The organism is Streptomyces millisiae, assembly GCF_031845425.1.
Classification (GTDB): Bacteria; Actinomycetota; Actinomycetes; order Streptomycetales; family Streptomycetaceae; genus Streptomyces; species Streptomyces millisiae.
This window is the reverse complement of record NZ_JAVREM010000027.1, coordinates 1-57,671: the sequence shown is the minus strand read 5'-3', so window position 1 is coordinate 57,671 and position 57,671 is coordinate 1. Positions and strand designations below refer to the sequence as shown.

Below are 57,671 nucleotides of genomic sequence, written 5' to 3'. Positions count from 1 at the left end.
CACCGCCGCCGGGGCCTCGGCCTTCTCCGACTCCTTCTTCTTCGCGGAGAGCGGCTGCCCGACCTTGCTGTTCTCCACGTAGACGGCCAGCGCCTTGACGCCGAGCTTCCAGCCCTCCAGGTAGATCTCGGCGACGTCGTCCACCGTGCTGGTGCTCGGCATGTTGACCGTCTTGGAGATGGCTCCGCTCAGGAACGGCTGGGCGGCCGCCATCATCCGCACGTGGCCCATCGGCGCGATGGAGCGCTCGCCCATCGCGCAGTCGAACACCTCGTAGTGCTCCTGCCTGAGCCCGGGCGCGTCCACCACGTTGCCGTGCTCCGCGATGTGGGCGACGATCGCCTCGATCTGCTCCGGCTGGTAGCCGAGCCGCTTGAGCGCCTTGGGCACCGTGTTGTTGACGATCTGCATGGAGCCGCCGCCGACGAGCTTCTTGAACTTCACCAGCGCCAGGTCCGGCTCCACGCCCGTGGTGTCGCAGTCCATCATCAGGCCGATGGTGCCCGTCGGGGCCAGCACGGAGGCCTGCGCGTTGCGGAAACCGTTCTTCTTGCCGAGCCGCAGCACGTCCTGCCAGGCCTCGGTGGCCGCCGCCCAGACCGGGCTGTCCAGGTCGTCCATGCGCTTGGCCGCCGCGTTGGCCTCCGCGTGCTGCCGCATGACCCGGTTGTGCGCGTCCGCGTTGCGCGCGTAGCCGTCGTAGGCCCCGACCACCGCGGCCAACTCGGCGGACCTGCGGTAGGAGGTTCCGGTCATCAGCGAGGTGATGGCGCCCGCCAGCGCCCGGCCGCCGTCCGAGTCGTAGGCGTGGCCCGTGGCCATGAGCAGGGCGCCGAGGTTGGCGTACCCGATGCCCAACTGCCGGAACGCCCTGGTCGTCTCGCCGATCTTCCGGGTCGGGAAGTCGGCGAAGCAGATGGAGATGTCCATCGCCGTGATGACCAGCTCCACGACCTTGACGAACCGCTCGGCGTCGAACGACTGGTTGCCCTGGTCGTCGTCGTTGAGGAACTTCATCAGGTTCAGCGAGGCCAGGTTGCACGAGGAGTTGTCCAGGTGCATGTACTCGCTGCACGGGTTCGAGGCGCTGATCCGCCCCGACTCCGGCGAGGTGTGCCAGTGGTTGATGGTGTCGTCGTACTGGATGCCCGGGTCGGCGCAGGCGTGGGCCGCCTCGGCCATCTTGCGGAAAAGCGCCTTGGCGTCCACCTCCTCGATGATCTCGCCGGTGGTCCGCGCCCGCAGCCCGAACTTCGAGCCCGACTCCACGGCGCGCATGAACTCGTCGTTCACCCGCACCGAGTTGTTGGCGTTCTGGTACTGGACGGAGGTGATGTCGTCGCCGCCCAGGTCCATGTCGAAGCCCGCGTCCCGCAGGGCGCGGATCTTCTCCTCCTCCTTCACCTTGGTCTCGATGAAGGCCTCGATGTCCGGGTGGTCCACGTCGAGCACGACCATCTTGGCCGCGCGGCGGGTGGCGCCGCCCGACTTGATCGTGCCGGCCGACGCGTCCGCGCCGCGCATGAAGGACACCGGCCCCGAGGCGTTGCCGCCCGAGGACAGCAGCTCCTTGGAGGACCGGATCCGCGAGAGGTTGAGCCCCGCGCCCGAGCCGCCCTTGAAGATCATCCCCTCTTCCTTGTACCAGTCGAGGATCGACTCCATGGAGTCGTCGACGGAGAGGATGAAGCAGGCGCTCACCTGCTGCGGCTGCTGGGTGCCGACGTTGAACCACACCGGCGAGTTGAAGCTGAAGATCTGGTGCAGCAGGGCGTACGCCAGCTCGTGCTCGAAGATCTCCGCGTCCGCCGGGGAGGCGAAGTACTCGTGCTCCTCACCGGCCGCGCGGTAGGTCTTGACCACGCGGTCGATCAACTGCTTGAGGCCGGTCTCCCGCTGCGGGGTGCCGACGGCGCCGCGGAAGTACTTGCTCGTGACGATGTTGACCGCGTTCACCGACCAGAAGTCGGGGAACTCGACGCCGCGCTGTTCGAAGTTGACCGAGCCGTCGCGCCAGTTGGTCATGACGACGTCACGACGCTCCCACACCACCTCGTCGTAGGGGTGGACCCCGGGAGTGGTGTGGATGCGCTCGATCCGCAGGCCCTTGGCGCCCTTGCCGCCCCTGGCGCGGGATCCTCGTGCCGGGCCGCTCGTCGTCTCTGTCATTCCGCCTCCCTGTACGGGCATGCGCCCTTGTGCCATCCGGTTCGCACCGGATCGCGCGTTCTGTTCTGATGGCCGGAGCGCGACCATGCGCCTCGGTCAAGCTCTTGTGTGTGTCGTCCGCCCGGGACGGCGGCCGGCGTGGTGCCCCGCCTCGCCGCCTGAGGTGCCGGGCGCTAGCCGGCGGCCGCCGGTCGGCCCTCGGGAAGGGGGGCCGGGCCCGCGTCGGCGGGTGGTCGCTCGGGCGCGAAGCCCTCGCGCAACTCGGCGATGGCGGCCTCGAAGTCCTCGAGGGAGTCGAAGGCCCGGTAGACCGAGGCGAAGCGAAGATAGGCGACCAGGTCGAGCTCGCGGAGCGGGCCGAGTATCGCCAGGCCCACGTCGTGGGTGGAGAGCTCGGCGCTGCCGGTGGCACGCACCGCCTCCTCCACCCGCTGACCGAGCTGCGCCAGCGCGTCCTCCGTGACGGGACGCCCCTGACACGCCTTGCGGACGCCGGCGATCACCTTGTCCCGACTGAAGGGCTCCGTCACGCCGCTGCGCTTGATCACCATCAGCGAGGCCGTCTCCACGGTGGTGAACCGCCGCGAGCAGCTCGGGCACTGCCGACGCCGGCGGATCATGGTCCCGTCGTCCGCGGTGCGGCTGTCGACGACGCGGCTGTCGGGGTGCCTGCAGAAGGGGCAGTGCATCGCTTACTCCCTTCCTCACGGCGCTGACGACTCACGCGAGCCTCGGTCACGGAGCGTGCTCACCACAACCATGGGACCACTGCTCCGCCACCCCGGGCCGCGCCGTCGGCGCTCCCCGGGGACGCTCCCAAGCATAGGCGATTTCCCTCGCCGAGGATGACGCGAGACCACAATTTCTGGGATCGTTTTGACAGCAGACCACTACATCTAGGGGATGGTGGGGGTAGGCTGTCAACATCATCGCCGCGCGTGTCGCGGCGGGACGGCCGGGGCCCAGTGCGGGCCGCGCGCGAGCGGCCGGCGAACGCATGGGAGGCTATCGCATGGCCCGGTAACCGTTCGCGGCCGACCCCGGCCGACGCGAGCTCTTTACACCCACCCTCTTGATCACGTCAGCTGATCAGCGATTTTTCACTCGAACGTGTGTTTGGCGCAACCTTTCGATAGCAACTACCGTTGTCTGACTAGGGAGTACCACCGAGAAGGGGCCGACATGACCACCGCAGCAGACGACGCCATCACCGCCGCTGAGCGCCGCCATGACCGCATCGCGGCGCCGGGGGCCCCCCGTTCGATGCCCGGCCGACCTCCCGGCATCCGGGCCGACAGCTCGGGTCTCACCGATCGCCAGCGCCGGGTCATCGAGGTCATCCGTGACTCGGTGCAGCGTCGCGGCTACCCGCCGTCCATGCGGGAGATCGGCCAGGCGGTCGGCCTCTCCAGCACCTCCTCCGTCGCCCATCAGCTGATGGCCCTGGAGCGCAAGGGCTTCCTGCGGCGCGACCCGCATCGCCCGCGCGCCTACGAGGTGCGCGGCGCCGAGACCCCGGCCCCGCAGGTCGCCGACACCGCGGGCAAGCCGGCGGCCTCCTACGTGCCGCTGGTCGGCCGGATCGCGGCCGGTGGCCCGATCCTGGCCGAGGAGTCCGTCGAGGACGTGTTCCCGCTCCCCCGGCAGCTGGTCGGGGACGGCGAGCTGTTCGTGCTCAAGGTCGTCGGGGACTCGATGATCGAGGCCGCCATCTGCGACGGTGACTGGGTCACGGTGCGCCGCCAGCCGGTCGCGGAGAACGGTGACATCGTCGCCGCGATGCTGGACGGCGAGGCCACCGTCAAGCGGTTCAAGCGCGAGGACGGCCAGGTCTGGCTTCTCCCGCACAACGCGGCCTACCAGGCGATCCCGGGGGACGACGCCACCATCCTGGGCAAGGTCGTCGCCGTGATGCGGCGGATCTGACCGCCACCGCCCGGTTCACTTGCCCTCGGGCCGCCCGGTACCCGCTGTGACGCCGTGCCCTACGACGCGGTGGCGCCCTCGACCGCCGCGTCCCGCGCGGCCGCGTCGATCGCGGCGAGCGAGCGCCGCACCTGATTCCGGTCGGTGGTGTACCAGAAGTCCGGCATCGAGCTCCGCAGGAAGCCCCCGTAGCGCGCCTTGGCCAGCCTGGGGTCGAGCACCGCGACCACGCCTCGATCCCCGGTGGCCCGCACCAGCCGGCCGGCCCCCTGCGCCATCAGCAGCGCGGCATGGGTGGCGGCCACGGCCATGAAGCCGTTGCCGCCGGCCTCCTCCACGGCCTTCTGCCGGGCGCTCACCAGCGGGTCGTCCGGCCGGGGGAAGGGAATCCGGTCCATCACCACGAGCTGGCAGCTCGGCCCCGGCACATCAACCCCCTGCCAGAGCGAGAGCGTGCCGAAGAGACAGGTCCGCGCGTCCTCGGCGAAGGCCCGGATCAGCTCGCCCAACGTCTCCTCGCCCTGCAGCAGGATCGGCACGTCGAGGCGCCCCCGCAGCTCCTCCGCCGCCGTCTGCGCGCCACGCATCGACGAGAAGAGCCCCAGCGTGCGCCCACCGGCCGCCTCCACGAGCTCGGCCAGCTCGTCGATCATGTCCGCCCGGCTGCTGTCCCGCCCGGGCGGCGAGAGGTGCTGCGCGACATAGAGGATGCCCTGCTTCCGGTAGTCGAAGGGTGATCCCACGTCGAGGCCCTTCCACTCCGGGAACTCCTCGTCGTGCTGCCCCTCGGGCGCCAGGCCGAGCGAGGCCCCCACCCCGTTGAAGTCCCCGCCGAGCTTGAGCGTCGCCGAGGTGAGCACCACGGAGCGGTCCTCGAACAGCTTCTCCCGCAACAGCCCGGAGACCGACAGCGGCGCCACCCGGAGCGACGCCCCGTACCGGTCGTGCCGCTCGTACCAGACGACGTCGAACTCCGAGCCCTGCACGATGCGCTCGGACACCTCCTGCACCGTCTCGATCGAGGCCAGCGCCTGCTTGCGCACCGCGTCCTCGTCGGCCACGGAGGCGTCCCTGGTGTTCCCCAGGGCGGTGATCGCGGCGCGGGCCGCGTCGCGCAGGGCCGTCAGCGCGTAGCCCAGGTCCTCGGGGATCTCCTCGAGCCGACCGGGCAGGGCCAGCTCCATCAGCCGCTCGAAGCCCTCGGCCGCCGTGGCCAGCCGGTCGGCCGTCTTCTCGTCGATCAGCTTGGCGGCCCGCCGCACCGCCCGCCCGACGCCGCCGGGCGTCAGCTCACCGGTCGCCACCCCGGTCACCCGGGACACCAGCTCATGCGCCTCGTCCACGATCAGCACGTCGTGCCCGGGCAGCACCGGCGCGCCCTCGATGGCGTCGATCGCCAGCAGCGCGTGGTTGGTGACGATCACCTCGGCCAGCTTGGCCCGCTCCCGCGCCGCCTCCGCGAAGCACTCGGCGCCATAGGCACACCTGCTGGCGCCAAGGCACTCCCGGGAGGAGACCGACACCTGGGCCCAGGCCCGGTCGGAGACGCCGGGGGCCAGGTCGTCCCTGTCCCCCGTCTCCGTCTCGTCCGACCAGTCCCGCAGCCGCAGCAGGTCCTTGCCGAGCCTGCTGGTGGGTCCGCCGGTCGACTCCGCCACCTCGAACTGGTTGAACAGGCCCTCCTCGTCGTCCTGCGGCACGCCCTCGTGGAGGCGGTGCAGGCAGAGGTAGTTGGACCGGCCCTTCAGGGTGGCGAACTCGGGTCGGCGGCGGAGCAGCGGATGCAGCGCCTCCACCGTGCGCGGCAGGTCACGCTCGATCAGCTGCCGCTGGAGCGCGAGGGTGGCGGTGGCCACCACCACCCGGTCCCCCGTGGCGATGGCCGGCACCAGATAGCCCAGCGACTTGCCCGTGCCGGTGCCGGCCTGGACCAGCAGGTGCGTGCCGGCCTGGAACGCCTCGGCGACCGCCTCCGCCATCGCGACCTGCCCGGGCCGCTCGGCACCTCCCACGGCGGCGACGGCGGCGTGCAGCAGATCGGTGAGGGTGGGCTTCCCTGATGTGGCAGTCATAGGGCTGACACCCTACGCGGCTCCACTGACACTCTCGTCCCGCTCAAGGGCAGTGCAGCGGATTCGCGACAGTCCCGTGGACCACGGCGTGCGGGCGCTGCGACCGGTCCCGGTAGCCGTCCAGGTGCAGCCGGTTGCGGTTGAGGCACAGCCGCTCGATACGCGGGCTGAGCAGGTCGAACGCCTCGAAGCGGTGCTTGAGCTCCGGGAAGCGGTGCTGGTAGTGGAGGATCTCCGCCCGGACGAGTGACCAGAAGTCGCCCTCCCGGACGCCGAGTTCCCGCTCGCACAGCGGGGCCAGGTAGCGGAAGACCCCGACGAAGAGGCCGGAGTGGATGAACTGGGGGAGGAAACCGGGCGGCTCGGTGAGCAGCACCTCACGCACCTGCCGCGGGATCGCGTCGAACTCGGGCAGCGGCTCGGCGCTCAGGTTGACGTCGTCCACGAAGTCCTTGACCGCGAGCCTGACCGGGATGTCCCGCTCGTCGAAGACCACCAACGCGTTCTCACCGTGCGGCGAGAACACCGTGCCGTAGCGGTAGAGGAAGTGCAGCAACGGCGGCAGCAGCGCCGCGAACAGGCTCCGCAGCCAGCTGCGGGCCGAGAGCCCCGAGCGCTCGACCAGCTCGGCGGTCAGGGAGCGGCCGGTGGCGTCGGTCCAGAGCAGGGCCGCGAGGGTGCGGGCCCGCTCCCCGGCGCCCAGGTCGGGCCCGATCGGCTCCCGCCAGATGCAGCCGAGCAACTCCCGGTACTGGTAGGGGACGGTGGGGAGCCGGTCGTAGAGGGGATGCTCGACGGTGACGGAGGCGATCTCGCCGAGCAGCACGGGCCTGGTCTCCTCGGCCAGGAACGGATCGCCGTCGCGCACCGCGTGCACCCAGCCGGTGACGGCGGGGGCGGCCAGCGTGCGCTCGGTCGGCAACCCGCGCCACACCAGGGTGTTGAGGATGGAGAGCGGCAGCTTGACGGTGCGGCCGTGCGGGCGGCTGGCGTTGAGGAAGGTGCGGACGGACTGCTGGGGCAGCCGCAGGTCGCCGTCGGTGGGCAGGGGTATCAGCGCGCGGGAGGCGAGCTGCGGGGCGAAGAGGGTCGCGATCGTCTCGTCCCACTGCCACGGGTGGACGGGCAGCCACAGGTAATCGGCGGGGTCGCGTCCCTGCTCCGCGACGGTGCGGGCGAACGCCTCGCGGGTGGCGCCGGTCAGCTCGTCGGCGTACAGCGCCTCGGGCCTGGCCAGCGCGGATATGCCCCGGTAGTGGGCGAACTCGCGGTGTGCGGCGAGCCAGGGCAGCGGGCGGGGGGTGCGGGACTCGGGGGCCCAGCGGGCGGCGTCGGTGGCGGAGAAGCCGAGGCGGCCCTTGTTCGCCACCAGCCACGGGTGACCGGTCTGGCGCCCCTCGAGCTCGGCGTGGTCCAGGTCGGCGAGCTCCGCGGCGCTGATCGGGTCGGCCGCCAGGGCCACGTCGGCGCTGAGGGTCGCGGTGAGCTCGCGGATCAGATGGCCCGTGGTGTCGCCGGAGAGCCCGAGCAGCGTGTCATGGGCGCGGGCCACGAACTCCAGCGGGTCGGCGCCGGGTGGCAGGCTCGCCGGATCCACGCTCCAGTGGCCGTAGGCGCCGCGCCTGGCCCGGAAGCGGTAGCCGAGGTCGGAGGCGACGCGCAGGTGGTAGGCGTCGGCCGGCGGGCCGTCCGGGCGAGGGGTGACGATGCCCTCGTAGGCGAACTCGCCGATCATCTTGGCCAGCAGTCCGCGGGCTGCCAGCTCCCAGACGGTCTGGCCGGCGCTGGCCGGCCTGGCGGGAAACGGGGACACGGGCTCTCCTCCTCGGTCGCGGGGGCGGGGGTCGGGCCGGCCACCGGGCGCTCAGCGCTCCCTGAGCATCAAGGCGGCACGTTTCTCCGGGAGCAGGACCTCGCCGACCCGCCGGAAGCCGGCGGCGCGGAAGGCGGCGATCGAGGCCGCGTTGCGCACGTCGGGCTCGGCGACCACGCGCCCGCAGCGCGGCCGGTGGCGCAGCACGAGGTCGGCGACGGCGCGCAGCAGGGCGGCGCCGACGCCGCGGCCGCGGTCCTCGGGGCGGCCGATCAGCAGGTGCAGACCGGTGTCGTGCGGGCGGGACGGGTAGTGGTGGGCGAGCGGATCGAGATCGGCCCGGTAGATCTCCCAGTAGCTCATCGGCCGCCCGTCGAGCACGCCGACGCAGGGCACGCTCCGGCCGCCGCCCTTCGCGAGCTGGCCCCGGACGTGCGCCGCGGTGCGCTCGGGCGGCCCGGCGAGCGACCAGAAGGCGTCGACCACTGGATCGTTCATCCAGGAGGCGAGGAGTCCGAGGTCACGGGCCGGGACCACGGGCACGAGGCGCAGCTCCCCGGCCGGCGTGTCGGCCGGCCCCCAGTCGGCGATCCGGCCGACTGGAGGGAGCGGTTCGGCACACTCTTCCTCGGCGTCCTGATCTTCTCCGGCCTCGGCGGTGGCGGCGCCCCCGGCCTGGGGCTGGGCGTCGGACATGCGGCTCCTTCAGGCGGTGGCCAGCGGATTGGGGACCGTCACATAGACGGACTGGCCGTCCACCGGGCCGACGAGCTCGTCGAGACCGTGCAGGCGGGTGAGCATGTTGGCCTTGCAGCGCAGGGTCGCCGACTCCAGCAGGTGGGCCACCAGCGACGACACGGGATCGCCCCCCGCACCACGGGCCTCCTCGGTCAGGAAGCGGCGGAACGCGGCCAGCAGGAGGCCCTCGTCGGCGAGCCGTTGCGCCCCGAAGGCGCCGATGAGGCCGAGCACGTTGTTGATGCCGAGGTAGTAGGCGAACCGCTCGTCCGCCACCTCGTCGGCCACGAAGGTGTCGGAACTGGCGCCGATCCCGGGCAGCCGGCGCTCCAGGACCTCGCGGTGCGAGGCACGGAAGTAGTACCCCTGGTTGTCCCGGTAGCGACCGCCGGCCGGCCAGCCCTCGGCGTCGAGCAGGACCAGCGTGTTCTGCTGGTGGGCCTCGAGCGCCACGCCCGCCCGGGCGTCGAGCCAGAGCAGCGGCCGGACCACCGTGCGCAGATAGCGGAGCAGCCACTCGGCGGCCACGGCCGGCGTGCCGCGCCCGGTGCGGTCGGCGATGGCGCACACCACGTCGGCCAGGCGGGAGCGCAGCTCGGCCTCGGGGCGGCCGGGCCAGGGTCGGGGACCGGTGAGCGCCGCCAGGCACAGGGCGTCGTCCCGTGGCCCGAACGGGTTGTGCCGCAGGACGGTGTCGAGGCCGGGCACGGGCCTGCCCTGCGCATCGTCCACGGCGAGCCAGGCCGGGTCGCGCACGATGTCGAACCCCGGTCCTGTGGGGAAGGCGGCGCGCCACTGCGCGCCGAGCCCGCTGGAGAGCAGCCGGTGCACCTCGACGCCCCGGTGCAGCTCCTTGCGCAGGTTCTCCCGGCGGGAGTTGGTGATGCGCAGGGCGAGCGAGAGCTTGAGCATGGCGGGCGCGCCCGGCCGGTGCACCGTGCGGACCGAGGATGTGGGGTACCACGGTTCGCCGTGCTCGCCGAGGTCGTGCAGCAGCCCGGCGCCCAACAGCGCGGCCACGGACGGGCGGTGGACCACGTCGCGGGCCTGCCAGGGGTGCAGCGGCAGCGGCACCGTGCCGGGCGGGAGGGCGAGCCCGGGGCCGGCGAGACGGGCGGCGAGCACCTCGGCCGGCACCGTCTCGCCGCGCTCCGTCCACGCGGAGTCGGCGGCGAGCACCGAGCGGTCGACGGCCATCCAGTGCAGCGGGAACGAGCCGCGCAACTCGGGTGATGAGCGCCGGGACTCGTGGCCCGCCAGGCCCTCGCGGCTCTTGGGAGTGGGGTGCAGCGGGTGGCCGAGGAGGAGGGACTGCTCGGCGTCGAGGAAGGCGTGGCCGTGCGCGGAGGGCCCCGGGGCGCGGCGCCGCTCCGCCAGGAAGCCGGCGGTCCGCCGCACCGAGTCGGCGACCCGGCCCACCATCGCGGTGGCCTCGGCGCCGCCCCGGCCGGCGCCGCCCCGGTGCGCCGCCTCCCGGCCGAGCAGGGCGGCCAACGTGACCGCGTCCACGGGAGCGGCGGCCGGAGGCGCGCCCTCGATGCGCACCGCGCCGAAACGGTGCCAGCCGGTGGCCGACCAGTACCGGAGGCCGACGCGGAGCACGACGCCCGAGGCGGCGAGCGGGACGAGCAGGGTGCGCCCGGTCGGCCTCGCCGCGCCGGTCTCCCTGATCCAACAGCGCAACAGGCTCTCCACGGTGGCCGCGTCGGCCGCCACCTCGGCGAGCGGATGCTCCAGCGGATCGGCGGCGTCCGCCGCCGGCGCGCCCTCCTGCTCGGCCGGCTGGGACCGCTCGCCCCTCGGCTGCCGCGGGATGGCCGGCTCCATGAGCCGGGCCGACCGGCGACGGACGGGCTGGCGCTCGCGGCCCGGGCTGCGGTCGGGACGAGGGCGTCCGTTCATCTCTCACCTGTCTGTGCTGGTGCTTCGCTGCTCCATCCGTAGTAACGATCGCGCGCGGGCGGGAACACGGCCTGTGGCAAGATCCTTTGGGCGATCCGCGAAGCGCGCGCCGTGGGCCGTCCCTTCGCGCCCCGGTGGAACCGGGGACCCGGCTGCTGCCGTCCAGTTGGTCACCGGCATAGTGGGGGTCGCCCTCCGCGCCGGCGGTGTGCCGGGCAGACGCTCCGAGCACCACCGAGCAATACCAGTGAGACCACCCAGGGGGAGTTCACCCATGTCATCGATACGCAGGCGATCTTCACGTCGCCGCGCCGCGCTCGCAGCCACGGCGATGGCCGCCTGTCTCGCGCTCACCGCCACCGCCTGCAACGGCGACGACGAGTCGAGCGACGACGCCCAGGCGCCGACCGACAGCTCCTCGGAAGGCACCGAGGGAGGCCGTGAACTCCAGGACATCATCGACAACCTGCCGTTCGACTTCGACGTCGACGCCTGGCTCGACGGCGGTTGGGAGAACTGGGACCAGGACACCTGGCTCCGCGAGGTCGGCGACTTCGTCAACCCGATCATCGAGGGCCTGTGGGACCCGGACCGCATGGGCCAGGCCGAGGACCCCGACCAGTCGATCGACGACGACCAGATCCAGGAGGACCCGAACGCGCCCGAGGCCGACGACCCGATGGCGGACCGGGGCATCACCGACCCCGAGCCGCTGCCCGTCGAGGCCGTCCCGGTGCAGACCCCGTACACGGAGAACGGCGCGCCGATCGGCAAGGTGTTCTTCGACAGCCCGGAGGGACCGATGGTCTGCTCCGGCACCGTGGTCAGCGACCCGAACAACCCGGGCCGTTCGAACCTGGTGGCCACCGCGGGCCACTGCGTGCACGCGGGGGTCGGCGGCGGCTGGTACCGCAACATCAGCTTCGTGCCGGCGTACAACAACAACGGTCTGAGCGCGGCCGAGGCCAACGACCCGGCCAACGCCGAGGAGGTCGCGCCCTACGGCGTCTTCTGGGCCAACTACGTGTCGACCACCCAGTACTGGATCGACAACGGCACCACCACGGGCGGCGACGGCGCCCACGGCGACTTCGCGGTGCTGTCCGTGGAGCCGGAGGACGGCAGCGGGCTCTCCCTCGAGGAGACGGTCGGCGCGTCCGTCCCCGTCAACTTCGACGCCCCGGCGGTCTCCGGTCTCGGCACCGTCTCGCTCTACGGCTTCCCGGCGGCCGAGCCCTACGACGGCGCCCTGATGTACAACTGCGACGGCGACCCGGGCCGGCTGTCCATCGACGCCACCATGCCGGTGCTCTACTGGGTCGGCTGCACCATGACCGGCGGTTCGTCCGGCGGCCCCTGGCTGCGGACGGGTGACGACGGCAACGCCGAGCTGATCTCGGTCAACTCCATCGGTCCGTTCGAGAGCACCTGGCTCGCCGGACCGCGGCTGGACGTGGAGGCGCGTGACGTCCTCGAGTACGTGAGCCAGCAGGCCGGCTGATCCGGCACCCGGCGACGACGAGGGGCCGGTGTCCGCGAGCGGACACCGGCCCCTTCCGTGTTTTGGTCAGCCGCCGGCGGCGACGGCGCTCGGGCTCCGCTCGGTGCGGCTGCCGGGCACCGGCTCCGACGGGTCGTTGCCGAGCCGGACGACGCGGTTGGCGCCGTCCACGTGGACGACCGTGGGCCGCAGCTCACGGGCCTCGGCGTCGTCCACCTGCGCGTAACTGATGAGGATGACGAGGTCGCCCGGCTGGACGAGGTGGGCCGCCGCGCCGTTGATGCCGATGACGCCGCTGCCCCTGGCGCCCTCGATCACATAGGTCTCGAGGCGGTTTCCGTTGTCGATGTCGACGATGTGGACGAGCTCGCCGGGCAACAGGTCGGCCGCGTCCATCAGATCGGCGTCGACGGTGACCGACCCGACATAGTGCAGGTCCGCCTCGGTGACGGTGGCACGGTGGATCTTCGACTTGAACATGGTGCGCAACACGATGCACGTTCTCCCTGGTCAGAGGGGTCGCGCTCCCGGGAGGGATACGCGCCGCCACCAGCATACGCGGGCGGCCGCGCGTCCCTCCCGGTCCGGTCAGCCCCTGGCCGCCGGCACGTACGGCGCGAGCAGCGCCGCGAGCTCCTCGTGGACCTGGGCCTTGAGCAGCGTGCCGTCGCCGGTGTGCTCCTCGGCGAGCACCTCGCCCTCCGCGTGCACCCGGGAGACCAACGCGCCCTCGGTGTAGGGCACCAGCGCCTCGAGCTCGACGGCCGGCCGCGGCAGCTCGGCGTCGATGGTGGCCAGCAGCTCGGCCATGCCCTGGCCGGTCTGCGCCGACACGGCGATCGCCCGGCGCTCGGTGCGCAGCAGCCGCTGCAGGACCAACTCGTCAGCCACGTCCGCCTTGTTGACGACCACAATCTCCGGGATGTCGCGGGCCCCGACCTCGCCGATCACCTCGCGCACGGCGGCCAACTGCTCCTCGGGGACGGGGTGCGAGCCGTCCACCACGTGCAGGATCAGGTCGGCCTCGCCGACCTCCTCCATGGTGGAGCGGAACGCCTCGACCAGGTCGTGCGGGAGGTGCCGCACGAAGCCGACGGTGTCGGCCAGCGTGTACGCCCGCCCGCTCGGGGTCTCGGCGCGGCGCACCGTCGGGTCGAGGGTGGCGAACAGCGCGTTCTCCACCAGGACGCCGGCGCCCGTGAGCCGGTTGAGCAGCGAGGACTTGCCGGCGTTGGTGTAGCCGGCGATGGCGACCGAGGGCACCTTGTTGCGGCGGCGCTCCTGGCGCTTGACCTCGCGGCCGGTCTTCATCTCCGCGATCTCCCGGCGCATCTTCGCCATCTTCTCGCGGATCCGCCGCCGGTCGGTCTCGATCTTGGTCTCACCCGGACCGCGGGTGGCCATGCCGCCGCCACCGCTGGAACCGCCGCCGCCCATCTGCCGGGAGAGCGACTGGCCCCAGCCGCGCAGCCTCGGCAGCATGTACTGCATCTGGGCCAGCGAGACCTGGGCCTTGCCCTCGCGGGACTTGGCGTGCTGGGCGAAGATGTCCAGGATCAGGGCGGTGCGGTCGACCACCTTGACCTTGACGACGTCCTCCAGGTGGATCAGCTGGCCCGGGCTCAGCTCACCGTCGCACACCACGGTGTCGGCGCCGGTCTCCAGCACCAGGTCGCGCAGCTCCTGGGCCTTGCCCGAGCCGATGTAGGTGGCCGGATCCGGCTTGTCACGGCGCTGGATCACGCCGTCGAGCACGAGCGCGCCCGCGGTCTCCGCGAGGGCGGCCAGCTCGGCCAGCGAGTTCTCCGCGTCCCTGGCCGTGCCCGAGGTCCAGACGCCGACCAGCACGACGCGCTCCAGGCGCAGCTGCCGGTACTCGACCTCGGTGACGTCCTCGAGCTCGGTGGAGAGGCCGACGATCCGGCGGAGCGCGGCGCGGTCTTCGCGGTCGAACTGCTCACCGTCCCGCTCCTCGTCGATACCGCTCCAGGCGACGTCCTCGTCCATCAGGGCGTCGGCCCGGCGACCGGCGTCGCGGCGCTGGTGGTCCTGAGGATTGTGAGGAAGAGAGGAGAAGGTCAATTCGATCCTTAGGGTCGACTGCGATGACTGTTCGGGGAACGCCCGGGCGAACCGGAGAATTCCCGGCGCCCGCACCATGGTGGCACGCGGACACCGCCCCGTCATCCGGGTTTGGCGGTGGTGTCGGACGTCGTGGGACCCGCGTCAGGACCCGGTGCGCACGGCTCGGCTCACGTCGTAGACGCCGGGGACCCGGCGCATCGCCCGCATCAGACCCGGTAGCCGCGAGGCGTCGGGAAGTCGCAGCGTGTAGGTGTGCCGCACGCGCTGCTCGCGCGGCGGCTCGACCTCGGCGTGCACCACGGCGGCGCCCTGGGCCGCGATGGCCTCGGTGAGGTCGGCGAGGAGTTCGGCGCGGCCCAGGGCCTCGGCGCGCAGCGTGACGCGGCCCTCGACGGCCCCCGAGCGCCAGCCGACGGCCAGCGGCTGTCGCCCGGCGCCGACCATGCGGACCGCGGAGGGACAGCTCTCCCGGTGCACGGTGACGGCGCCACCACGCACCGTGAAGCCGAGGGCGCGGTCCGGTGGCACCGGGGTACAGCAGCGGGCGAGCCTGACCGGCGCGCCGGGCGCGTCGGTCACCACGGCGCCCTGCGCCTCGGCCGCGGTCTCGGGCCCCGCGCCGGGCTCGGCGGCCGGGGCCGGCACCCGGGCGCGTGGCCCCGCGGCCGGGGCGGGACGCTCCGGCTCGCCCTCCGCCTCGGGGGTCCGCGCGTCGAGCCAGCGGCGGATCGCGATCCTGGCGGCCGGGGTGACGGCGTAGTCGAGCCACTCGGGGGACGGTCCCGAGCCGCCGTCCGGGGCGAGCAGCAGGCTCACCGTGTCCCCGTCGCGCAGCACGGTGCGCAGGCTGGCGAGCCGGCCGTTGACCCGGGCGCCGAGACAGGCGTGCGCGGCCTTGCCGTGCCGGGCGTACGCGGCGTCCACACAGGTGGCGCCGGCCGGCAGCTGGAGGGGGCCCTCGTCGGCCCGCTCGGCGAACACGGTGATCTCGCGGTCGCTGGCGAGCTCGTCGCGCAGCGAGCTCCAGAAGGTGTCCGGGTCCGGCTCCTGCCGCTGCCATTCGAGCAGCCGGGAGAGCCAGCCGGGGCGGGTCGGGTCGACGCGCTCGCCGTCGTCCCCCGCGGCCTCGCCGTCGGCCGACCGGTGCGGGTCGCCCAGGGCGACGACGCCGGTCTCGGCGACGCTGTGCATCCGGTGGGTGCGCACCAGCACCTCGGCGAGCCGGCCCCCGTCGTCGAGGAAGGCGGTGTGCAGCGACTGGTAGAGGTTGAACTTGGGCGCCGCGATGAAGTCCTTGAACTCCGAGACGACGGGGGTGAAGCAGGTGTGCAGCTCGCCGAGGACCGCGTAGCAGTCGGCGTCCTCGGCGACCAGGATCAGCAGCCGGCCGTAGTCGCAGGGGCCGAGCTCGCCGCGCTTGCGGCGGGCCCGGTGCACGGAGAGCACGTGCCGCGGCCTGATGTGTACCTCGGCGGCGACGCCGGCCGCGCGCAGCACCTCGCGCACGGACTCGGCGACGGCGGCGAGCGGGTCGGGGCGCCGGGCGTGCTCGCGGATCAACGCCCTGGCCTGCGCGTGCTCCTCCGGGTGCAGGACGGCGAAGACCAGGTCCTCCAGCTCGGTCTTGAGGGTCTGCACGCCCAGGCGCTCGGCCAGCGGGATCAGCACGTCGCGGGTGACCCGCGCGATGCGCGCCTGCTTCTCGGGGCGCATCACGCCCAGGGTGCGCATGTTGTGCAGCCGGTCGGCGAGCTTGATGGACATGACCCGGACATCGCTGCCGGTGGCGACCAGCATCTTGCGGAAGGTCTCGGGCTCGGCCGCCGCGCCGTAGTCCACCTTCTCCAGCTTGGTGACGCCGTCCACGAGGTGGCGTACCTCGTCGCCGAAGGCGGCGCCCACCTGGTCGAGCGTCACCTCGGTGTCCTCGACGGTGTCGTGGAGCAGCGAGGCGGTCAACGTGGTGGTCTCGGCGCCGAGTTCGGCGAGGATCAGGGTCACGGCCAGCGGGTGGGTGATGTACGGCTCGCCGCTCTTGCGGGTCTGGCCGCGGTGCGCGGACTCGGCCAGCAGGTAGGCGCGGCGCAGCGTGTCCAGGTCGGCGCCCGGGTGGTGACGGCGGTGGACCTGGGCGACGTGCTCGATGGCGTCGGGCAGCCGGTTGTTGACGGCCGCTCCGAAGATGGCAGCGCGGCCGAGCTGACGCAGCCTCAGCACGTCCCGGCGGTGCCCCCGCCGGCCCCTCGGTGCTGTCGCCTCTGCGCTCATGGGGTGGCACCTCCCGCGGTCTTTGGACCGGACCGCGGCTCATCCCAGTGATCCCCGTGACCTGTGATCCCGCAGCGGCGCCGGTGCTTGATGCTACCGAGCCCAGCACGCCGCCCCGACCACCGGCCGCCCCTAACGTGGTGGATCACCCAGGCGAGTGACTTATGTCCGGGGAAAGGTGGCTGAAAGCGATGGCTCCTCAGGCCAGGAACCGTCCGGCGCACGACGGGCGCACATCAGCGCACGTCAGCGCACGTGGGGGCGGGCGTGGAGCGGGCGGGTCAGCCGAGCAGGGCCGGTTCGAGGGTGCCCTCGGCCACCAGGACGGCGGGGCCGGTGAGGGTGATGGTGCCGTTGGGGAACTCGGTGACGACGAGTCGGCCACCTGGCACGTCCACGGTGTGGACCGCTGGCTCGCCGTCCCTGGCGGGGTCGAGACCGCCGCGACGGGCGGCGGCGACCGCCACGGCGCAGGCACCGGTGCCGCAGGAGCGGGTCTCGCCCGAGCCGCGCTCGTGGACCCGGAGGGCCACGTGGCGGGGGCCGCGATCCACGACGAACTCGACGTTGACCCCAGCGGGAAAGGCGGTGGCCGGCGCGACGGCCGGCGGGTCGAACAGCCGCCCGGCGTCGCCCAGGTCGCCGACGAAGGCCACGGCGTGCGGGTTGCCCATGTCGACCTGGAGCGCGGGCCAGCTGCGCTCCCCCACGGCGACGGTGACGGCCGGTTCCGGTCCCGCGGGCAGCCGGGCGGCCCCCATGTCGACGACGACGTCCCCGCCCTCCGCGAAGCGGACGCGGCGCACGCCGGCCCGGGTGGCGACGGGCAGCCACTCCCCCGCCCCGCCGGCGGCGGTGCCGTCCTTGACGAGGCCGGCGTGGCGCAGGTAGTGCGCGAAGACCCGGACGCCGTTGCCGCACATCTCGGCCACGCTGCCGTCCGCGTTGCGGTAGTCCATGAACCACTCGGCCTCGCCCGCCAGGGCGCGGGCCGCCGGCTCCGCGGCGGAGCGCACCACACGCAGCACGCCGTCCCCGCCCACGCCGGCGCGCCGGTCGCAGATCCGGGCGACGGCGGCGGGCGTGAGGTCGAGCCGGCCCTCGGGGTCGGGGATGATGACGAAGTCGTTCTCGGTGCCGTGACCCTTGAGGAACGGCACGGGCTGCGTGGTGGTGCTCACCCGTCCGATCGTAGTCGGGGTCAGCGCAGGCCGGCGACGCGCCAGACGGCGAGCAGGGCGAAGAGGACGAGGCCGAGGCCGTAGAGCGCGAGCACCCGCCAGTCGGGGCGGCGCCCCGAGCCGCGCGGCGGCAGCCCGGGCCAGGTGAAGCCGGCCCGGCCGGCGGCCATCATGCCCCAGCCGGCGGCGCTGCAGCCGATCAACAGACCGAGCATGGCCACCACGGCGCCCGCGCCGTCGAAGGCGAAGGCCAGCGGGAAGGCGAACATCAGGGCGCCGAGCAGGCTCAGCACGACGATGGGGGCGAAGAGGACGAGCTTCAGCCGCCGCGGCGGGCGCAGCTCCTCGTAGAACTCGCCGCCGGCCGCGGGGTCGGGCACCGCCGTGGTCTCCGCGTAGTCGTCTCCCGCGACAGGATCGGCGTCGACGTCGAGCTCGGCCTCGGTACCGGGGTCGAGGCGGGACGGGGGCGCGGGAACGTCCTCCGCCGTGCCGTTGCTTTCGCGAGGGCTGGCCTCCATCGCCACGCGCCCTCCCTACCTGGTTCCAACGGTTCACGGCCATTGCGACATTGCTCGATGATGGCACGCGCGATGGCCGCTCCCGCCCGCTTGGAGCGTCCCGATGCCATCACGTGATCAGGATGTGACCGTCCGTTCGAGCAGGTTCCACGCCCGTTCCACGAGTCCCTCGCGCCCCTCCCGCGACCCGTCGAGCCAGTGCACTCGGGCGTCGCGGCGGAACCAGCTCTCCTGCCTGCGGGCGAACCGCCGGGTGGCGCGAACCGTCTCCTCCCGCGCCTCGTCCTCCCCACACTCGCCGGCCAGGGCGGCGAGCACCTGGTGGTAGCCGAGGGCACGCGAGGCGGTGCGCCCGGAGCGCAGCCCGACCCGCTCCAGGGCGCGCACCTCGTCGACGAGCCCGGCACGCCACATCCGGTCCACCCGGTCGGCGATCCTGGCGTCCAGCTCGGGGCGGTCCACGGCCACGCCCAGCTGCAGCGTCGGGTAGACCGTGGGGTCGATGCCCGGGCCCGGCAGCTGGGCGGTGAAGGGGCGGCCCGTGATCTCGATGACCTCCAGGGCGCGGACGATCCGGCGGCCGTTGCTCGGCAGGATGGCCTCGGCGGCCCTGGGGTCGGCGGCGGCCAGCCGGGCGTGCAGGGCGCCGCTGCCGACGGTGGCGAGCTCCTCCTCGAGCCGGGCGCGGACGGCGGGCTCGGTGCCGGGGAACTCCAGGGCGTCGACGGCGCCGCGCACGTAGAGGCCGGAGCCGCCGACCAGCACGGGCGTGCGGCCGGCCGCGAGCAGTCGGTCGATGGTGGCCCGGGCCAGCCGCTGGTACTCGGCGACGCTCGCGGTCACGGTGACGTCCCAGACGTCGAGCAGGTGGTGCGGCACGCCCCGGCGCTCCTCCTCGGTGAGCTTGGCGGTGCCGATGTCCATGCCGCGGTACAGCTGCATCGAGTCGGCGTTGACCACCTCGCCGCCGAGGCGCTCGGCCAGCGCGACGCCGAGGTCGGACTTGCCGGCCGCGGTCGCCCCGACGACGGCGATGACCTGCGGGGCTGGGGCTGGGGTGTTCACCCGGGAAGTCTCGCAGACCGGCCGGCCGGTCCTCGAACGAGCGACGTGACGCGGGGGCTTTGGGGTCGTTTGGGGTTCCGAGGGCGAATCGCCGGCCTTCCGGCCGTTCATCGCCCCTGAGTCGTCAGGTCAGGAGAGGTCCATGGGTGTGTTCAGCTGGTTGCGTCGCCGTGCCGCCGAGGAGGAGCCGCCCGCCGGCAGGGGTCCGGAGGCGGCGGCGGGCGCCGGCGCCGCGGCGGAGTCGGTCGGCATCCCGAAGCAGACGGCGGCGGCCGAGGCGGCGGACAACGAGGCCAGGGAGACCGAGGAGGCCAGCGAGGCCGGGGAGGGCGCCCGAGCGTAGCCGCTCGCCCTCCCTCAGGCCCGGGGGGTTCAGGACCAGGAGGCGACGAAGTAGCCGACCCCGTAGGGCGCGTCGTCGTAGAGCAGCCGGCCGGCGAGGCCGGCGCCCTCCGCCGCGGCGGCGAGCAGCTGCCAGCCGGATCGGCCGGCGGCCCCGAGCTCGGCCGCGAGCTCGGGGTCGACACGGCGCAGGGCGGCCAGGTCGGCCGCGCCGAGGGCGCGCGCGGCGGCCGCGTCGAAGTCCGCCGCGCGCTCGTCGAAGTAGCCGGGTGCCTTGGGCGAGCGGCAGGTGCTGCCGTCGCCCATGACCAACAGCGCGAGCCGCTCCGCGCCGCCGGCGAGCTCGCGGCCGGCGGCCGCGCACCGCTCGGGGTCGAGCTCCTCGCCCACGGCCAGCGCCGCCACGGGGGCCGAGCGCCAGCCGACGCGCTGGAGCAGCCACGATCCCACGGTCAGCGAGGGCGGCAGCTCGGGCTCCCCCGAGTCGCCCGCGGCCCCCCGGACCGGGGCGCCGAGCACGGTCTCGACGCCGACCCCGAAGCCGCGCAGCGAGCCCCGGGCGCCGGCCGCCAGGCGTGCGAGGCCGTCGCCGGCCGCGGGGCCCGCGACCACGAGGCGCTCGGGCCGGGCCGCGGAGAGCACCGCCAGCGCGTCGTAACACGCGGCGCGCGCCGCGTCGAGTTCGTGGGCGGCGCCCCCGGCGACCTCGGGGACCAGCAGCGGCGGGCAGGGACAGACGGCGGCGGCGACGAGCATGTCGGGAGCCTAACCCCGGGTAGCGGCGGGCCGGTCAGGACACCGCGCAGCCGCCGGCCGGTTCCGGCAGCGGGGCGGGGACGCCGACGCCCGGCAGGCCGAGCATCACGCCCGCCGGCTTGGCGTCACCGGCCGGGGCCGCGGCGCGCCGCTCCCAGGCGTCCCCCGAGCGGGTGCGGCGGACGGCCCTGACCTCGCCCTCGGCCAGCAGGTGGTGCGGGGCGGCGTAGGTGATCTCGACGGTGGCCAGGTCGCCCGGCCTGACCGGCTCGGTGGGGCGGGTGAAGTGGACCAGGCGGTTGTCGGGGGCCCGGCCCGAGAGCCGGCGGGTGGTGTCGTCCTTGCGGCCCTCGCCCTCGGCGACCAGCACCTCCACGGTGCGGCCGACCTGCTTCTTGTTCTCCGCCCAGGAGATCTCCTCCTGGAGGGCGACGAGACGCTCGTACCGCGCCTGGACGACCTCCTTGGGGATCTGCCCCGGCATCTCGGCCGCCGGGGTGCCGGGCCGCTTGGAGTACTGGAAGGTGAAGGCCTGCGCGAAGCGGGCCTCGCGCACCACGTGCAGGGTCTCCTCGAAGTCCTCCTCGGTCTCGCCGGGGAAGCCCACGATGATGTCGGTGGTGATGGCCGCGTCCGGGATGGCCGCCCTGACCTTCTCGATGATGGACAGGTACCGCTCCTGGCGGTAGGAGCGGCGCATGGCGCGCAGCACCCGGGAGGAGCCGGACTGCAGGGGCATGTGCAGCTGCGGCATCACGTTGGGCGTCTCGGCCATGGCCTCGATGACGTCGTCGGTGAAGTCACGCGGATGCGGGGAGGTGAACCGGACCCGCTCCAGGCCCTCGATACCGCCGCAGGCGCGCAGCAGCTTGGAGAACGCCTGCCGGTCGCCGATGTCCGAGCCGTAGGCGTTGACGTTCTGGCCGAGCAGGGTGATCTCGCTGACGCCCTCGGCGACCAGCGTCTCGATCTCGGCGAGGATGTCGCCCGGCCTGCGGTCCTTCTCCTTGCCGCGCAGCGCGGGCACGATGCAGAAGGTGCAGGTGTTGTTGCAGCCGACGGAGATGGCGACCCAGGCGGCGTAGGCGCTCTCGCGGCGGGTCGGCAGGGTGGAGGGGAAGGCCTCCAGCGACTCGGCGATCTCGACCTGGGCCTCGCGCTGGATCCTGGCGCGCTCGAGCAGCACGGGCAGGCTGCCCACGTTGTGCGTGCCGAAGACGACGTCGACCCAGGGGGCGCGGCGCACGATGGTGTCCCGGTCCTTCTGGGCGAGGCAGCCGCCGACGGCGATCTGCATCCCGGGGCGGGCGCTCTTCTTCGGCGCGAGCTGGCCCAGGTTGCCGTAGAGCCGGTTGTCCGCGTTCTCCCGGACGGCGCACGTGTTGAAGACCACGATGTCGGCCGCGTCGGCGCCCGGCTCGGCGGCGACGTAGCCGGCGGCCTCGAGCAGCCCGGCCATTCGCTCCGAGTCGTGGACGTTCATCTGGCAGCCAAACGTCCTGACTTGGTATGTGCGCGCGACTTCCGGCATGCGAGAACTCAATCCAAATCGATCCGGGACCAGCTAGAGGCAGTCCCCAAGTCTACGTTCCGCTGGTAGCTTGCTCGGGTGGCTCCCAGCGCGCAGGACCGCCGCCTGCTCTCCATGCGTACGCTGCGCCGCCGGCCGGTGCCCGTGCTGCTCGGTGTGGCGGTCGCGCTCGTCGTGCTGGCCGGCCTGTTGTGGCGGCCGCTCTTCGGCTCCGACCCGCGGCCGACCGGCTCGGTGACCATGAGCACCGGCGTCGCCAGCGGGGTCTACTCCCGCTACGGTGAGCTGCTCCGCGGCCAGCTCGCGCGGGACGCCCCGGATCTGGAGATAACGCTGGAGCCGAGCGAGGGCTCGGTGCAGAACATCCAGCGGCTGGTGGCCGGGGAGGCCGACTTCGCCATCGCCACCGCCGACGCGATAGCCGCCTACCGGGCGGCGGACCCCGAGGGCGCCGACCTGCTGCGGGCGTGCGCGCGGCTCTACGACGACTACATCCAGCTGGTGGTGCCGGCCGACTCCCCGGTGCGGGACGCCGCGGACCTGGTCGGCCTGCGGGTGGGCGTCGGTCAGGACCAGTCGGGGGTGCAGCCGGCGGCCAGACAGCTGCTCGAGGCGGCCGGCCTCGACATGGAGGAGGACATCGTCCCGATCCGCTCCGGGATCGACGCGATGCCCACGATGCTGGAGGCGGGCCGCCTCGACGCCTTCTTCTGGTCCGGCGGGCTGCCCACCTCGGCGGTGCAGCGGCTGGCGGCCAACACCGACATCCGCCTGGTGCCGCTCGGCGACCTGCTGCCCGCGATGACGGCGCTCGGCCCGCAGAACGCCTACTACCGGGCGGCCGGGCTGCCGCCCGACGCCTACCCGGCCATCCCCGGCTCGCAGGTGGTGGACACCCTGGCGGTGGCCAACCTGCTGCTGACCACCGAGAGCGTGGACGAGGCGCTGACCGAGCAGGTGACCAGGTCCGTGATCAACGGTCGGGACCGCATCGGGCAGGCGGTGCACGCCGCGCAGCGCGTGGACCGGCGCACGGCCATCTACACCCAGCCGCTCGAACTGCACCCGGGCGCCCGCGACTACTACCGCTCCGTCAAGCCCTAGGGCCTGTCTTTTGGATCTTCGTGGATCAGCGAGCGGCGGATGGCGCCCGGCTGGCAAGGCGCCGGATCGCAGCTCGTACTTGCCCGTACTCGCGCGATTCGGCAACGCAGCCAGGCGGGATGCCAGTCGTCGCGAGCCCGCGAAGATCCGGAAGACAGGCCCTAGCCGCGAAACCCCGGTCCCGCCGTCGTCACGTCCCACCATCGTCCATCGCGCCACGACAAGGGAGTCAGCCGAGCATGCACGATGACCGCAACCTCGTCGAACAGCGACTGCACCGGGTGCTGACCGAGCGGATCAGGCCCGCCGTCCACGGTCCCGCCGTGGAGCTGGCCCTGGAGCGCTGGGACGCCCCGGGCGAGCCGGTGCCGGTGGCCGAGGGGCTCGCCGCCACCTACCGCCCGGCCGCGGTGGGCGACGCCTGGGGGCCGGCCTGGGGCACGACCTGGTTCCGGGTGACGGGTCTGGTGCCCGCCGCGTGGGCGGGCCGCACCGTGGAGGCGGTGCTCGACCTGGGCTTCGACCGGCGGATGCCGGGGTTCCAGTGCGAGGGCCTGGTCTACCGGCCGGACGGCGAGGCCGTGAAGGGGCTGCACCCGAGCAACGACTGGGTGCGGATCGCCGACGCGGCGGCCGGCGGGGAGCGCGTCGAACTGCTGGTGGAGGCGGCCGCCAACCCCATCCTCAACGAGCAGGGGCCCGGCCCGCTCGGCGATCGGCTGACCGCGGGCGACGAGCCGCTGTACCGGGTGACGCGGATGGACCTGGCGGTCTTCGAGCCCCAGGTGTGGGAGCTGGTGCAGGACCTCGAGGTGCTGGGCGGTCTGATGACGCGGCTGGCCGTCGAGGACGCCAGGCGGTGGACCATCCTGCGGGCCGTGGAGGGCGCGCTCGACGCGCTGGACCTGGACGACGTCGTCGGCAGCGCGCCCGCCGCGCGGGCCGCGCTGGCCGGGGTGCTGGCCGCTCCGGCGCACGCCTCGGCGCACCGGGTCAGCGCGGTGGGCCACGCGCACATCGACTCGGCCTGGCTGTGGCCGCTGCGCGAGACGGTGCGCAAGGTGGCGCGCACCTCGGCGAACGTGGTCGCCCTGATGGACGACCACCCGGAGTTCGTCTTCGCGATGTCGCAGGCGCAGCAGCTGGCCTGGCTGAAGGAACACCGTCCCGAGGTGTACGCGCGGGTCAAGCAGCGGGTGGCGGACGGCTCGTTCGTGCCGGTGGGCGGCATGTGGGTGGAGTCGGACACCAACATGGTCGGCGGCGAGGCCATGGCCAGGCAGTTCGTGCACGGCAAGCGGTTCTTCCTGGAGGAGTTCGGGATCGAGACCGAGGAGGTGTGGCTGCCGGACTCGTTCGGCTACACCGCGGCCCTGCCGCAGCTGGTGCGGCTCTCCGGCTCGAAGTGGTTCCTGACGCAGAAGATCTCCTGGAGCCAGACCAACGCCTTCCCGCACCACACGTTCTGGTGGGAGGGGATCGACGGCACCCGGGTCTTCACGCACTTCCCGCCGGTCGACACCTACAACTCCGACCTCGGCGGCGAGCAGCTGGCCCACGCGGCCGCCAACTACCGGGAGAAGGGGCGGGGCTCGCGTTCGCTCGTGCCGTTCGGCTTCGGTGACGGCGGCGGCGGCCCCACCCGCGAGATGCTGGCGCGCGCCCGGCGGCTGCGGGACCTGGAGGGCTCGCCGCGGGTGGAGATCGAGCGGCCCGCGGCGTTCTTCGCCAAGGCGGCGGCCGAGTACCGGGACGCGCCGGTGTGGGTGGGCGAGCTGTACCTGGAGCTGCACCGCGGCACCTACACCTCCCAGGCCAAGACCAAGCAGGGCAACCGGCGCAGCGAGTCGCTGCTGCGGGAGGCCGAGCTGTGGGCGGCGACGGCGGCGGTGCGGGTGCCCGGGTACGCGTACCCGTACGAGCGCCTCGACGCGATCTGGAAGACCGTCCTGCTCCACCAGTTCCACGACATCCTGCCCGGCTCGTCGATCGCCTGGGTGCACCGGGAGGCGCGCGCCACCTACGCGCGGCTCCGGGACGAGCTGCTGGCGCTGGTGGACGAGGCGCAACGGGCGCTGGCCGGCGGCGGGCCTGGCACGGTGGTGTTCAACGCGGCGCCGCACGGGCGGGGCGGGGTGCCGGCCGGCGGGGCCCGGCCGCGCGCCGACCTGGCGCCGGCGGCCGAGCCGGTCACCGTGGAGCGGGCTGAGGACGGTGGCTTCACGCTGGCCAACGGGCTGCTGCGGGTGGTGGTCGACGGGCGTGGTCTGGTGGTCTCGGTCGTCGAGCTGGCCTCCGGCCGGGAGGCGATCGCGCCGGGCGGCGCGGGCAACCTGCTGCAGCTCCACCCCGACCTGCCCAACCTGTGGGACGCCTGGGACGTCGACTCCTTCTACCGGCACCGGGTCACCGACCTGGTCGGGGTGGACGAGCTGACGTTGGAGGCCGCATCGGCCGAGGCGGCGACGGTGGCGGTCACCCGCTCGTTCGGGGCGGGCTCGCGGGTGACGCAGCGGCTGACGCTGCGGGCCGGCGCCCGGGTGCTGGACGCGGCGGCCGACATCGACTGGCACGAGCGGGAGAAGATCCTCAAGGCCGCTTTCCCGCTGGACGTGAAGGCGGACCAGTCGGCGGCCGAGACCCAGTTCGGGCACGTCCACCGGCCCACCCACACCAACACCTCGTGGGACGCGGCCAAGTTCGAGATCTGCGTGCACCGCTGGCTGCGGGTGGCCGAGCCCGGCTGGGGCGCGGCCGTCGTGAACGACTCGACGTACGGCCACGACGTGACGCGCGAGGTGCGTCCGGACGGCGGGCAGACCACGACGGTGCGCCTCTCGCTGCTGCGCGCCCCGCGCTACCCGGACCCGGAGACCGACCAGGGCGAGCACCTGCTGCGGTACGCGCTGGTGCCGGGCGCCTCGTTGGTCGACGCGGTCACCGAGGGCCACCGGATCAACCTGCCGGAGCGCGAGGTGCCGGGCTCGGCGGCCGTCGAGCCGCTGGTGACGGTCGCGGGCGAGGGCCTGGTGGTGGCGGCCGTGAAGCTGGCCGACGACCGCGGCGGCGACGTGGTGGTCCGGCTCTACGAGGCGACGGGCGGCCGGTCGAGCGGGCGCCTGGTGACCGGCTTCCCGCTGGCCTCGGTGACCACGACCGACCTGCTGGAGCGCCCCCTGGCCGCGGGCCCGCTGGCCCCGGAGTGCGCGATCGACGCGGCGGGCGGCGTGCCGCTGACGCTGCGCCCGTTCCAGGTCGTCACTCTGCGGCTGACGCCTGCCTCGGCAGGCTGATCGGCAGGTCCTCGCCCGGCTGCTCGGGGCCGTACCGCGGCAGGGTGATCGTCACCCGCAGGCCGTGCGGCCGGTTGTGGTCGTAGGCGACGGCGGCGCCGGCCGCGTTGAGCAGGGCGCCGACGATGGACAGGCCGAGCCCGGAGCCGTTGATGTTCTGGTGGCGGCCGCTGCGCCAGAAGCGGTCGCCGATCCGCTCCATCTCGGTGTCGTCGAGGCCGGGACCGGTGTCGGCGGTGACGATGCTGACCTGCTCGCCGCTCGCCGCGACGGTGAGCGAGACCTCGCCGCCGCTCGGGGTGAACTTGAGCGCGTTGTCGACGATCGCGTCCAGCGCGCTGGAGAGGCCGACCGGGTCGGCCCAGCCGGTGACGGCCGCGGGCCCGGTGAAGCGGAGGTCGACGCCGCGCCGCTCGGCGACGGGCTGCCAGGCGGCGAGGCGCTCGGTGACCAGCGCGGCGACGTCGGTGGTCGCCAGGTCGGCCGGGCTGTGCTCGGCGAGGGCCAGGTCGAGCAGGCCGTCGAGAACGGTGGCGAGACGCTTGCCCTCGGCCCGGACGGAGGCGATCTCCGCGTTGTCCTCCGGCAGCTCGAGACCGAGCAGGTCGATCCGCAGCAGCAGCGCGGCCAGCGGGTTGCGCAGCTGGTGCGAGGCGTCGGCGACGAACGCGCGCTGCTGTTCGAGCACCTGCTCGACGTTGTCGGCCATCTCGTTGAAGGAGTGCGCGAGCCGGCGCAGCTCGGGCGGTCCGCCCGAGGGGGCGACGCGGGCGGTGAGCCGCCCGGTGGCTATCTCGTGGGTGGCCCGGTCGAGCACCCGGACCGGCCGCAGCACCCAGCTGGTGAGCTGGATCGCGGCGGCGACGGCGAGCAGGGTGGCGGCGGCCAGGCCGGCCACGATGGGCATCCAGCCGCTGAGGATGCGGGCGCGCAGCGGGCCGGTGGGCGACTCGGTGACCACCACGGCGATCACGTCGCCGTCCCTGATCACCGGCGAGGCCACCACCAGGGTCCGGTCGGTGTTCCACGGCCAGACCTGGCTCGGGCCCTCGCTGCGCCGGCCGGCCAGCGCCTCGGCGAACTCCTGCGCGTACTTGCCGCCCGGCACCTGCCAGCCCTCCGGCGACGCGGCCATCGACTCGCCGCCGCGCTGGAAGACGCCGGCGCTGATGCCGTAGACCTCGAAGTAGGTGTCGAGCTCCTGCTGGAGGGCGACGAGCTGGTCGCCGCCGGCGTCACCGGCGGCGAACTGGGCGAGCGAGGCGAAGCGCGCGGTGTCGTCGATCCGGTCGACGACGACGCGCTGCTGCTCGCTGCGCGCCTGGCTGGCGGCGAGCGGGACGCCGAGGGCGAGCAGCACACCGGCCAGCAGCACGATGAGCAGCGGGAGCAGACGTGAGCGCATGAGGGAGTGGGGGTGGGGTCAGACGGTGGGGAGCGCCAGCCGGTAGCCGACGCCGCGGACGGTTTCGACGAGCCCGGGCCGGCGCAGCTTGGCCCGGAGCGAGGCGACGTGCACCTCGAGCGTGCGGCCCGTCCCCTCCCAGCTGGTCTGCCAGACGTCGCTGATGATCTGCTCCCGGCGGTAGACGACGCCGGGGCGCTGGGCCAGCAGGGCGAGCAGGTCGAACTCCTTGCGGGTCAGGGAGATCTGCCGGCCGTCCACCGAGACCTGGCGGGTGGCGAGCTCCACGGTGATGGGGCCGAGGCTGAGCACCCCGGTGGGGTCGGGCTCCGGGCTCGCCGGCTCCTCCTCGTGGGCCTTTCGGCGGCTGACCGCGTGTATCCGGGCCAGCAGCTCGCCGGTGTCGTAGGGCTTGACGACGTAGTCGTCGGCGCCCAGATTGAGGCCATGGATGCGGGAGCGGACGTCGCTGCGCGCGGTCACCATGATGATCGGCACCGAGGCCACGCGCCGGATCCGACCGCAGACCTCGAAGCCGTCCACGTCGGGCAGCCCGAGGTCGAGGAGCACGACGTTGAAGGTGCGGTCGCGGACCAGCGTGACGGCCTCCTCGCCGCCGCGGGCGCGGGCCACGTCGAAGCCGTGCCTGGTCAGCACGGCGACCAGGGCGGCGGCGACATGCTCGTCGTCCTCGACCAGGAGCAGTCTCACCCGCGCATTCCTCCCACGGCAGTTGAAGCGTATCCCCGCATCCATGCCGATGGACGCGGCCGGCGTCAAGGGGGTCCGGTGAGGCTGAACGGTTCCGTTACCCGGTTCTCACCGAACGCGGTGGTCACGGCACCGAGCGCAACGAGACCGCGATCACATCGTGACCCTCAATTTCCGCTCAGATCTGCTGACGGTGCTTGTAAGCGCTGGCTAAGGTCCCGTCAACCGACGAGGACGGAGCAAAGCCACGATGAGCAATGTGCCGCTGACCAAGGATGCCGCTGAGGAGGCCGCGCCCCTGGCGGAAGACCTTGTCGTCCTGGACAGCGTGAACAAGCACTTCGGTGCGCTGCACGTGCTCCAGGACATCAACCTGACGATCAAGCGCGGCGAAGTGGTCGTCGTGATCGGTCCCTCGGGTTCCGGCAAGTCGACCCTGTGCCGGACCATCAACCGCCTGGAGACCATCGACGCGGGATCGATCACCATCGACGGTGATCCCCTGCCCGACGAGGGCCGGGGTCTGGCCCGGCTGCGCGCCGACGTGGGCATGGTCTTCCAGTCCTTCAACCTCTTCGCGCACAAGACCGTGCTCGAGAACGTGATGCTGGGTCCGATCAAGGTCAGGCGTCAGAACAAGGATGAGGTCGAGACCCGGGCGCGTGAGCTGCTCGACCGGGTCGGCGTCGGCACCCAGGCCGACAAGTACCCGGCCCAGCTCTCGGGTGGTCAGCAGCAGCGGGTGGCGATCGCCCGCGCGCTGGCCATGCAGCCCAAGGTGATGCTCTTCGACGAGCCCACCTCGGCGCTCGACCCGGAGATGATCAACGAGGTCCTCGAGGTCATGCAGCAGCTGGCCAGGGAGGGCATGACGATGGTCGTCGTCACCCACGAGATGGGCTTCGCCCGTTCCGCCGCCGATCGCGTGGTGTTCATGGCGGACGGCCGGATCGTCGAAGAGGCGGCCCCGCACCAGTTCTTCGACAACCCCCGCAGCGACCGGGCCAAGGACTTCCTCTCGAAGATCCTCAAGCACTGACGCTCGCGACTCACGACCGCGACCGGCTCGGTCGCCCACGGACCCGCACCACTTTTACGACAACAAGGGATCATGCAATGAGACTCCGCAAGGCAAGCGCGCTGGCCGCCTCCGTTCTCGCTCTCTCGCTCGCCGCCACGGCGTGCGGCTCCGGTGACGACGAGGGCGGCAGCGAGGGCGGAAGCGGCGGCGGCGACAGCATCACCATCGGCATCAAGTTCGACCAGCCGGGTCTCGGCCTGCAGACCCCGGACGGCGACTACGCCGGCTTCGACGTGGACGTCGCCACCTACATCGCGGGCGAGCTCGGCTACGAGCCCGACCAGATCGAGTTCGTCGAGTCGCCGAGTGGCGACCGCGAGAGCATGCTCCAGCGCGGCGACGTGGACTTCATCGTGGCCACCTACTCGATCACCGAGGAGCGCGAGCAGCAGGTCAGCTTCGCGGGCCCGTACTTCCTCGCGCACCAGGATCTGCTGGTGCGGGCGGGCGAGACGGTCTCCTCGCCGGACGAGATCAACGAGCTGACGCTCTGTTCGGTCGCCGGCTCCACCTCGGCGCAGAACGTGCAGAACGACTTCGCGCCGGACGCCCAGCTCCAGGAGATGGGCACCTACTCGGAGTGCCTGACCGGCCTGGAGAACGGCGCGGTCGACGCCCTGACCACGGACGACTCGATCCTCGCCGGCTACGCCTCGCAGGAGGTCAACCAGGGCAAGTTCGAGCTCGCCGGTCTGGAGCTGAGCGACGAGTACTACGGCGTCGGCATCCCCAAGGACGACACCGAGCTCCAGCAGCAGATCAACGACGCGATCCAGAGCATGGTCGACTCCGGCGCCTGGCAGGAGGCGGTCGACGCCAACCTCGGCCCGGCCGGTTACGAGAACGAGCCGGCGCCCGAGATCGAGGCCGCCAGCTGACCCACCGGGTCCCCGCGGCGCGCCGCCTCGACCGGCGGCGCGCCGCACCCATTCCGCACCCTCTAGTCGAGACTGAGAGACTCCGTGTTCGACTTCCTAGACCTCGAACAGTACGACCTGTTCGGCGCGTTCTGGACGACGGTGCAGCTCACCGTCTACTCCGCGATCGGCTCCCTGATCTGGGGCACGATCCTGGCGGGCATGCGGGTCAGCCCGGTCCCGATCATGCGCGCCTTCGGCACCGCCTACGTCCACATCTTCCGCAACACCCCGCTGACCCTGATCATCGTCTTCTGCTCGCTGGGCCTGGGCCAGACGCTGCAGTTCACCATGTTCTCCGACGAGATCGACACGACCGGCTTCCGGCTGGCCGTCCTCGGCTTCATCGCGTACACCTCGACCTTCGTCTGTGAGGCGCTGCGCTCCGGCATCAACACCGTGCCGGTGGGCCAGGCCGAGGCGGCCCGCGCCATCGGCCTCGGCTTCGGCCAGGTGCTGCGCATCGTGGTCCTGCCGCAGGCCTTCCGCGCGGTGGTGGCCCCGCTGGCCAACGTGCTGATCGCCCTCACCAAGAACACCACGGTGGCGGCCGCCATCGGCGTGACCGAAGCGGCCTTCCTGATGCGGACCATGATCGAGAACGAGGCCAACCTCATTCCGATCGCCCTGTTGTTCGCCCTCGGTTTCATCATTTTGACCCTGCCGACCGGGCTGTTCCTCGGCTGGCTGGCCAAGCGCGTGGCGGTGAAGCGATGACCAACCTCTCCGTTCTGTATGACGCCCCGGGGCCGCGCGCCAAGCGGCGGAACGCGCTCTACGCCGTGCTGTTTGTTGCCGTGCTCGGCGCCTTCTTCTGGTGGGTCGTCCGGGCGATGAACGACAAGAACCAGCTCGACGCGGAGAAGTGGGACGTCTTCGTCACCGACTCCCGGATCTGGACCACCTTCCTCTGGCCCGGCCTGCAGGACACGCTGATCGCGGCGGGCCTCTCGCTGGTCATCGCGCTGCCGCTCGGTGTCGTGTTCGGCATCGGCCGGCTCTCCGACCACTGGTGGATCCGCCGGCCCTGCGACGTCATCGTCGAGTTCTTCCGCGCCGTTCCGGTGCTGCTGATGATGATCTTCGCCAACCAGGCGTACGCGCTGTGGTCCGACGTGGACCGCGACGTCCGCCCGCTGTACGCGGTGGTGACCGGCCTGGTCCTGTACAACGCCTCGGTGCTCGCCGAGATCGTGCGGGCCGGCGTGCTGACGCTGCCGCGCGGCCAGGGCGAGGCGGCCCGGGCGATCGGTCTGCGCAAGGGCCAGACCATGGTCCACGTGCTGCTGCCCCAGGCGGTGACCGCGATGCTGCCGGCGATCGTCAGCCAACTGGTGGTCATCGTGAAGGACACCACGCTCGGCGGCGCCATGCTGGGCTACAGCGAGCTGCTGTCCAACGCGCGACTGGTGTCCACCAACTACGCCAACACCATCGCCGCCTACACGGTGGCCGCGATCCTCTTCATCGCGCTGAACTTCCTGCTCACCAGCCTGGCCTCCTGGCTGGAGAACCGGCTGCGGCGCGGCAAGCGGGGCACCGGCGTCGTGGTGAAGAACGACCCGACCGACCCGGCGGACAGCACCTCGATGGCCTCCGCCATCCCCACCCCGCAGGTGTCCGAGCCTCAGCTCGCGGCACCGGCCGGGGTCGCCGCCCCGGGCAAGCCCGGGACCGACCCCACCCCCTAGCCGATCACCGGGGACCGGGCGGACTTGACGCCCGATCAGCCGCTGGGTTGCATACGTGCTGTGCTGCCCGTGATCATTGCCGGCGCGGGCCCGATCGGGCTCGCGCTGGCGCTTGCCCTTGCCGGGCAGGGCGTCCCCTCCGTGATACTCGACGGCGGAGAGGGACCGGCCCCCAGACGCCTCGCCCGCAGCTGCGTGCTGCCGCCCGACCTGTCCAGGTGGGCGGCGCTGCCGGGTCTCGCCCGGGACACCGGGGTGTGGGCGGCGTGGCGCACCACCGTCCGGGGGCGCGCCGTCTTCCGCCACGAGTTCCCCGGCGGCGGGGCGCCACGGCATCTGCCCCAGCACGTCCTCGAGGGCGCCCTGCGGGAGGCCGCGGGGCACGAGGAGCTGATCAGGATCGCGGCCGGGCACCGGCTGACGGACCTGGAGCAGCACGACCGCGAGATCCTGGCCCACACCGTGCGCCGGGCCCCCGAGGGCCAGCGCGGCCAGGCGAGGACCTTCCGCGGCAGCTATCTCGTCGGCTGCGACGGGGCTCGCTCCACCGCCCGCAAGCTGCTGGGCATCGCCTTCCCCGGCCGCACCGGCGTCGAGCGCTACGCGGTGGCGGCGCTGCGCGCCGAGCTGCCCTGGCCGGGCGAGGCCGGGCTGCACCGCGGGGTGCCGCAGGCCGAGGTCACCGCCAGGCCGCTGGCCGGCGACCAGTGGCGGCTCGACTGGCCGCTGCCGCCCGACGGCGCCCTGGTCACCCCGGACGCCATGCTGGAGCGGGTGCACGCCACACTCACCACCTGGCACGACGGCGAACTCCCGCCCTACGAGCTGCTGGACGCGGGCGTGCACGTCTGCCACCAGCGGCTGGCCCGCCGCTGGCGCGCCGGGCGCGCCTTCCTCGCGGGGGACGCGGCGCATCTGTTGGGCTCCCTCGGCACCCAGCAGGTCGCCGAGGGGCTGCGGGACGTGGACAACCTGGCGTGGAAGCTGGCCATCGCCTGCCGGGAGGGCGACGCCGAGGCCCTGCTCGACAGCTACGAGGCCGAGCGCCGCACCGCCGTCGCCGACCGGCTGCGGGCGGTGGACCAGGCGCTGCCGCTGGTGCGCGGCGGTGGGCTCGCCGGACGCCTCACCGGGCGCGGCCGAGGGCGGCTCACCCTGCTCGCCGATGCCCACCTGGGCCGTGGCGCACTGGGCGCGCCCGCCGGCTATCCGGCGTCCCCGCTGGCCAGCACCGCGCCCCGGGCCACCCCGACCGACCCGCCGGGCACCCTGGTCGACGACGTTCTGGTGACCACCCTGAACGGCGTCCAGGGCTCGCTCAGGGAGCGGCTCGGCGGCCCACTGCTGCTGGTGCTGACGGCCCCGGGATCCCGCGTGTGGGACGCGCGGCACTGGCTGACGGCCGGCCTCATGCCCCGGCTGGCGGCGGCGGTCGGCACCCTGCCGCTGCCGGCGGAGCTGATGGTCACCGAGGAGTATCCGGGGGTCAGTGCCCACACCCTGCTGGTCGTCCGCCCCGACGGGCACCTGGCCGCCGCGCTGCCGGGCACGGACCTGGCCGGTCTCGCCGAGTGTGGACGGGCGCTGCGCGGCGCCACCGGGGCCTGAGGCCCTCCGGGCGCCCCGCCGGGTTCAGAGGTTCAGAGGCCGCCCTCCAGCAGCTCGGCCTCCTCGCCCGGGTCCTCCCCCTCGGCGGCCAGGGCCTCCCTGACCACCCGCAGGGCCATGCCCTCCGGGTAGCCCTTGCGGGCCAGCATCCCGACGAGGCGCCGCAGCCGCCGGTCGCGGTCGAGGCCCCGGGTAGCCCGCAGCCGGCGCTCCACCAGCGCCCGGGCCGTCTCCTCCTCGCGCTCGGCGTCGAGACGACCGATCGCCTCGTCGATGGAAGGGGCGGCAACCCCCTTGGTGCGCAGCTCACGCGCCAGCGCCCGCCGGGCGAGCCCCCGCCCGTGGTGCCTTGACTCCACCCAGGCCGCCGCGAAGGCGGCGTCGTCGATCAGCCCCACCTCCTCGAACCGGTCGAGGACCGCCGCCGACACCTCCTCGGGCACCTCCCGGGCGCGGAGCGCGTCGGCCAGCTCCCGCCGTGTCCGCGGAGTCCCGGTGAGCAGCCGCAGGCAGATCGCCCGCGCCCGCTCCTCCGGGCTCCTCGGGGGGTGCGGTGGCCCAGCCGCGGCCCTCGACGCGGCAGGGCCACCGCCGTCTTCTTCTCGCGCGCCCTCCGGCCAGTCGGTGCGCCGGGTCACCGTCAGCTCTTGGCCGCGGCGGCCGCGGGCTTGGCCTTCCCGCCCTTGGCGGGCGTGGGCGCGGCGACGGCGGCCGGGGCGGTGGCCGGAGCGGCCGCGGTGCCCGCCGCGTCCTTGCCGGGCTCGCCTTCGGGCGCCTCGGTCCTGGGCCCGATGCCCAGCTTCTCCTTGATCTTCTTCTCGATCTCGTTGGCCAGGTCGGGGTTGTCACGCAGGAAGTTCCGCGCGTTCTCCTTGCCCTGCCCCAGCTGGTCGCCCTCGTAGGTGTACCAGGCGCCGGACTTGCGGATGAAGCCGTGCTCGACGCCCATGTCGATCAGGCCGCCCTCACGGCTGATGCCGATGCCGTAGAGGATGTCGAACTCGGCCTGCTTGAAGGGCGGGGCCACCTTGTTCTTGACGACCTTGACCCGGGTGCGGTTGCCCACCGCATCGGTGCCGTCCTTCAGGGTCTCGATGCGACGGATGTCGAGCCGCACCGAGGCGTAGAACTTCAGCGCCCGGCCGCCCGTGGTCGTCTCCGGCGAGCCGAACATCACGCCGACCTTCTCACGGAGCTGGTTGATGAAGACCGCCGTGGTCTTCGACTGGTTGAGCGCACCGGTGATCTTCCGCAGGGCCTGGCTCATCAGTCGGGCCTGGAGGCCGACGTGTGAGTCGCCCATCTCGCCCTCGATCTCGGCGCGCGGCACCAGGGCCGCCACCGAGTCGATGACGATCAGGTCGAGGGCGCCGGAGCGGATCAGCATGTCGGTGATCTCGAGCGCCTGCTCGCCGTTGTCCGGCTGGGAGAGGATCAGCTGGTCCACGTCCACGCCCAGCTTCTTGGCGTACTCCGGGTCGAGCGCGTGCTCGGCGTCCACGAAGGCGACCGTGCCGCCGGCCCGCTGCGCGTTCGCCACCGCGTGCAGGGTCAGGGTCGTCTTTCCCGAGGACTCCGGGCCGAACACCTCGACCACCCGGCCGCGCGGCAGCCCGCCCACGCCGAGGGCCACGTCGAGGGCGGTGGAACCGGTGGGGATCACCTCGATCGGTTCGTCCGGCCGCTCGCCCAGGCGCATCACGGCGCCTTTTCCGAACTGCCGCTCAATCTGTGCGAGAGCGGCGTCCAACGCCTTCTCGCGGTCCGTACCTGCCATGGGTGCCACCCGGTCCGTCTGATTCGATCGCTTCACATCCACGGACGCTAGCGCCCGCCACTGACAATCGAGGACCGGGACGCCGTTCCGCACCCCCATAAGAATGGCTGTTCGATTTTTGTGTCAAGCGACCGGACCGGTCTGTGGATAACCGGGAAAATGCCTGCTCAGCGCCATCACCGCAGGTGCGAGGGCACGTCCATGGCCACGCAGACCCCCCGCCAGACCTCCTTGGCGCTCCAGCCGGCGGCCAGCGCCTCGTTCACCGTCTTTCCCCCGAGCTCGGCCATCACGTGGTCCCGAGCGAAGGAGTCCGCGTAGGCAGGACCGAACTGCTCCGCCATCCGCTGCCAGAAGTCCGTCAACCGCATACCCCCAGTATCCCGCCGGCGCCGCGGGTGCCCGAAGGTCCCCGAGACCGACTGTCGGTGCCGGGTGTCACGATGAGAGACATGGACGGACATGCGGCATCGGGCGCGGAGGCGGCGCTCGACGGGTTCTCGCCGGCCACCAGGGCGTGGTTCGGCCGGGCCTTCCACGCGCCCACGGCGGCGCAGGTGGGAGCCTGGCAGGCGATCGCCGAGGAGTCGGACGCCCTGGTGGTCGCGCCGACCGGCTCGGGCAAGACCCTGGCCGCCTTCCTCGCCTCGCTCGACCGGCTGGCAGCCACCCCGCCGCCCGCCGAGCCGCTGAAGCGTTGCCGGGTGCTGTACGTCTCCCCGCTCAAGGCGCTCGCCGTCGACGTGGAGCGGAATCTCCGCAGCCCGCTCACCGGCATCCGGCAGGAGTCGGTCCGCCTCGGCCTCCCCGAGCCGGAGATCCGGGTCGGCATCCGCACCGGCGACACCCCGGCGGCCGACCGCCGCGCCCTGGCCCGCCGGCCGCCCGACATCCTGATCACCACCCCGGAGTCGCTGTTCCTCATGCTCACCTCGGCCAGCCGCGAGGCGCTGGCCGGCGTCGAGACCGTGATCCTGGACGAGGTGCACGCCGTCGCCGGCACCAAGCGCGGGGCGCATCTGGCCCTCTCCCTCGAGCGACTCGACGCGCTGCTGCCCAGGCCGGCCCGGCGGATCGGGCTCTCCGCCACGGTCCGGCCGGTGGACGAGGTGGCCAGGTTCCTCTCGCCGCAGCGCAAGGCGAGGATCGTCCAGCCGCCGTCCGGCAAGGAGTTCCAGCTCTCGGTGGTCGTGCCCGTCGCCGACATGGGCGAGCTCGGCGGCTCCCCCGTGCCCGACGCCCCGGGCCCCGGGGGCGGCCCAGGCGGGCCGCCGTCCATCTGGCCCTCCGTCGAGGAGCGCATCGTCGACCTGGTGCTCGCCCACCGCTCCACCATCGTCTTCGCCAACTCCCGGCGCCTCGCCGAGCGCCTGTGCAACCGGATGAACGAGATCGCGCACGAGCGCGCCACCGGCGAGCCGCTGCCCGAGGAGCACTCCCCCGCCGCTCTCATGGGCGGCTCGGGGGCCGCCAGGGGCGCCCCCGCGGTCCTGGCCAGGGCGCACCACGGCTCGGTCTCCAAGGAGCAGCGCGCCCTGATCGAGGAGGACCTGAAGGCGGGCCGGCTGCCGGCCGTGGTCGCCACCTCGAGCCTGGAGCTCGGCATCGACATGGGCTCGGTGGACCTGGTGATCCAGGTCGAGTCCCCGCCCTCGGTGGCCTCCGGGCTCCAGCGGGTCGGCCGCGCGGGCCACCAGGTGGGCGCCGTCTCGGCCGGCGTGGTCTTCCCCAAGTACCGGGGCGATCTCGTGCAGTCGGCCGTGGTCACCGAGCGGATGCGGGCCGGCGCCATCGAGGCGCTGCGGATCCCGGCCAACCCGCTGGACGTGCTGGCCCAGCAGCTGGTCGCGATCACCGCGATGGACACCTGGGACGTGGACGAGCTGCTGGCCCTGGTGCGGCGCGCGGCGCCGTTCGCGGCGCTGCCGGAGTCCGCCTACCACGCGGTGCTCGACATGTTGGCCGGCCGCTACCCGTCGGACGCCTTCGCCGAGCTGCGGCCCAGGCTCGTCTGGGACCGGGTGGCCCACACCGTCGCCGGCCGCCCGGGGGCCCAGCGGCTGGCCGTCACCTCGGGCGGCACCATCCCCGACCGCGGCCTGTTCGGGGTGTTCCTGGCCGGCGCCGACCCGCGCCGGGGCGGCGGCCGGGTCGGCGAGCTCGACGAGGAGATGGTCTACGAGTCCCGGGTGGGGGACGTCTTCACCCTCGGCACCACCTCCTGGCGCATCGAGGACATCACCCGGGACCGGGTGCTGGTCACGCCGGCTCCCGGGGTGCCTGGCCGGCTGCCGTTCTGGAAGGGCGACCAGCTGGGCCGTCCGCTGGAGCTCGGCCGCGCGATCGGCGCGTTCGTGCGCGAGCTCAGCGCCCTGTCCCCGGAGGCCGCCAGGGAGCGGCTGGCCGCCGCCGGTCTCGACGACTGGGCCGTGGACAACGTGCTGGGCTATCTCGGCGAGCAGCGCCAGGCCTGCGGCCACGTTCCGGACGACCGCACCATCGTCGTCGAGCGGTTCAGGGACGAGCTGGGCGACTGGCGCGTCGTGGTGCACTCCCCCTTCGGCGCCCAGGTGCACGCCCCCTGGGCCCTGGCGCTCGGCGCGCGGCTCGGTGAGCGCTTCGGCATGGACGCCCAGGTGCTGCACGCGGACGACGGGATCGTGCTGCGGCTGCCCGACGCCGACCTGCTGGCCACCGAGGCCGGCCTCGACCCGGAGGGCCCGGTCACGGGGGCCGGGGACGCGGCGTTCGACGACGGCCAGGCCCCGGTCGGCGCGGGGGACGTGCTGTTCGACCGGAGCGAGGTCGACGACCTCGTCACCGACCAGGTGGGCGGCTCCGCCCTGTTCGCCTCGCGGTTCCGCGAGTGCGCGGCCCGGGCGCTGCTGCTCCCCAGGCGCGACCCCGGGCGGCGCACCCCGCTGTGGCAGCAGCGCCAGCGGGCGGCCCAGCTGCTCTCCGTGGCCTCCGAGTTCGGGTCCTTCCCGATCGTGCTCGAGGCGGTCCGCGAGTGCCTGCAGGACGTGTTCGACGTGCCGGGCCTCGCCCAGCTGATGGGGGACATCCAGGCCCGCCGGGTGCGGCTCGTCGAGGTCACCACCCGCGAGCCCTCGCCTTTCGCCCGCTCCCTGCTGTTCGGCTATGTCGCCCAGTACCTCTACGAGGGGGACTCGCCGCTGGCCGAGCGGCGCGCCGCGGCGCTCTCCCTGGACTCGCGGCTGCTGGCCGAGCTGTTGGGGCGGGCCGAGCTGCGCGAGCTGCTCGACCCCGAGGTGCTCGCGGAGCTGGAGCGGGAGCTGGGCTGGCTGACCGAGGAGCGCCGGATCTCCGGCGTGGAGGGCGTCGCCGACCTGCTGCGGGTGCTCGGCCCGCTGACGGACGCCGAGCTGACCGTCCGGGGCGCCCGCCCCGAGTGGGCGGCGGAGCTCGCCGCCGCCCGGCGCGCGCTGCGGGTGCGGATCGCCGGCGAGGAGCACTGGTGCGCCATCGAGGACGCCGGCCGCCTGCGGGACGCGCTGGGCGCCGCGCTGCCGGTGGGGGTGCCGGAGGCCTTCACCGAGCCGGTGGCCGATCCGCTGGGCGACCTGCTGTCCCGCTACGCCCGCACCCACGGCCCCTTCACCTCAGCCCAGGCCGCCGCCCGCTTCGGGCTCGGCACGGCCGTGGCGGACGGCGCGCTGCACCGGCTGGCCGCGGCGGGCCGTCTGGTGCAGGGCGAGTTCAGGCCGGGCGAGGCCGGCCAGGAATGGTGCGAGCCCGGCGTGCTGCGGCGCCTGCGGCGCCGTTCCCTGGCCGCCCTGCGGCAGGAGGTCGAGCCGGTCCCGCCGGCCGCTCTGGCGGCCTTCCTGCCGCGTTGGCAGCACCTCGCCGGGCCGGGCGGAGCCGGCGAGTTGCGCGGCATCGACGGCCTGGTGCGGGCGGTCGAGCAGCTGCAGGGCGCCCCGGTGCCGGCGTCGGCGCTCGAGCGCCTGGTGCTGCCCTTCCGGGTGAGGGGGTTCGCCGCGCCGCTGCTCGACGAGCTGACGGCCTCCGGCGAGGTGGTGTGGGCCGGTGCCGGGGCGCTGCCCGGCAAGGACGGCTGGGTCTCGCTCTACACGGCGGACGCCGCCCCCCTGCTGCTGCCGCCCCCGCTGCCGCTGGAGCTCGGCCCCCTGCACCGCGCCGTCCTCGACGCGCTGGCCGGCGGCTACGGGCTGTTCTTCCGGCAGATCGCCGAGCAGGTCCGGGCGGCCGGCGAGGAGGCGTCGGACGCCGCCCTGGCCGAGGCCGTCTGGGACCTGGCCTGGTCGGGCCGGCTGACCAACGACACCATAGGCCCGCTGCGCGCGCTGCTCGGCTCGGGCCGCACCGCCGGCGCCACCGCGCACCGCGCCCGCCGGGCCACCCCCCGCGGCCGCTACGGCGCCCTTGCTCTCGGCACCGGCCACACACGGCGCCCCACGGCCTCCAGGAGCGGGCCGCCGACCGTCTCGGGCCGCTGGTCGCTGCTGCCGCCGCGCGAGGCGGACCCGACGCTGCGCGCCCACGCGCTGGCCCGCACCCTGCTCGACCGGCACGGGGTGGTGACGCGCGGCGCCGTGGCGGCCGAGGGCGTTCCTGGCGGCTTCGCGGCCGCCTACCGGGTGCTCGCCGCCTTCGAGGAGAGCGGCCAGGCCAGGCGCGGCTACGTGGTCGAGGGGCTCGGCGCGGCCCAGTTCGCGATGGACGGCGCGGTGGACCGGCTGCGGGCGATCGGCTCGGCAGCCGAGTCCGCCGCCCCCAGCGCCGGCGGCCGGCGCGCGGTGCTGCTGGCCGCCGCCGACCCGGCGAACGCCTACGGAGCCGCGCTGCCCTGGCCCGAGCCACCCCGGGGCGCCGGGCACAAGCCGGGCCGCAAGGCGGGCGCGCTCGTCGTGCTGGTGGCGGGCGAGCTCGCGCTCTACCTGGAGCGCGGCGGGCGGTCGATGCTCGCCTGGGCGCCGGAGGGCCCGGCGGAGGTCGTCGAGGAGGCGCTGCGGCCGGCCGCCGAGGTGCTGGCCGCGGCGGCCCGCGAGGGCGCGCTCGGCACGCTGACGGTGGAGCGGGTCAACGGCTCCCCCGCGCTCTCCGAGCCGCTCTGGGTCCGGCTGCTCGAGAGCGCCGGCTTCCACGCGACGCCCAAGGGGCTGCGTCTGCGGGCATAGGGAAACACTCGACCGGCCCGCCGGTGCGGGCGACGGGCCGGGTGATGGGTCAGGCGGCGACGACGTCCACGGCCTCGGCCGGGGCCTTGATCGTGACGCGGTCGTCGGGACGGTGGGCCACGGAGGTGACCCGCACCGGGTTGAGCATGGGGCGCTCCGCCAGACTCCGGCCGGAGGGCACCCCGAGGGACGGCACCGTGTCGCTCGCGGCGGACTGGGCCAGCTCCGCGAGTGCCAGCTCGTCGCTGACCTCCCGCATCAGCTCCGACATCCGCAGGTCCAACGCGTCGCAGATGGCGGCCAGCAGCTCGGATGAAGCCTCCTTCTGGCCACGCTCCACCTCGGAGAGGTATCCGAGGGAGACCCGGGCTGAGGAGGACACTTCGCGCAGGGTGCGGCCCTGATGTTGGCGCTGCCGACGCAGCACGTCACCCAACAGGCGACGGAGCAGGATCATCGGTGGCTCCCTCCTCGGACCGTTGGCCTCGCTTGCTTCATGCCCCACCGTACCGCCTCGGACTCCAACCGCGCGGGGAGCGATGTCTTGTTCACTCAGGGCTGCAAACATCCATCGTCTCCGTTCTGTTCCGTATCCTGTGCCGCTCGCGGGCCCCGGTGCCCGTGCTGAACCAGCTCGTTCCGCAGCAGGACGAGGGCCGCCCGCACGCTCTCCGCACGGATCGTCGCCCTGTCCCCACGCAGGTTGAGCCGTTGGGCCACGACTCCCCCGGTTCCCGGCGCCGAAACCGCCACATAGACGGTCCCCACGGGCTGGCCGTCCTGCGGCTCGGGGCCGGCCACCCCCGTGGTCGCGACGCCCCAGTCGGCGCCGATCAGCCCCCGCACCCCGCTGGCCAGCTGCCTGGCCACCTCGGCGTCCACGGCGCCGCGCTCGGCGAGCAGGTCGCCGGCCACCCCGAGCACCTCGCGTTTGACGGCCGTGGCGTAGGCCGTCACGGAGCCGACGAAGGACCGCGAGGCGCCGGGCGCCGCGGTCAGCGCCGCCGCGACGAGACCGCCGGTCAGCGACTCGGCGGCCGCGACCGTCTCCCCGCGGCGGTTCAGCAGCTCGAGCACCTGCTCGGCGACGGCCGGCTCCGCGGCCGAGAGGTCACCGCCCACCGGAGCGCTCCCTGGCGAGCCCGGCCCGGCGCAGCACGACCGCCTGTCGCACATAGTCGAGGCCGGTGACCACGGTCAGCGCGACGGCCGCCGCCATCGCCCACCACCGCAGGGTGGCCAGCGGCCCGGTCAGCGCGAGGATGTACATCCCGACCGCCACCCCCTGGGCCAGGGTCTTGAGCTTGCCGCCCCGGCTGGCCGGGATCACCCCGTGCCTGATCACCCAGAACCGCAGCACCGTGATCCCCAGCTCGCGCACCAGGATCACCACCGTCACCCACCAGGGCAGGTCGGACAGCACCGACAGGCAGATCAGCGCCGCGCCCATGATCGCCTTGTCCGCTATCGGGTCGGCGATCTTGCCGAAGTCGGTGACCAGGTTGTACCGCCTGGCGAGCTCCCCGTCGAAGAGATCGGTGATCATGGCCACGGTGAAGGCGGCCCAGGCCAGCGACCGCCAGGCCGGGTCGTGCCCGCCGTCGGCCAGCATCAGCAGCACGAAGCCGGGCACCAGCAGCAGCCGCACCATGGTGAGCACGTTGGCGATGTTCCACAGGCTCGCCGCCGGCTGCCCCGGGCGACCGCCGGGCGCCGACGGGCCCTGGCGGGGGTCGACCGCGCGGCCCTTGCCGGCGGCCGAGGTCGGCGTGTCCGTCATCTTCCGCCCTCCGCGGCGGTGCCGACCACGGCCGGCAGCGCCACGGCGACGAGATCCACGCCCTGCGCGGAGACGATCTCGGTGTCCACGAAGTCCCCGACCCTGGGCGTGACCGCGCCCGCCTCCGGCGCGGTGACCAGGATCTGGCCGTCCGTCTCGGGCGCCTGGTGCTCGCCGCGTCCCACCGCGACCACGTCCCCCTCGACGCCGTCCTCCGGCTCCACGGACTCAATCAGCACGCGGGACCGCTCGCCCACCCGCTCCTCGGCGCGCTGCCCGATCAGCTCCTCGGCCAGCTGGGTGACGTGGGCCAGCCGCTCGGCCACCACCTCGGGCGGGTTCTTCTCGGCGTAGCCGGCCGCCTCTGTGCCCTCCTCGTCCGAGTAGCCGAAGACGCCGATGGCGTCGAGTCTGGCCGCGGTGAGGAAGCGTTCGAGCTCCGCGAGGTCGTCCTCGGTCTCGCCGGGGAAGCCGACGATGAAGTTGGAGCGGACGCCGGCCAGCGGCGCCTTGGCCCGGATGGTGTCCAGCAGGTCGAGGAAGCGCTCGGTGTCGCCGAAGCGCCGCATGGCGCGCAGCACGCCGGGCGCCGAGTGCTGGAAGGACAGGTCGAAGTACGGGGCGACCTTCTCGGTGCCGGTGAGCACGTCGATCAGCCCGGGCCGCATCTCGGCCGGCTGCAGGTAGCTCACCCGGATCCGCTCGACGCCGTCGACGGCGGCCAGTTCGGGCAGCAGCGTCTCCAGCAGGCGGATGTCGCCGAGGTCCTTGCCGTAGGAGGTGTTGTTCTCGGAGACCAGCATGATCTCTCTGACGCCCTGCTCGGCCAGCCAACGCACCTCGCCCAGCACGTCGGAGGGCCGCCGTGAGATGAAGGAGCCGCGGAAGGACGGGATGGCGCAGAAGGTGCACCGCCGGTCGCACCCGGAGGCGAGCTTCACGGACGCCACGGGCCCGCCGCCCAGGCGCCGCCGCAGCGGGGCCCGCGGCCCGGACGCCGGGGCGAGCCCGACCGGCAGGTCGGCGATGGCGGCCGCGCCGTGGCCGGGCAGGGCGACGTCCGCGTTCTGCCGCTCGGCGGGGCTGATGGGCAGCAGCTTGCGCCGGTCGCGCGGGACGTGCGGGGCGTGCACGCCGCCGGAGAGGATGGTGCGCAGGCGCTCGGAGATGTCGGCGTAGTCGTCGAAGCCCAGCACCGCGTCGGCCTCGGGCAGCGCGTCGGCCAGCTCCTTGCCGTACCGTTCCGCCATGCAGCCGACGGCCACCACCGCCCGGGTGCGCCCGGCGCCCTCGCCGGGCGCCGACTTGAGCTCGCTGGCCTCGAGCAGGGCGTCGACGGAGTCCTTCTTGGCGGCCTCCACGAAGCCGCAGGTGTTGACGACGGCGACCTCGGCGTCGGCGGCGTCGTCCACCAGCTCCCAGCCGTCCGCGGCCAGACGCCCCGCAAGCTCTTCCGAGTCCACCTCATTACGGGCGCAACCAAGGGTGACCAGGGCGACGGTACGGCGATCGGGCATGGGGTCAGCCTACTTTGTCCCGGCCACGCCGCCCGCCGGGGCCGGGCTTCCCGGCCCCGGGCCCGGGCCGGCCGCGCCGGGCGGGAGGCTCACCCCTCCTCGGGGTCGCCCGGGGTGTAGGTCAGGCGCTGGACCTGGCCCGTCTCGAAGTCGCTGTCGATGTCCTTGCCGTTGACGCGCAGCGAGACGACCCCGGCGTTGCCGAGCACCACGTCGATCTGCTCGTCGTCGGTGAAGATCTGCGAGTCCCCGTCCTGGAGGACGCCCTCGAAGATCAGTTCACCGTTTCCGTTCTTGGCCGAAACCCAGCTGGAGCCGCCCTCGACGGTGGCCTGGACCGTCACCTTGTCGTCCGGCGCGGCGGCCACCGCGCTCTCCGACGGATCGGGCTCCTCCTCCGTGACCTCCTCCTGCGGCTCGCCGCCGGGCTCGGGCTCCTCCTCGGGCGAGGCGCCGGGCGTCGAGGCGCCCTCCGCCACCGCGCCGGGGTCCGCCTGGTCGCTCCCGCTGAAGAAGGTGAAGCCCACGAAGCCGATGACCGCGACGATCGCGGCCACCATGGCGGCCGTCCAGTTGGGCCGGCGCGGCTCGGGACGGATCCGCTCGGCCTCGAACAGCGGCCCGGACGACAGCGTGGGCGGCGGCTGCTCGCCCTGCTGCTCGTTGTAGAGCGCGATCACCTCAGCCGGATCGAGACCCACCGCTCGCGCAAATGTGCGAATGTGCCCGCGTGCGTAGACGTCGCCACCACATCGGGAGAAGTCGTCCCGTTCGATGGCCTGCACGATGGGGATACGCACACGCGTGGCCGCGCTGACCTCGTCCACGGTCAGTTTCGCGTCGACACGCGCCTGTTGGAGGGTACGACCGACGGAAGGCCGGTCCTTGGCTGAGGGGTTGCCATTGGACACGGGGGCGCCTTTCGAGCGTGGAGCCGCGTGCTGTGCTTATAAGTCTAGGGGCGGCGCGAAGGGAACGAGCAACCGGGCCGACCTGAATTGTGGGCCAACAGGATGGTCCTCTTGCCGCCACCTAGCCGGGAGTCTCCCCCCGGATCAGCGCGAGCACGCCATCCAGCTCGTCCGGCTTGACCAGCACGTCCCTGGCCTTCGATCCCTCGCTCGGGCCCACCACCCCACGCGACTCCATCAGGTCCATCAGCCGCCCCGCCTTGGCGAAGCCCACCCGCAGCTTCCGCTGCAGCATCGAGGTCGAGCCGAACTGCGTGGAGACCACCAGCTCCGCCGCCTGGCACAGCAGGTCGAGGTCGTCCCCGATCTCCTCGTCGATCTCCCGCTTCCTGCCCGAGGAGACCGTGACGTCGTCCCGGAAGACCGGCGCCATCTGCTCCTTGCAGTGCGCGACGACCGCCGCCACCTCCTCCTCGGTGACGAACGCGCCCTGCATCCGGATGGCCTTGCTCGCGCCCATCGGCAGGAAGAGGCCGTCGCCCTTGCCGATCAGCTTCTCGGCACCCGCCTGGTCGAGGATGACGCGGCTGTCGGCCAGCGAGGAGGTGGCGAACGCCAGCCGCGACGGCACGTTGGCCTTGATCAGGCCGGTGACCACGTCCACGCTCGGCCGCTGGGTGGCCAGCACCAGGTGGATCCCGGCGGCCCGGGCGAGCTGGGTGATCCGGACGATCGCGTCCTCCACGTCGCGCGGGGCCACCATCATCAGGTCGGCCAGCTCGTCCACGATGACCAGCAGGTACGGGTAGGGCGCCAGCTCGCGCTCGCTGCCGGGCGGCGCCGTGACCTTGCCGGCGCGCACCGCCGCGTTGAAGTCGTCGATGTGCCGGTAGCCGAAGGCGGCCAGGTCGTCGTAGCGCAGGTCCATCTCGCGCACCACCCACTGCAACGCCTCGGCGGCCCGCTTGGGGTTGGTGATGATCGGGGTGATCAGGTGCGGGATGCCCTCGTACGCCGTCAGCTCCACCCGCTTGGGGTCGACCAGCACCAGGCGCACGTCCTCCGGGGTGGCCCGCATCATCACCGAGGTGATCAGGCAGTTGACGCAGGACGACTTGCCGGAGCCGGTGGCGCCGGCCACCAGCATGTGCGGCGTCTTGGCCAGATTGGCCGTCACATAGCCGCCCTCGACGTCCTTGCCGAGCCCGACCACCAGCGGGTGGTCCTCGCCGACCGCGTCCGCGGTGCGCAGCACGTCCCCCAGGTTGACCATCTCGCGGTCGCTGTTGGGGATCTCGATGCCCACGGCCGACTTGCCGGGGATCGGGCTGATGATGCGGACGTCGGGGCTGGCCACCGCGTAGGCGATGTTCCTGGCCAGCGCCGTGATCTTCTCGACCTTCACCGCGGGGCCGAGCTCCACCTCGTAGCGGGTGACCGTCGGCCCCCGGGTGAAACCGGTGACCCGGGCGTCCACCTTGAACTCGGTGAAGACGGTGGTCAACGACTCCACCACGGCGTCGTTCGCGGCGCTGCGGCTGCGGCCCGGGCCACCGCGCCGCAGCAGTTCGAGCGAGGGCAGCGCGTAGGTGATGTCGCCGGAGAGCTGGAGCTGTTCGGCGCGCGGCGGCAGCGGCTCGGCCGGCGCCGGCGCGCTCTTGGTCAGGTCGGGGACGGTGCTCCCCCCGGCCGGCGCGGCCCGGCCGGCCTTCCGGGGCGCCACCGGTTCCACGACCGCCTCCGACGCCTCGTCCGCCGGCTCGCCGTCGGCGTGGTCGTCGCGCTCCTCGCCCTTCGCCCGGGAGCGGCGCGTGCCGCCCGAGACACGGCTGCTGAGGTCGGCGACCAGCGGCGAGGGCTGCACCCCGTGCAGCACCGCGCCGTCCAGCGAGGCGGCTGCAGCGGCCGCCACGTCGACCGGGTCGGCCCCCTCGGACGAGCGGCCGGCGGACCGCCGCGAGCGCCGCCGGGACTCGAGCGCGGCCCGCTCGGCCCGCTCCTGGCCGTCCTCCTCGGGACCGGGGACGCCTCGGGCGGCCGGCCGCTCGTCGTCGTCCCAGTAACGCTCGGGGGTGAAGCCGTCGTCGCCGCGCTCGTGCCGCGGCCGGTCGTCCGTCAGCAGGCCGAGCCGGATGGCGCCCTCGCGCAGCCTCCTGGGGATCGCGTTGACCGGCGTCGCGGTGACCACGAGCAGCCCGAACACCGTCAGCAGCCCCAGCAGGGCCACGGCCAGCGGCTCCCCCATGGCCAGGATCAGCGGCCGGGAGGCGACCAGACCGAGCTGACCGCCGGCGTTCCGCACCGCCTGCTCGCCCTCGCTGGCGCCCGGGGCGCCGGCGGCGACGTGCACCAGGCCGAGCACGCCGAGCAGCAGCGCGCTGAGCCCGATCACGATCCGCCCGTTGGCCTCCTCCTTCTCCGGATGCCTGATCAGCCGCACGGCGATGTATCCGAGCACCAGCGGGAAGACCAGGTCGAGGCGACCGAGCGCACCGGTGACCAACATCGTGACCAGCTCGCCGACCGGGCCCCGCAGGTTCGACCAGGTGCCGGCCGCGATCACCAGCGTGAGGCCGAGCAGCAGCAGCGCGAGGCCGTCCTTGCGGTGGGCGGGGTCGAGCCCCTTGGCGCCCCGCCCTATGCCACGCAGCAGCGCGCCGACCGGGTGCGCGATGCCCAGCCACACGCCGCGCAGCACACGCATCACGATGTTGGGCGTCGGCGCGGGTGGCTTGGCCGCGGCCTTCTTCGCGGGCGCCCGCTTGGCCGGCGCCGATTTCCTGGCCGCTCCCCCGCCGCTCTGCCCGGCGCGCGCGTTCTGGGGACCCTTGCCGGACGTACGTGAGGCCATGAGGGTGAGGTTACCCGGCTCTCACCGCCGGGGCACGGACCCCACGCGCCCCTGAGACGCCGTCAGACCCGCCGCCGACCCTACGCCGAAGGGTCGCCCGGCGCCGACCCACCCGCTCCCGGCTGCAGCGCGTCGAGCGCGCTCCGCAGACCGGCCAGCTTCCGCTCCAGGTGGGCGGCGGTCGACACCGCGGCCCCGCCACCGGACTCGGCCAGCTCCTTGGACAGCACCTCGGCCTGCTCCTCCACCGCGGCCAGCCGCGCCGACAGCTCCGGGAGGAGGCCGCCAGAACCCCGCTCGGTGTCGGACTGCGCCTGCCCGCCGTCCAACTCGAGGCGCAGCAGTGCCGCCTGCTCGCGCAGCTGCACGTTCTTCATGTGCAGGTCGACGAAGACCGACACCTTGGCCCGCAGCACCCACGGGTCGAACGGCTTGGAGATGTAGTCCACCGCGCCCGCCGCGTAGCCGCGGAAGGTGTGGTGCGGGCCGTGGTTGATGGCCGTGAGAAAGATGATGGGGATGTCGCGGGTGCGCTCACGCCGCTTGATGTGTGCCGCGGTCTCGAAGCCGTCCATGCCAGGCATCTGGACGTCAAGCAGGATCACCGCGAAGTCCTCTGTGAGCAGCGCCTTGAGCGCTTCCTCCCCTGACGATGCCCGGACCAGCGTCTGATCGAGCGCCGAGAGAATCGCCTCGAGCGCCAGCAGATTCTCGGGCCGGTCATCGACCAGGAGGATCTTGGCCTTCTGCACCATGGCCCGTCCTCCTCGCCCCTGCGACGCCGCCGAGCGTCGCCGTTGTGGACGGCACCCTCAGCCGCCCGGTCCTATGCCGGACATGTTGGCATCCACGCCGGCATCGATGCCAGCGAGCCCGGCCCGCCGCGCAATGCACGCGGTGGATTCCGGGGGCCCTCGCGTCGTTGCGAGAAGCCGAAAACCCTCCGGCCCAACCCCCGCTTCACCAGGAAACCCTCTGGCCACTCGTCCAGCGGCCAGAAACGCAAGGCGCCCAGTGATCAGCGCATTGCGCTGCGTCACGATACCACGCACACCCGAGACCGGCGAACCCGTCCGGCCGCGACAGGCCACCCCTGTGATCCGCCGCGCCCATACCCGAAACGCCCGCGCGAGCCGGGGAGTTCCCGCCGGCCCGCGCGGGGCGCGGATCAGGCCGGTCCCTCCATCCACTCGCTCATGACGCCCAACAGGTGGTCGGTGTCGACGGGCTTGGTGACGTGCGCGGACGCGCCGGCCTCCATGCTCTTCTCCTCGTCGCCCTTCATCGCCTTCGCCGTCAGCGCGATGATCGGCAGCCCCGAGAACTGCGGCATCCGCCGGATCGCCGCCGTCGTCGCGTAACCGTCCATCTCCGGCATCATGATGTCCATCAGCACCAGCGCGATGTCCTCGTTGGACTCCAGGACCTCGATGCCCTCCCGCCCGTTCTCGGCGTACAGCACCCGCAGTCCGTTCTGCTCCAACACGCTGGTCAGCGCGAACACGTTGCGCACGTCGTCGTCGACGATCAGCACCTTCCGGCCACGGAAGTCCCGGAAGGCGCGGCGCCGCGCCTGCTCCTGGTCATCCACCTCGGCCACCGCCTCCTGCCGCTCCCGCCGGTCACCGGCCTGCGCGCCGTTCTCCGCGAACCGCTCGCGGTGCCGCCGGGTCAGCGACTCCGCCGCCCGCTCCGCCGCGATCGACGCCTTGCGGCTCTCCCGCTCCCGGTCGGCCGCCGTGCCGAACACGGCGCCGCCCCCGGCGGAGGGACCGGGCGGCAACGCCCGCGGCCCCTCGGCGCCGCCGGCCTCGGGCGCCGCCTCGGCCGCCGCGTCCTCCTCGGACGACTCGACCCGCGGCTCCGCGGCCGCCAGCGTCCCCGGCGTCAACTGCCCGTAGCCGGGCGGCGGCAGCTCCGTCGGCTGCAACGGCAGGAACAGCGTGAACGTCGAACCACGCCCCGGCTCGCTCGCCGCGTGGATCTCCCCGCCCAGCAGCCGCGCGAACTCCCGGGAGATCGACAGGCCGAGCCCCGTGCCCCCGTACTTCCGGCTGGTCGTGCCGTCCGCCTGCTTGAACGCCTCGAAGATCACCCGCATCTTGCTGGCCGCGATGCCGATCCCGGTGTCCGAGACCGCGAACGCCACCAGCGGCGCGTCCGCCGTCAACACCGAGCCGTTCTCCAGCATCTGCTGCCGGATCTCGTCCGGCACCTCGCCGCCCGCCGGCCGGATCACCAGCTCCACCGAGCCGGTGTCGGTGAACTTCACCGCGTTCGACAGCAGGTTCCGCAACACCTGCAACAGCCGCTGCTCGTCCGTGTGCAGCGTCGCCGGCAGCTCCGGCGACACCCGCACCGAGAACTCCAGGTTCTTCTCCGCCGTCAACGGCCGGAACGACGCCTCGATGTAGTCCACCAGCTGCACCAGGGCGATCCGGGTCGGACTCACGTCCATCTTCCCCGCCTCGACCTTCGACAGGTCCAGGATGTCGTTGATCAGCTGCAACAGGTCGGAGCCCGCCCCGTGGATCGTCTCCGCGAACTCCACCTGCTTCGGCGACAGGTTCGACTCCGCGTTGTCCGCCAGCAGCTTCGCCAGGATCAGCAGCGAGTTCAACGGCGTCCGCAGCTCGTGCGACATGTTCGCCAGGAACTCGGACTTGTACCGCATCGAGACGGCCAACTGCTCGGCGCGCTCCTGCAGTCCGCGCCTGGCCTCCTCGATCTCCGAGTTCTTCACCTCGATGCGCCGGTTGGTCTCCGCCAGCAGGTCCGCCTTCTCGCGCAGCTCCGCGTTCCGGTCCTGGAGCTCCTTGCGCTGCGCCTCCAGCTCGCCGGTCTGCTCCTGGAGCCGCTCGGCCAACTCCTGCGACTGCTTCAGCAGCATCTCCGTCCGGGTGTTCACGCTGATGGTGTTGACGCTGGTCGCGATCATCTCGGCCATCTGCTCGAGGAAGTCGCGCTCGATCTGCGTGAACGGCTTGAACGACGCGAGTTCGAGCACCCCGAGCACCCGGTCGGTGAACTGCACCGGCAGCACCACCCCGTGCACCGGCGGCGCCTCGCCCAGCCCCGAGGAGATCTTCAGATAGCCCTCGGGCGTCGGCCCGAACAGGATCATCCGCCGCTCCTCGGCCGCCGTGCCCACCAGCGACTCGCCCGGCCGGAACGACATCCCGTGCGCGCCGGCCGCGTAGCCGTAGGAACCGATCATCCGCAGCTCGTAGCTGCCGTCCTCGACCGGCCCCGCCACCACGTCCAGGTCGCCGTCGGCCGGCACCGAGAGGAAGAACGCGCCGTGCTGCGCCGTGACCGTCGGCACCAGCTCGCTCATGATCAGGCTGGCCACGTCCTTCAGGTCGCGCCGCCCCTGCATCAGCGCCGAGATCCGGGCCAGGTTGCTCTTGAGCCAGTCCTGTTCCTTGGTCTTCAGCGTGGTGTCGCGCAGGTCGGTCACCATCCGGTTGATGTTCTCCTGCACCACCAGGATCTCGCCGGCCGCGTCCGTGTCGATCCGCACGCTGTGGTCGCCCCTGGTCACGAAGTTCGCCACCCGGGCGATGCCCCGCACCTGACGGGTCAGGTTCCCCGCCATCTCGTTCACCGAGTCCGTGAGGTCCTTCCAGGTCCCCGCCACGCCCGGCACCAGCGCCTGACCGCCCAACTGCCCCTCGATGCCCACCTCACGGGCCACCTTGGTGACCTGGTCGGCGAAGAGCGACAGCTGGTCGACCATCGTGTTCAGGGTCTCCTTGAGCTCCAGGATCTCCCCGCGCGCGTCGATGTCGATCTTCTTCGTCAGATCGCCCTGCGCGATGGCCATGGTGACCATCGTGATGTTGCGGACCTGTCCCGTGAGGTTGGACGCCATCTCGTTCACGGAGTCGGTCAGGTCCCGCCAGGTGCCGGACACCCCGGGCACCTCGGCCTGGCCGCCGAGCTGGCCCTCGGTGCCCACCTCGCGCGCCACCCGCGTCACCTCGGCCGCGAACGACGAGAGCTGGTCCACCATCCGGTTGACGGTGTCCGCGAGCTGTGCCACCTCGCCGCTGGCCTCCACGGTGACCTTCTTGGTCAGCTCGCCGTCGGCCACGGCCATGGCGACCTCGGAGATGTTCCGCACCTGACTGGTCAGGTTGGCCGCCATCAGGTTGACGTTGTCGGTCAGGTCCTTCCACGTGCCCGAGACGCCCCGCACCTGGGCCTGGCCGCCGAGCCGGCCCTCGGTGCCCACCTCGCGCGCCACCCGCGTCACCTGGTCCGCGAACGAGGACAGCTGGTCGACCATCGTGTTCACCGTGTTGACCAGCACCAGGATCTCGCCCTGGGCGTCGACCGTGATCTTCCTGGTCAGGTCGCCCTCGGCCACCGCGGTCGTGACGTCCGCGATCTGACGCACCTGCAGCGTCAGGTTGTTGGCCATGCCGTTGACGGACTGGGTGAGGTCCTTCCAGGTGCCGGCCACGCCGTCCACCTTCGCCTGGCCCCCCAGCCGACCCTCCGTGCCCACCTCGCGGGCGACCCGGGTCACCTCCTCGGCGAAGGACGACAGCTGGTCCACCATCGTGTTGAGGGTGTCCTTCAGCTCCAGGATCTCGCCCTTGGCGTCCACCGTGATCTTCTGCGAGAGGTCACCGCGCGCCACCGCCGTCGCGACCTGGGCGATCGCCCGCACCTGGTCGGTCAGGTTGGAGGCCATGCCGTTCACCGAGTCCGTCAACGCACGCCACGTGCCCGCCACCCCGGACACCTGTGCCTGGCCACCGAGCCGCCCGTCGGTTCCCACCTCGCGGGCCACCCGCGTCACCTGCTCGGCGAACGAGGACAGCTGGTCCACCATCGTGTTCACGGTGTTCTTGAGCTCGAGGATCTCGCCCCGCGCGTCGACGTCGATCTTCTGCGAGAGATCACCCCGCGCCACCGCCGTCGTCACCTGCGCGATGTTCCGCACCTGCCGCGTCAGGTTCGACGCCATCTCGTTCACCGAGTCGGTCAGCGCCTTCCAGGTGCCGGAGACGCCCTCGACCTGCGCCTGACCGCCGAGCCGGCCCTCGATGCCCACCTCGGTGGCCACCCGCGTCACCTGGTCAGCGAACGACGACAGCTGCTGGACCATCCGGTTGACCGTGCTCTTCAGCTCCAGCATCTCGCCGGACACGTCCACGGTGACCTTCTGCGACAGGTCGCCGTTGGCCACCGCCGTCGTGACCTGCGCGATGTTGCGGACCTGCTCCGTCAGGTTACGGAACGCGGTGTTCACCGAGTCCGTCAGGTCCTTCCAGGCCCCGGCCACCCCCAGCACCGACGCCTGTCCGCCCAGCACGCCCTCGTCGCCGATCTCCCGCGCCACCCGGGTGACCTCGGACTGGAACGACGACAGCTGGTCCACCGTCCGGTTGACGGTGTTCTTCAACTCCAGCATCTCGCCACGGACGTCGACGGTCACCTTGCGCGACAGGTCGCCGTTGGCCACCGCCGAGGTGACCTGCGCGATGTCCCGAACCTGCGCCGTGAGGTTGCGGAACGCCGTGTTGACCGAGTCCGTCAGGTCCTTCCACGTGCCGGCGACGCCCTGCACCCGCGCCTGGCCGCCCAGGGCGCCCTCGGTGCCGATCTCCGTCGCCGTGCGCGTCACCTCGTCCGCGAACGCGCGCAGCGTCTCGGTCATGCCGTTGATGGTGTCCGCGAGCTGGGCGAACTCGCCGCGCGCCCGCACCGTGATCCGCTGCGTCAGGTCGCCGTTGGCCACCGCCGTCGTCACATGCGCGATCTCGCGCACCTGCGCGGTCAGGTTCGCGGCCATCGAGTTCACGGAGTCGGTGAGGTCCTTCCAGACCCCGTCCACCCCGTCCACCCGCGCCTGCCCGCCGAACACGCCCTCGGTGCCCACCTCGCGGGCGACCCGGGTCACCTCCTCCTGGAACGAGGAGAGCTGGTCCACCATGCCGTTCACGGTGTCCTTCAGCTCCTGCATCTCGCCGGCGACGTGCACCGTCACCTTGCGCGACAGGTCGCCGTTGGCCACCGCCTTGGTCACCTGGGTGATGTCACGCAGCTGCGCCGTCAGCCGCAGCGCCATCGTGTTGACCGAGTCCGTCAGCTCCCGCCACGGCCCGAACATCCCGCGGTCCTCGGCCTGACCGCCCAGCTTGCCCTCGGTGCCGACCTCGCGCGCGATCCGCGTGACCTCGTCGTGGAACGCCGAAAGCTGGTCGACCAGCCCGTTCACCGTGCGGCTCGTCTTCAGGAACTCGCCGCGCAACGGCCGCCACGTGCCCTGCCGGTCCCCCGGCACCCGCAGCTCCATGCGCTGCCCGAGGTCGCCGTCCTCCACGGCCGAGAGCACCCGGCCCACCTCGGACAGCGGCCCCGTGACGTCCTCCACCAGGCCGTTCACATCGTCGATGGCCTTGCCCCAGGCGCCCTCGCAGACGCCCGTCTCCAGCCGCTCGGTCAGCCGGCCCTCCCGGCCGACCAGCCGGCGCACCCCGGCCAGCTGTCCCGTGACGTGCAGCCCCCGGTCCGCGACCTCGTTGTACACCGCGGCGATCTCGGCCATCGGCCCGTCGCCCGTGACCGTCAACCGCTTGCGCAGATTGCCGTCTCGCATGGCCTCCAAGGCCGAGAGCAGCCGGTTCAGGGCCACGGCGTCGACTTCGACCGTTCCGCTGCCCCGCGACCTCCTCGTTCGCGCACGCGTGCCGGCGCGCGCCGCTGCTCCCTCAGACACCACTGTGTCCCTCCCGCAGGATCGACCGTTCCACCCGGGCTTTCGCGTCGGGCCATCCCAGTGTTTCACTCTCCACCGACCGGGCGATAACAGTTCGGCAGCATCGCATAGCACTGTTTTCCCGGTCCGGGGGAAATCATCGGATGCGCCGTCCATGGTGGCCGCCGACGTCAGTAACCTGGCTTCCGGCCGGCCATGCGGCGCCAGGTCAGGAAACGAGCAAGCTTCTTTGGGGGAGTGACGTGATCACCGCGCGAGCTGCGGCCACCTTCGAGCCGGTTGGACGCTCGGTCGCGACCGCGCGGGGCTTCGTCCGGGACACCCTGCAGGGGTGGGGCCTGGCCGACCTCATCGAGGACGCCGTGGTGCTCACCAGCGAGTTGGTCACCAACGCCGTGGTGCACGCCGGCACGACGGCCGAGGTCCGCTGTCTGCGCGACAAGGAGGGCGTCCGCATCGAGGTCGTCGACCGCCACCCCGAGCGCGAGCTGCCGATGGCCGAGGTCTCCCGGGGCCAGCTCGACCTCAACAGCGAGGGCGGCCGCGGCCTGCTGCTGTGCGCCGCGCTCGCCGCCCGCTGGGGCGTCGACTACACGCCGTCCGAGAAGTGCGTGTGGTTCCGTCTCGACCAGCAGGTGCTGCCCGTCGGCACCCGCTCGGCCGGCCCCGTGCTCCCCGACGAGGCCCTGCCCGTCAGCGAGACGAGAGTCCGGGTCGGCGTCGTCCAGGTCGACCGCACCGACACCATCACCGTCTGGAACGAGGACGCCGCCGAGCTCTTCGGCTACCGGGCCGACCAGGTCGTCGGCAAGCCGCTCGCCGACCTCGCCGCCTGGCCCCAGACGCCGGGCACCGGCACCGGCATCGCCGAGGCGCTGGCGCTCTCCCGCTGGGAGGGCAGCTACGGGCTGCGCGACTCCGAGGGCCGCACCGTCCCCGTCTACGCCTGCCACCTGCGCGTCCGCGACGCCAAGGGCGACCCGTCGACCGTCTGTCTGATCGTCCGCGACCAGGAACGCGCCATCCTGCAGAGCCCCATCCGGCTGCCCCTGCAGTCCGGCGGCGAGGGCCTCGACCGCGGCCACGGCGACCCGCTCGACGCGCTCATCGGCTCCCCGCCCCCCGACGACCTCGACAGCCTGCTCCAGCGCACCGTCGAGCGTGCCAGGGACATGCTCGACGGCGACGCCGCCTTCCTGCTGCTCGCCACCGACGACGAGACCGAGCTCGAGGTGCGCGCCACCACGGGCCTCCCGTCCGCCCGGCAGCGCTTCGCCCGCGTCCCCGTCGAGACCGGCAGCGGCCGCTACGGATCCGCCCGGATGCCCTCCGTCCACGACGACCTGGCCGGCGCCCCCGGCGCCGTCCCGCTCCTCACCGGCACCGGCATGCACGCCGTGGTCACCGTCCCCCTCAAGGTGGAGGGCCGGCTGACCGGTTCGCTCGGCGTCGCCTCCGAGACGCCCGGCCGCTACAGCAACGAGGAGGCGCTGCGCCTCCAGTTCGCCGCCGACCGGATCGCGCTGGCCGTCGAGTCCGCCCGCCTGACCGAGCTCGAACGGCTGCGCCGCGGCTCGCTCGCCTTCCTCGTCGAGGCCTCGGAACTCCTCGCCGGCACCCTCGACCGCAACCAGACCCTGGCCCTGATGGCCCAGATGACCGTGCCCACGCTGGCCACCTGGTGCGCCGTCTACACCGTCCCCGAGCCCGGCTCGGAGCCCGTGCTCTCGTACGTGCTGCACGAGGACGAGGACCGCATCGACGGCATCAAGGCGCTCCTGGAGCGGGTCGAGCCGCCCGACCCGGACATCTCGCTCGGCGTGCGCCTGTGGCAGGCGCCCTCCGAGGCGGCGCGCAGCACCGCGCTGCGCACCTCGCTGCGCAGCCTCGGCCTGGGGCGGCTCCCCTCGGAGTCCGAGCCGCCCGGCATCAGCCTGAGCACGGCGGCGGCCGTGGGCGGCGAGACGATCCTGCTGCCGCTGATCGCCCGCAACCGGGTCATCGGCCTGTTGGCCCTCGGCAAGCCCACCGACGAGCGGTTCCGCCAGGACATCCTGGAGCTCGCCGAGGACCTGTCGCGGCGGGCGGCCCTCGCGCTGGACAACGCCCGGCTCTACAGCGAGCGCACCGCCATCAGCCAGTCCCTGCAACGCAGCCTGCTGCCGCCGGAGTTGCCGAAGATCGACGGCGTCGACGTGGAGGTCATCTACCGCGCCGCCGGCGAGGGCAACGAGGTGGGCGGCGACTTCTACGACGTCTTCCCCATCCGCGAGGGCGCGTACGGCTTCGCCATCGGGGACGTCTGCGGCACGGGGCCGCTCGCCGCGTCGGTCACCGGCCTCGCCCGGCACGCGCTGCGGCTGCTGGCCCGCGAAGGGCTCGGCGGTCCCGCCGTCCTGGAGCGGCTCAACGCCGCCATCCTCGAAGAGGGGCCGCGCGGCCGCTTTCTGACGCTGCTCTACGGCGAACTGTGGCCCAAGCCCGAGGGCGGCGCGCTCCTCAAGATGGTCTGCGCCGGCCATCCGCTGCCGCTGCGGCTCACCCCGGACGGCCGGGTGGAGCCGGCGGCCAGCCCGCAGCCGCTGCTGGGGGTCATGGACGACCTGGAGTTGTTCGAGCAGAGCATCACCCTCGACCCGGGTGACGTGCTGCTGTGCGTCACGGACGGCGTCACCGAACGCCGGGAGGGCACGCGGATGTTGGGCGACGACGGCCTCGCGGACGTGCTCGCCCCCTGCACCGGACTCACCGCCGGCGCGGTGGCCGCGCGGGTGCTGCGCGCCGTCGAGCGCTTCGCCCCCAACCCGCCCTCGGACGACATGGCCATCCTGACCCTGCGGATCCCGGAATAGCAGAAAGGCCCCCGCCGAAACGGCGGGGGCCTTCTGATGGTTCAGTACTGCGGAGCCCCAAAACGGAATCGAACCGTTGACCTTCTCCTTACCATGGAGACGCTCTGCCGACTGAGCTATTGGGGCGATATGTCCGGCGGCGACCTACTCTCCCACACGGTCCCCCATGCAGTACCATCGGCGCTGGCAGGCTTAGCTTCCGGGTTCGGAATGTAACCGGGCGTTTCCCCACCGCCATGACCACCGGAACCCTTTGAAGGCACCGACCGGTCGGTCGAGATTTCACAGTGGACGCGAGCATCTATGGACAAGCCCTCGGCCTATTAGTACCGGTCAACTCCACCTCTCACAAGGCTTCCATCTCCGGCCTATCAACCCCGTCGTCTACAGGGAGCCTTACCCCATCAA

The 57,671-nt window shown here is 72.9% G+C and carries 38 protein-coding genes, 1 tRNA gene, 2 rRNA genes and 1 pseudogene (1 of these 42 running past the window's edge); 12 read left to right on the top strand and 30 right to left on the bottom strand.

Features of this window, described 5'->3' with window-relative positions; all coding sequences use genetic code 11:
* Positions 1 to 2,169: the 5' portion of a vitamin B12-dependent ribonucleotide reductase gene (locus RNC47_RS20240; protein WP_311600708.1), read on the bottom strand. Its footprint begins 729 nt before the window's first position; only the first 2,169 of its 2,898 coding nucleotides appear in the window; its start codon is at positions 2,167 to 2,169; its stop codon lies off the left edge, out of view.
* Between the two features lie 173 nt (positions 2,170 to 2,342).
* Positions 2,343 to 2,858, bottom strand: coding sequence for a transcriptional regulator NrdR (nrdR, locus tag RNC47_RS20235; RefSeq protein ID WP_311600706.1), 516 nt, complete (start codon positions 2,856 to 2,858; stop codon positions 2,343 to 2,345).
* A gap of 493 nt (positions 2,859 to 3,351) precedes the next feature.
* Here nrdR and lexA point away from each other — a divergent pair, with 493 nt between their 5' ends.
* On the top strand, positions 3,352 to 4,095 hold the full coding sequence (lexA, locus tag RNC47_RS20230) for a transcriptional repressor LexA (RefSeq protein WP_311600704.1): 744 nt from the start codon (positions 3,352 to 3,354) through the stop codon (positions 4,093 to 4,095).
* Positions 4,096 to 4,154: 59 nt separating this feature from the next.
* On the opposite strand, the gene RNC47_RS20225 is transcribed toward lexA, so the two are convergent.
* From RNC47_RS20225 to RNC47_RS20210, 4 genes are read right to left on the bottom strand one after another with little or no spacing between them, the layout of a single operon-like run.
* Positions 4,155 to 6,167 (bottom strand): ATP-dependent DNA helicase, encoded by a 2,013-nt coding sequence (locus RNC47_RS20225; RefSeq protein WP_311600703.1) that lies wholly within the window; start codon positions 6,165 to 6,167, stop codon positions 4,155 to 4,157.
* Between the two features lie 43 nt (positions 6,168 to 6,210).
* Entirely contained in the window at positions 6,211 to 7,980 is a 1,770-nt protein-coding gene (locus RNC47_RS20220) for an IucA/IucC family protein (protein ID WP_311600701.1), read from the bottom strand.
* 51 nt (positions 7,981 to 8,031) lie between these two features.
* A complete protein-coding gene (locus RNC47_RS20215; protein WP_311600700.1) occupies positions 8,032 to 8,676 on the bottom strand; it encodes a GNAT family N-acetyltransferase in 645 nt (214 codons plus the stop codon).
* A 9-nt stretch (positions 8,677 to 8,685) separates the two neighbouring features.
* On the bottom strand, positions 8,686 to 10,620 hold the full coding sequence (locus RNC47_RS20210; RefSeq protein ID WP_311600698.1) for an IucA/IucC family protein: 1,935 nt from the start codon (positions 10,618 to 10,620) through the stop codon (positions 8,686 to 8,688).
* Between the two features lie 274 nt (positions 10,621 to 10,894).
* On the opposite strand from RNC47_RS20210, the gene RNC47_RS20205 reads away from it, so the two are divergent.
* A complete protein-coding gene (locus RNC47_RS20205; RefSeq protein WP_311600695.1) occupies positions 10,895 to 12,121 on the top strand; it encodes a trypsin-like serine peptidase in 1,227 nt (408 codons plus the stop codon).
* A 66-nt stretch (positions 12,122 to 12,187) separates the two neighbouring features.
* Here RNC47_RS20205 and panD read toward each other — a convergent pair whose 3' ends face one another.
* The 6 genes from panD to miaA form a co-directional block, all read right to left on the bottom strand.
* Positions 12,188 to 12,613: an aspartate 1-decarboxylase gene (panD, locus tag RNC47_RS20200; protein ID WP_311600693.1), complete on the bottom strand. Its 426-nt coding sequence runs from the start codon at positions 12,611 to 12,613 to the stop codon at positions 12,188 to 12,190.
* A 96-nt stretch (positions 12,614 to 12,709) separates the two neighbouring features.
* Entirely contained in the window at positions 12,710 to 14,203 is a 1,494-nt protein-coding gene (hflX, locus tag RNC47_RS20195) for a GTPase HflX (protein WP_311600691.1), read from the bottom strand.
* A gap of 144 nt (positions 14,204 to 14,347) precedes the next feature.
* Positions 14,348 to 16,474 (bottom strand): RelA/SpoT family protein, encoded by a 2,127-nt coding sequence (locus RNC47_RS20190; RefSeq protein WP_311600688.1) that lies wholly within the window; start codon positions 16,472 to 16,474, stop codon positions 14,348 to 14,350.
* 281 nt (positions 16,475 to 16,755) lie between these two features.
* Positions 16,756 to 17,655 (bottom strand): diaminopimelate epimerase, encoded by a 900-nt coding sequence (gene dapF / locus RNC47_RS20185; RefSeq protein WP_311600686.1) that lies wholly within the window; start codon positions 17,653 to 17,655, stop codon positions 16,756 to 16,758.
* Between the two features lie 20 nt (positions 17,656 to 17,675).
* Positions 17,676 to 18,176 carry a hypothetical protein gene (locus RNC47_RS20180; RefSeq protein WP_311600753.1) on the bottom strand — a complete coding sequence of 167 codons (501 nt, stop codon included), beginning with the start codon at positions 18,174 to 18,176 and terminating at the stop codon, positions 17,676 to 17,678.
* Between the two features lie 117 nt (positions 18,177 to 18,293).
* Entirely contained in the window at positions 18,294 to 19,241 is a 948-nt protein-coding gene (gene miaA / locus RNC47_RS20175; protein ID WP_311600684.1) for a tRNA (adenosine(37)-N6)-dimethylallyltransferase MiaA, read from the bottom strand.
* Between the two features lie 142 nt (positions 19,242 to 19,383).
* Between miaA and RNC47_RS20170 the strand changes: the two genes are divergently transcribed.
* On the top strand, positions 19,384 to 19,584 hold the full coding sequence (locus RNC47_RS20170) for a hypothetical protein (RefSeq protein WP_311600682.1): 201 nt from the start codon (positions 19,384 to 19,386) through the stop codon (positions 19,582 to 19,584).
* Positions 19,585 to 19,613: 29 nt separating this feature from the next.
* Here the strand turns inward: RNC47_RS20170 and RNC47_RS20165 are convergent, their stop codons facing one another.
* Together RNC47_RS20165 and miaB are read right to left on the bottom strand one after the other, a co-directional pair.
* A complete protein-coding gene (locus tag RNC47_RS20165; protein ID WP_311600680.1) occupies positions 19,614 to 20,339 on the bottom strand; it encodes a class III extradiol dioxygenase subunit B-like domain-containing protein in 726 nt (241 codons plus the stop codon).
* A 34-nt stretch (positions 20,340 to 20,373) separates the two neighbouring features.
* Positions 20,374 to 21,870, bottom strand: a complete 1,497-nt coding sequence (gene miaB / locus RNC47_RS20160) for a tRNA (N6-isopentenyl adenosine(37)-C2)-methylthiotransferase MiaB (protein ID WP_311600678.1) — start codon at positions 21,868 to 21,870, stop codon at positions 20,374 to 20,376.
* A gap of 114 nt (positions 21,871 to 21,984) precedes the next feature.
* Between miaB and RNC47_RS20155 the strand changes: the two genes are divergently transcribed.
* Both RNC47_RS20155 and RNC47_RS20150 read left to right on the top strand, forming a co-directional pair.
* Positions 21,985 to 22,974, top strand: a complete 990-nt coding sequence (locus tag RNC47_RS20155) for a TAXI family TRAP transporter solute-binding subunit (RefSeq protein WP_394814828.1) — start codon at positions 21,985 to 21,987, stop codon at positions 22,972 to 22,974.
* A 239-nt stretch (positions 22,975 to 23,213) separates the two neighbouring features.
* Positions 23,214 to 26,267, top strand: coding sequence for an alpha-mannosidase (locus RNC47_RS20150; protein WP_311600675.1), 3,054 nt, complete (start codon positions 23,214 to 23,216; stop codon positions 26,265 to 26,267).
* Here RNC47_RS20150 and RNC47_RS20145 read toward each other — a convergent pair.
* Both RNC47_RS20145 and RNC47_RS20140 read right to left on the bottom strand, forming a co-directional pair.
* On the bottom strand, positions 26,233 to 27,672 hold the full coding sequence (locus tag RNC47_RS20145) for a sensor histidine kinase (RefSeq protein WP_311600673.1): 1,440 nt from the start codon (positions 27,670 to 27,672) through the stop codon (positions 26,233 to 26,235). The two genes, RNC47_RS20150 and RNC47_RS20145, sit on opposite strands and share 35 nt — an antisense overlap.
* An 18-nt stretch (positions 27,673 to 27,690) precedes the next feature.
* Positions 27,691 to 28,383, bottom strand: coding sequence for a response regulator transcription factor (locus tag RNC47_RS20140; protein WP_311600671.1), 693 nt, complete (start codon positions 28,381 to 28,383; stop codon positions 27,691 to 27,693).
* Between the two features lie 250 nt (positions 28,384 to 28,633).
* On the opposite strand from RNC47_RS20140, the gene RNC47_RS20135 reads away from it, so the two are divergent.
* The 5 genes from RNC47_RS20135 (at position 28,634) to RNC47_RS20115 (ending at position 33,680) form a co-directional block, all read left to right on the top strand.
* Positions 28,634 to 29,422, top strand: coding sequence for an amino acid ABC transporter ATP-binding protein (locus RNC47_RS20135; protein ID WP_311600669.1), 789 nt, complete (start codon positions 28,634 to 28,636; stop codon positions 29,420 to 29,422).
* Positions 29,423 to 29,499: 77 nt separating this feature from the next.
* Positions 29,500 to 30,342, top strand: coding sequence for a glutamate ABC transporter substrate-binding protein (locus RNC47_RS20130; protein WP_311600667.1), 843 nt, complete (start codon positions 29,500 to 29,502; stop codon positions 30,340 to 30,342).
* Positions 30,343 to 30,426: 84 nt separating this feature from the next.
* Complete coding sequence (locus tag RNC47_RS20125) at positions 30,427 to 31,098, top strand: amino acid ABC transporter permease (RefSeq protein ID WP_311600665.1); 672 nt, start codon at positions 30,427 to 30,429, stop codon at positions 31,096 to 31,098.
* Positions 31,095 to 32,072 (top strand): amino acid ABC transporter permease, encoded by a 978-nt coding sequence (locus tag RNC47_RS20120; RefSeq protein WP_311600663.1) that lies wholly within the window; start codon positions 31,095 to 31,097, stop codon positions 32,070 to 32,072. The genes RNC47_RS20125 and RNC47_RS20120 overlap by 4 nt, the downstream gene beginning before the upstream one ends.
* Positions 32,073 to 32,132: 60 nt before the next feature.
* Positions 32,133 to 33,680, top strand: coding sequence for an FAD-dependent monooxygenase (locus RNC47_RS20115; protein WP_311600661.1), 1,548 nt, complete (start codon positions 32,133 to 32,135; stop codon positions 33,678 to 33,680).
* A gap of 32 nt (positions 33,681 to 33,712) precedes the next feature.
* Here the strand turns inward: RNC47_RS20115 and recX are convergent.
* The 3 genes and pseudogenes from recX to RNC47_RS20100 all read right to left on the bottom strand — a co-directional run.
* Positions 33,713 to 34,426, bottom strand: a pseudogene (gene recX / locus RNC47_RS20110) (recombination regulator RecX); the annotation flags it as partial.
* A complete protein-coding gene (gene recA, locus RNC47_RS20105) occupies positions 34,321 to 35,457 on the bottom strand; it encodes a recombinase RecA (RefSeq protein ID WP_311600659.1) in 1,137 nt (378 codons plus the stop codon). The gene recA and the pseudogene recX, both read right to left, overlap by 106 nt.
* A gap of 176 nt (positions 35,458 to 35,633) precedes the next feature.
* Entirely contained in the window at positions 35,634 to 35,828 is a 195-nt protein-coding gene (locus tag RNC47_RS20100) for a DUF3046 domain-containing protein (protein WP_311600656.1), read from the bottom strand.
* A gap of 81 nt (positions 35,829 to 35,909) precedes the next feature.
* Here RNC47_RS20100 and RNC47_RS20095 point away from each other — a divergent pair, with 81 nt between their 5' ends.
* Positions 35,910 to 40,619 (top strand): ATP-dependent helicase, encoded by a 4,710-nt coding sequence (locus tag RNC47_RS20095; protein WP_311600655.1) that lies wholly within the window; start codon positions 35,910 to 35,912, stop codon positions 40,617 to 40,619.
* A 49-nt stretch (positions 40,620 to 40,668) separates the two neighbouring features.
* Here the strand turns inward: RNC47_RS20095 and RNC47_RS20090 are convergent, their stop codons facing one another.
* The 8 genes from RNC47_RS20090 to RNC47_RS20055 form a co-directional block, all read right to left on the bottom strand.
* The gene (locus RNC47_RS20090; RefSeq protein WP_311600654.1) at positions 40,669 to 41,076 is read right to left on the bottom strand and encodes a helix-turn-helix domain-containing protein; all 408 of its coding nucleotides are present in this window, start codon (positions 41,074 to 41,076) and stop codon (positions 40,669 to 40,671) included.
* A gap of 95 nt (positions 41,077 to 41,171) precedes the next feature.
* Complete coding sequence (locus RNC47_RS20085) at positions 41,172 to 41,741, bottom strand: CinA family protein (RefSeq protein ID WP_311600652.1); 570 nt, start codon at positions 41,739 to 41,741, stop codon at positions 41,172 to 41,174.
* Entirely contained in the window at positions 41,731 to 42,399 is a 669-nt protein-coding gene (gene pgsA / locus RNC47_RS20080; RefSeq protein ID WP_311600650.1) for a CDP-diacylglycerol--glycerol-3-phosphate 3-phosphatidyltransferase, read from the bottom strand. The genes RNC47_RS20085 and pgsA overlap by 11 nt, the downstream gene beginning before the upstream one ends.
* Entirely contained in the window at positions 42,396 to 43,916 is a 1,521-nt protein-coding gene (rimO, locus tag RNC47_RS20075) for a 30S ribosomal protein S12 methylthiotransferase RimO (protein ID WP_311600648.1), read from the bottom strand. The genes pgsA and rimO overlap by 4 nt, the downstream gene beginning before the upstream one ends.
* Positions 43,917 to 44,005: 89 nt before the next feature.
* Positions 44,006 to 44,827 (bottom strand): helix-turn-helix domain-containing protein, encoded by an 822-nt coding sequence (locus RNC47_RS20070; RefSeq protein WP_311600646.1) that lies wholly within the window; start codon positions 44,825 to 44,827, stop codon positions 44,006 to 44,008.
* Positions 44,828 to 44,948: 121 nt separating this feature from the next.
* Positions 44,949 to 47,678, bottom strand: coding sequence for a DNA translocase FtsK (locus RNC47_RS20065; RefSeq protein WP_311600644.1), 2,730 nt, complete (start codon positions 47,676 to 47,678; stop codon positions 44,949 to 44,951).
* Between the two features lie 80 nt (positions 47,679 to 47,758).
* Entirely contained in the window at positions 47,759 to 48,433 is a 675-nt protein-coding gene (locus RNC47_RS20060; RefSeq protein WP_311600643.1) for a response regulator, read from the bottom strand.
* Between the two features lie 413 nt (positions 48,434 to 48,846).
* Positions 48,847 to 54,411, bottom strand: coding sequence for a HAMP domain-containing protein (locus tag RNC47_RS20055; RefSeq protein WP_394814827.1), 5,565 nt, complete (start codon positions 54,409 to 54,411; stop codon positions 48,847 to 48,849).
* Positions 54,412 to 54,653: 242 nt separating this feature from the next.
* Here RNC47_RS20055 and RNC47_RS20050 point away from each other — a divergent pair, with 242 nt between their 5' ends.
* Positions 54,654 to 57,263: a SpoIIE family protein phosphatase gene (locus tag RNC47_RS20050; protein WP_311600638.1), complete on the top strand. Its 2,610-nt coding sequence runs from the start codon at positions 54,654 to 54,656 to the stop codon at positions 57,261 to 57,263.
* 53 nt (positions 57,264 to 57,316) lie between these two features.
* Here the strand turns inward: RNC47_RS20050 and RNC47_RS20045 are convergent.
* The 3 genes from RNC47_RS20045 to RNC47_RS20035 form a co-directional block, all read right to left on the bottom strand.
* Positions 57,317 to 57,389 (bottom strand) — tRNA-Thr (locus RNC47_RS20045).
* 5 nt (positions 57,390 to 57,394) lie between these two features.
* Positions 57,395 to 57,511, bottom strand: a 5S ribosomal RNA gene (gene rrf, locus RNC47_RS20040).
* A 55-nt stretch (positions 57,512 to 57,566) separates the two neighbouring features.
* Positions 57,567 to 57,671: ribosomal RNA gene (locus tag RNC47_RS20035) — 23S ribosomal RNA — on the bottom strand; the annotation flags it as partial.

What these genes read in the sequence shown, in the direction of transcription:
- nrdR (WP_311600706.1), bottom strand. Translation starts at nt 2,858, where the DNA reads ATGCACTGCCCCTTCTGCAGGCACCCCGACAGCCGCGTCGTCGACAGC.
- lexA (WP_311600704.1), top strand. Translation starts at nt 3,352, where the DNA reads ATGACCACCGCAGCAGACGACGCCATCACCGCCGCTGAGCGCCGCCAT.
- RNC47_RS20225 (WP_311600703.1), bottom strand. Translation starts at nt 6,167, where the DNA reads ATGACTGCCACATCAGGGAAGCCCACCCTCACCGATCTGCTGCACGCC.
- RNC47_RS20215 (WP_311600700.1), bottom strand. Translation starts at nt 8,676, where the DNA reads ATGTCCGACGCCCAGCCCCAGGCCGGGGGCGCCGCCACCGCCGAGGCC.
- RNC47_RS20210 (WP_311600698.1), bottom strand. Translation starts at nt 10,620, where the DNA reads ATGAACGGACGCCCTCGTCCCGACCGCAGCCCGGGCCGCGAGCGCCAG.
- RNC47_RS20205 (WP_311600695.1), top strand. Translation starts at nt 10,895, where the DNA reads ATGTCATCGATACGCAGGCGATCTTCACGTCGCCGCGCCGCGCTCGCA.
- RNC47_RS20190 (WP_311600688.1), bottom strand. Translation starts at nt 16,474, where the DNA reads ATGAGCGCAGAGGCGACAGCACCGAGGGGCCGGCGGGGGCACCGCCGG.
- RNC47_RS20180 (WP_311600753.1), bottom strand. Translation starts at nt 18,176, where the DNA reads ATGGAGGCCAGCCCTCGCGAAAGCAACGGCACGGCGGAGGACGTTCCC.
- RNC47_RS20170 (WP_311600682.1), top strand. Translation starts at nt 19,384, where the DNA reads ATGGGTGTGTTCAGCTGGTTGCGTCGCCGTGCCGCCGAGGAGGAGCCG.
- RNC47_RS20165 (WP_311600680.1), bottom strand. Translation starts at nt 20,339, where the DNA reads ATGCTCGTCGCCGCCGCCGTCTGTCCCTGCCCGCCGCTGCTGGTCCCC.
- miaB (WP_311600678.1), bottom strand. Translation starts at nt 21,870, where the DNA reads ATGCCGGAAGTCGCGCGCACATACCAAGTCAGGACGTTTGGCTGCCAG.
- RNC47_RS20155 (WP_394814828.1), top strand. Translation starts at nt 21,985, where the DNA reads ATGCGTACGCTGCGCCGCCGGCCGGTGCCCGTGCTGCTCGGTGTGGCG.
- RNC47_RS20150 (WP_311600675.1), top strand. Translation starts at nt 23,214, where the DNA reads ATGCACGATGACCGCAACCTCGTCGAACAGCGACTGCACCGGGTGCTG.
- RNC47_RS20145 (WP_311600673.1), bottom strand. Translation starts at nt 27,672, where the DNA reads ATGCGCTCACGTCTGCTCCCGCTGCTCATCGTGCTGCTGGCCGGTGTG.
- RNC47_RS20135 (WP_311600669.1), top strand. Translation starts at nt 28,634, where the DNA reads ATGAGCAATGTGCCGCTGACCAAGGATGCCGCTGAGGAGGCCGCGCCC.
- RNC47_RS20130 (WP_311600667.1), top strand. Translation starts at nt 29,500, where the DNA reads ATGAGACTCCGCAAGGCAAGCGCGCTGGCCGCCTCCGTTCTCGCTCTC.
- RNC47_RS20120 (WP_311600663.1), top strand. Translation starts at nt 31,095, where the DNA reads ATGACCAACCTCTCCGTTCTGTATGACGCCCCGGGGCCGCGCGCCAAG.
- recA (WP_311600659.1), bottom strand. Translation starts at nt 35,457, where the DNA reads ATGGCAGGTACGGACCGCGAGAAGGCGTTGGACGCCGCTCTCGCACAG.
- RNC47_RS20100 (WP_311600656.1), bottom strand. Translation starts at nt 35,828, where the DNA reads ATGCGGTTGACGGACTTCTGGCAGCGGATGGCGGAGCAGTTCGGTCCT.
- RNC47_RS20095 (WP_311600655.1), top strand. Translation starts at nt 35,910, where the DNA reads ATGGACGGACATGCGGCATCGGGCGCGGAGGCGGCGCTCGACGGGTTC.
- RNC47_RS20090 (WP_311600654.1), bottom strand. Translation starts at nt 41,076, where the DNA reads ATGATCCTGCTCCGTCGCCTGTTGGGTGACGTGCTGCGTCGGCAGCGC.
- pgsA (WP_311600650.1), bottom strand. Translation starts at nt 42,399, where the DNA reads ATGACGGACACGCCGACCTCGGCCGCCGGCAAGGGCCGCGCGGTCGAC.
- rimO (WP_311600648.1), bottom strand. Translation starts at nt 43,916, where the DNA reads ATGCCCGATCGCCGTACCGTCGCCCTGGTCACCCTTGGTTGCGCCCGT.
- RNC47_RS20065 (WP_311600644.1), bottom strand. Translation starts at nt 47,678, where the DNA reads ATGGCCTCACGTACGTCCGGCAAGGGTCCCCAGAACGCGCGCGCCGGG.
- RNC47_RS20060 (WP_311600643.1), bottom strand. Translation starts at nt 48,433, where the DNA reads ATGGTGCAGAAGGCCAAGATCCTCCTGGTCGATGACCGGCCCGAGAAT.